Source organism: Geodermatophilus sp. URMC 64, from assembly GCF_053502555.1.
Genome location: NZ_CP199955.1, coordinates 3434118 through 3490077 on the forward strand (window position 1 = coordinate 3434118; position 55960 = coordinate 3490077).

54 protein-coding genes and 1 pseudogene (1 of these 55 running past the window's edge) are annotated in these 55960 nt (G+C 72.8%); 34 read left to right on the top strand and 21 right to left on the bottom strand.

The window, feature by feature from the left end; translation table 11 throughout:
- Both qcrA and qcrB read left to right on the top strand, forming a co-directional pair.
- Positions 1-865, top strand: partial view of a cytochrome bc1 complex Rieske iron-sulfur subunit gene (gene qcrA / locus ACWIYF_RS16700; protein WP_448623949.1) — the 3' portion only. 233 nt of this gene lie to the left of the window's left edge; only the last 865 of its 1098 coding nucleotides appear in the window; the start codon falls outside the window, past its left edge; its stop codon occupies positions 863-865.
- Positions 865-2550 carry a cytochrome bc1 complex cytochrome b subunit gene (qcrB, locus tag ACWIYF_RS16705; protein WP_448623950.1) on the top strand — a complete coding sequence of 562 codons (1686 nt, stop codon included), beginning with the start codon at positions 865-867 and terminating at the stop codon, positions 2548-2550. The genes qcrA and qcrB overlap by 1 nt, the downstream gene beginning before the upstream one ends.
- A gap of 351 nt (positions 2551-2901) precedes the next feature.
- Here the strand turns inward: qcrB and ACWIYF_RS16710 are convergent, their stop codons facing one another.
- Complete coding sequence (locus ACWIYF_RS16710) at positions 2902-3306, bottom strand: cytochrome c oxidase subunit 4 (protein WP_448623951.1); 405 nt, start codon at positions 3304-3306, stop codon at positions 2902-2904.
- A gap of 42 nt (positions 3307-3348) precedes the next feature.
- The gene (gene ctaC, locus ACWIYF_RS16715; RefSeq protein WP_448623952.1) at positions 3349-4257 is read right to left on the bottom strand and encodes an aa3-type cytochrome oxidase subunit II; all 909 of its coding nucleotides are present in this window, start codon (positions 4255-4257) and stop codon (positions 3349-3351) included.
- 298 nt (positions 4258-4555) lie between these two features.
- Here ctaC and ACWIYF_RS16720 point away from each other — a divergent pair, with 298 nt between their 5' ends.
- The 4 genes from ACWIYF_RS16720 to ACWIYF_RS16735 are packed head-to-tail and all read left to right on the top strand — an operon-like array spanning position 4556 to position 7816.
- Positions 4556-4927 (top strand): metalloprotease, encoded by a 372-nt coding sequence (locus ACWIYF_RS16720; protein ID WP_448623953.1) that lies wholly within the window; start codon positions 4556-4558, stop codon positions 4925-4927.
- On the top strand, positions 4927-5265 hold the full coding sequence (locus ACWIYF_RS16725; protein ID WP_448623954.1) for a DUF3817 domain-containing protein: 339 nt from the start codon (positions 4927-4929) through the stop codon (positions 5263-5265). The genes ACWIYF_RS16720 and ACWIYF_RS16725 overlap by 1 nt, the downstream gene beginning before the upstream one ends.
- A gap of 54 nt (positions 5266-5319) precedes the next feature.
- Positions 5320-7251: an asparagine synthase (glutamine-hydrolyzing) gene (gene asnB, locus ACWIYF_RS16730; protein ID WP_448623955.1), complete on the top strand. Its 1932-nt coding sequence runs from the start codon at positions 5320-5322 to the stop codon at positions 7249-7251.
- Positions 7252-7309: 58 nt separating this feature from the next.
- Entirely contained in the window at positions 7310-7816 is a 507-nt protein-coding gene (locus ACWIYF_RS16735; protein ID WP_448623956.1) for a DUF4231 domain-containing protein, read from the top strand.
- A gap of 53 nt (positions 7817-7869) precedes the next feature.
- On the opposite strand, the gene ACWIYF_RS16740 is transcribed toward ACWIYF_RS16735, so the two are convergent.
- Positions 7870-8226 carry a HesB/IscA family protein gene (locus ACWIYF_RS16740; protein ID WP_448623957.1) on the bottom strand — a complete coding sequence of 119 codons (357 nt, stop codon included), beginning with the start codon at positions 8224-8226 and terminating at the stop codon, positions 7870-7872.
- A 141-nt stretch (positions 8227-8367) separates the two neighbouring features.
- Between ACWIYF_RS16740 and ACWIYF_RS16745 the strand changes: the two genes are divergently transcribed.
- From ACWIYF_RS16745 to ACWIYF_RS16755, 3 genes are all read left to right on the top strand, one after another.
- Positions 8368-8970, top strand: a complete 603-nt coding sequence (locus ACWIYF_RS16745; RefSeq protein ID WP_448623958.1) for a DUF3043 domain-containing protein — start codon at positions 8368-8370, stop codon at positions 8968-8970.
- Positions 8971-9082: 112 nt separating this feature from the next.
- A complete protein-coding gene (locus tag ACWIYF_RS16750; protein ID WP_448623959.1) occupies positions 9083-10066 on the top strand; it encodes an aldo/keto reductase family protein in 984 nt (327 codons plus the stop codon).
- A 131-nt stretch (positions 10067-10197) separates the two neighbouring features.
- Positions 10198-11310: an integrase core domain-containing protein gene (locus tag ACWIYF_RS16755; protein WP_448623960.1), complete on the top strand. Its 1113-nt coding sequence runs from the start codon at positions 10198-10200 to the stop codon at positions 11308-11310.
- A 131-nt stretch (positions 11311-11441) separates the two neighbouring features.
- Here ACWIYF_RS16755 and ACWIYF_RS16760 read toward each other — a convergent pair whose 3' ends face one another.
- Positions 11442-11654, bottom strand: a complete 213-nt coding sequence (locus ACWIYF_RS16760; RefSeq protein ID WP_448623961.1) for a hypothetical protein — start codon at positions 11652-11654, stop codon at positions 11442-11444.
- A 123-nt stretch (positions 11655-11777) separates the two neighbouring features.
- On the opposite strand from ACWIYF_RS16760, the gene ACWIYF_RS16765 reads away from it, so the two are divergent.
- From ACWIYF_RS16765 to ACWIYF_RS16775, 3 genes are read left to right on the top strand one after another with little or no spacing between them, the layout of a single operon-like run.
- The gene (locus ACWIYF_RS16765; protein ID WP_448623962.1) at positions 11778-12080 is read left to right on the top strand and encodes a DUF3618 domain-containing protein; all 303 of its coding nucleotides are present in this window, start codon (positions 11778-11780) and stop codon (positions 12078-12080) included.
- Positions 12077-12352 carry a DUF4235 domain-containing protein gene (locus tag ACWIYF_RS16770; protein WP_448623963.1) on the top strand — a complete coding sequence of 92 codons (276 nt, stop codon included), beginning with the start codon at positions 12077-12079 and terminating at the stop codon, positions 12350-12352. Before ACWIYF_RS16765 ends, ACWIYF_RS16770 begins: the two co-directional genes overlap by 4 nt.
- Before the next feature lie 46 nt (positions 12353-12398).
- A complete protein-coding gene (locus ACWIYF_RS16775) occupies positions 12399-13532 on the top strand; it encodes a YihY/virulence factor BrkB family protein (RefSeq protein ID WP_448623964.1) in 1134 nt (377 codons plus the stop codon).
- A gap of 5 nt (positions 13533-13537) precedes the next feature.
- On the opposite strand, the gene gcvT is transcribed toward ACWIYF_RS16775, so the two are convergent.
- Positions 13538-14623: a glycine cleavage system aminomethyltransferase GcvT gene (gcvT, locus tag ACWIYF_RS16780; RefSeq protein WP_448623965.1), complete on the bottom strand. Its 1086-nt coding sequence runs from the start codon at positions 14621-14623 to the stop codon at positions 13538-13540.
- A gap of 91 nt (positions 14624-14714) precedes the next feature.
- Here gcvT and ACWIYF_RS16785 point away from each other — a divergent pair, with 91 nt between their 5' ends.
- Entirely contained in the window at positions 14715-16226 is a 1512-nt protein-coding gene (locus ACWIYF_RS16785) for a leucyl aminopeptidase (protein ID WP_448623966.1), read from the top strand.
- A 27-nt stretch (positions 16227-16253) separates the two neighbouring features.
- Here ACWIYF_RS16785 and ACWIYF_RS16790 read toward each other — a convergent pair whose 3' ends face one another.
- The gene (locus ACWIYF_RS16790; protein WP_448623967.1) at positions 16254-16667 is read right to left on the bottom strand and encodes an oxidoreductase; all 414 of its coding nucleotides are present in this window, start codon (positions 16665-16667) and stop codon (positions 16254-16256) included.
- A 77-nt stretch (positions 16668-16744) separates the two neighbouring features.
- Between ACWIYF_RS16790 and lpdA the strand changes: the two genes are divergently transcribed.
- The 3 genes from lpdA to ACWIYF_RS16805 all read left to right on the top strand — a co-directional run bounded on the left by lpdA (position 16745) and on the right by ACWIYF_RS16805 (position 21051).
- Positions 16745-18124: a dihydrolipoyl dehydrogenase gene (gene lpdA / locus ACWIYF_RS16795; RefSeq protein ID WP_448623968.1), complete on the top strand. Its 1380-nt coding sequence runs from the start codon at positions 16745-16747 to the stop codon at positions 18122-18124.
- Between the two features lie 54 nt (positions 18125-18178).
- On the top strand, positions 18179-20008 hold the full coding sequence (gene sucB, locus ACWIYF_RS16800) for a 2-oxoglutarate dehydrogenase, E2 component, dihydrolipoamide succinyltransferase (RefSeq protein ID WP_448623969.1): 1830 nt from the start codon (positions 18179-18181) through the stop codon (positions 20006-20008).
- Between the two features lie 134 nt (positions 20009-20142).
- A complete protein-coding gene (locus ACWIYF_RS16805; RefSeq protein WP_448623970.1) occupies positions 20143-21051 on the top strand; it encodes a TIGR01777 family oxidoreductase in 909 nt (302 codons plus the stop codon).
- 58 nt (positions 21052-21109) lie between these two features.
- Here ACWIYF_RS16805 and ACWIYF_RS16810 read toward each other — a convergent pair whose 3' ends face one another.
- Positions 21110-22663, bottom strand: coding sequence for a protein kinase domain-containing protein (locus tag ACWIYF_RS16810; protein ID WP_448623971.1), 1554 nt, complete (start codon positions 22661-22663; stop codon positions 21110-21112).
- 71 nt (positions 22664-22734) lie between these two features.
- On the opposite strand from ACWIYF_RS16810, the gene ACWIYF_RS16815 reads away from it, so the two are divergent.
- On the top strand, positions 22735-23469 hold the full coding sequence (locus ACWIYF_RS16815; RefSeq protein WP_448623972.1) for a Type 1 glutamine amidotransferase-like domain-containing protein: 735 nt from the start codon (positions 22735-22737) through the stop codon (positions 23467-23469).
- Between the two features lie 5 nt (positions 23470-23474).
- On the top strand, positions 23475-24125 hold the full coding sequence (gene lipB / locus ACWIYF_RS16820; protein WP_448623973.1) for a lipoyl(octanoyl) transferase LipB: 651 nt from the start codon (positions 23475-23477) through the stop codon (positions 24123-24125).
- A gap of 33 nt (positions 24126-24158) precedes the next feature.
- Here lipB and leuS read toward each other — a convergent pair whose 3' ends face one another.
- On the bottom strand, positions 24159-27059 hold the full coding sequence (leuS, locus tag ACWIYF_RS16825; protein ID WP_448623974.1) for a leucine--tRNA ligase: 2901 nt from the start codon (positions 27057-27059) through the stop codon (positions 24159-24161).
- 254 nt (positions 27060-27313) lie between these two features.
- Between leuS and ACWIYF_RS16830 the strand changes: the two genes are divergently transcribed.
- Positions 27314-29617 carry a putative bifunctional diguanylate cyclase/phosphodiesterase gene (locus ACWIYF_RS16830; RefSeq protein WP_448623975.1) on the top strand — a complete coding sequence of 768 codons (2304 nt, stop codon included), beginning with the start codon at positions 27314-27316 and terminating at the stop codon, positions 29615-29617.
- Here ACWIYF_RS16830 and ACWIYF_RS16835 read toward each other — a convergent pair.
- Complete coding sequence (locus ACWIYF_RS16835) at positions 29605-30549, bottom strand: helix-turn-helix transcriptional regulator (RefSeq protein ID WP_448623976.1); 945 nt, start codon at positions 30547-30549, stop codon at positions 29605-29607. The two genes, ACWIYF_RS16830 and ACWIYF_RS16835, sit on opposite strands and share 13 nt — an antisense overlap.
- A gap of 61 nt (positions 30550-30610) precedes the next feature.
- Here ACWIYF_RS16835 and ACWIYF_RS16840 point away from each other — a divergent pair, with 61 nt between their 5' ends.
- Positions 30611-31213, top strand: coding sequence for a TIGR03086 family metal-binding protein (locus ACWIYF_RS16840; protein ID WP_448623977.1), 603 nt, complete (start codon positions 30611-30613; stop codon positions 31211-31213).
- A 4-nt stretch (positions 31214-31217) separates the two neighbouring features.
- On the opposite strand, the gene ACWIYF_RS16845 is transcribed toward ACWIYF_RS16840, so the two are convergent.
- Positions 31218-32147, bottom strand: a complete 930-nt coding sequence (locus ACWIYF_RS16845) for an LLM class F420-dependent oxidoreductase (protein WP_448623978.1) — start codon at positions 32145-32147, stop codon at positions 31218-31220.
- Between the two features lie 116 nt (positions 32148-32263).
- Here ACWIYF_RS16845 and ACWIYF_RS16850 point away from each other — a divergent pair, with 116 nt between their 5' ends.
- The 3 genes from ACWIYF_RS16850 to ACWIYF_RS16860 all read left to right on the top strand — a co-directional run bounded on the left by ACWIYF_RS16850 (position 32264) and on the right by ACWIYF_RS16860 (position 35287).
- Entirely contained in the window at positions 32264-33358 is a 1095-nt protein-coding gene (locus ACWIYF_RS16850; protein WP_448623979.1) for a hypothetical protein, read from the top strand.
- Positions 33359-33434: 76 nt separating this feature from the next.
- Positions 33435-34397: a lipoyl synthase gene (gene lipA, locus ACWIYF_RS16855; RefSeq protein WP_448623980.1), complete on the top strand. Its 963-nt coding sequence runs from the start codon at positions 33435-33437 to the stop codon at positions 34395-34397.
- 53 nt (positions 34398-34450) lie between these two features.
- Complete coding sequence (locus ACWIYF_RS16860) at positions 34451-35287, top strand: DUF4191 domain-containing protein (protein WP_448623981.1); 837 nt, start codon at positions 34451-34453, stop codon at positions 35285-35287.
- A 56-nt stretch (positions 35288-35343) separates the two neighbouring features.
- Here ACWIYF_RS16860 and ACWIYF_RS16865 read toward each other — a convergent pair whose 3' ends face one another.
- Both ACWIYF_RS16865 and ACWIYF_RS16870 read right to left on the bottom strand, forming a co-directional pair.
- Complete coding sequence (locus ACWIYF_RS16865; RefSeq protein WP_448623982.1) at positions 35344-36189, bottom strand: ABC transporter permease; 846 nt, start codon at positions 36187-36189, stop codon at positions 35344-35346.
- The gene (locus tag ACWIYF_RS16870) at positions 36186-37085 is read right to left on the bottom strand and encodes an ABC transporter ATP-binding protein (protein ID WP_448623983.1); all 900 of its coding nucleotides are present in this window, start codon (positions 37083-37085) and stop codon (positions 36186-36188) included. The genes ACWIYF_RS16865 and ACWIYF_RS16870 overlap by 4 nt, the downstream gene beginning before the upstream one ends.
- 133 nt (positions 37086-37218) lie before the next feature.
- On the opposite strand from ACWIYF_RS16870, the gene ACWIYF_RS16875 reads away from it, so the two are divergent.
- Complete coding sequence (locus ACWIYF_RS16875) at positions 37219-38373, top strand: sensor histidine kinase (protein ID WP_448623984.1); 1155 nt, start codon at positions 37219-37221, stop codon at positions 38371-38373.
- On the top strand, positions 38370-39029 hold the full coding sequence (locus tag ACWIYF_RS16880; RefSeq protein WP_448623985.1) for a response regulator transcription factor: 660 nt from the start codon (positions 38370-38372) through the stop codon (positions 39027-39029). Before ACWIYF_RS16875 ends, ACWIYF_RS16880 begins: the two co-directional genes overlap by 4 nt.
- Here ACWIYF_RS16880 and ACWIYF_RS16885 read toward each other — a convergent pair whose 3' ends face one another.
- The gene (locus ACWIYF_RS16885) at positions 39030-39452 is read right to left on the bottom strand and encodes an RDD family protein (protein ID WP_448623986.1); all 423 of its coding nucleotides are present in this window, start codon (positions 39450-39452) and stop codon (positions 39030-39032) included.
- Between the two features lie 182 nt (positions 39453-39634).
- On the opposite strand from ACWIYF_RS16885, the gene glnA reads away from it, so the two are divergent.
- Positions 39635-41068, top strand: coding sequence for a type I glutamate--ammonia ligase (gene glnA / locus ACWIYF_RS16890; RefSeq protein WP_448623987.1), 1434 nt, complete (start codon positions 39635-39637; stop codon positions 41066-41068).
- On the opposite strand, the gene ACWIYF_RS16895 is transcribed toward glnA, so the two are convergent.
- The 6 genes and pseudogenes from ACWIYF_RS16895 to ACWIYF_RS16920 all read right to left on the bottom strand — a co-directional run.
- Positions 40971-41669, bottom strand: a complete 699-nt coding sequence (locus tag ACWIYF_RS16895) for a tyrosine-type recombinase/integrase (RefSeq protein ID WP_448623988.1) — start codon at positions 41667-41669, stop codon at positions 40971-40973. The two genes, glnA and ACWIYF_RS16895, sit on opposite strands and share 98 nt — an antisense overlap.
- Before the next feature lie 616 nt (positions 41670-42285).
- On the bottom strand, positions 42286-42609 hold the full coding sequence (locus ACWIYF_RS16900) for a hypothetical protein (RefSeq protein ID WP_448623989.1): 324 nt from the start codon (positions 42607-42609) through the stop codon (positions 42286-42288).
- Positions 42606-42881 carry a hypothetical protein gene (locus ACWIYF_RS16905; protein WP_448623990.1) on the bottom strand — a complete coding sequence of 92 codons (276 nt, stop codon included), beginning with the start codon at positions 42879-42881 and terminating at the stop codon, positions 42606-42608. The genes ACWIYF_RS16900 and ACWIYF_RS16905 overlap by 4 nt, the downstream gene beginning before the upstream one ends.
- 9 nt (positions 42882-42890) lie before the next feature.
- Positions 42891-43106 (bottom strand): helix-turn-helix transcriptional regulator, encoded by a 216-nt coding sequence (locus ACWIYF_RS16910; RefSeq protein ID WP_448623991.1) that lies wholly within the window; start codon positions 43104-43106, stop codon positions 42891-42893.
- 163 nt (positions 43107-43269) lie between these two features.
- The gene (mobF, locus tag ACWIYF_RS16915) at positions 43270-46893 is read right to left on the bottom strand and encodes a MobF family relaxase (protein WP_448623992.1); all 3624 of its coding nucleotides are present in this window, start codon (positions 46891-46893) and stop codon (positions 43270-43272) included.
- Positions 46894-47355: 462 nt separating this feature from the next.
- A pseudogene (locus ACWIYF_RS16920) lies at positions 47356-47674 on the bottom strand (ATP-binding protein); the annotation flags it as partial.
- Between the two features lie 152 nt (positions 47675-47826).
- On the opposite strand from ACWIYF_RS16920, the gene ACWIYF_RS16925 reads away from it, so the two are divergent.
- The gene (locus ACWIYF_RS16925) at positions 47827-48378 is read left to right on the top strand and encodes a GtrA family protein (RefSeq protein WP_448623993.1); all 552 of its coding nucleotides are present in this window, start codon (positions 47827-47829) and stop codon (positions 48376-48378) included.
- 145 nt (positions 48379-48523) lie between these two features.
- On the opposite strand, the gene ACWIYF_RS16930 is transcribed toward ACWIYF_RS16925, so the two are convergent.
- Complete coding sequence (locus ACWIYF_RS16930; protein ID WP_448623994.1) at positions 48524-49027, bottom strand: MarR family winged helix-turn-helix transcriptional regulator; 504 nt, start codon at positions 49025-49027, stop codon at positions 48524-48526.
- Positions 49028-49142: 115 nt separating this feature from the next.
- Between ACWIYF_RS16930 and ACWIYF_RS16935 the strand changes: the two genes are divergently transcribed.
- The 7 genes from ACWIYF_RS16935 (at position 49143) to ACWIYF_RS16965 (ending at position 54188) form a co-directional block, all read left to right on the top strand.
- Positions 49143-49517, top strand: a complete 375-nt coding sequence (locus ACWIYF_RS16935; RefSeq protein ID WP_448623995.1) for a DoxX family protein — start codon at positions 49143-49145, stop codon at positions 49515-49517.
- Between the two features lie 130 nt (positions 49518-49647).
- On the top strand, positions 49648-50598 hold the full coding sequence (locus tag ACWIYF_RS16940) for an NADP-dependent oxidoreductase (protein WP_448623996.1): 951 nt from the start codon (positions 49648-49650) through the stop codon (positions 50596-50598).
- Between the two features lie 359 nt (positions 50599-50957).
- Positions 50958-51257 (top strand): DUF2218 domain-containing protein, encoded by a 300-nt coding sequence (locus ACWIYF_RS16945; protein ID WP_448623997.1) that lies wholly within the window; start codon positions 50958-50960, stop codon positions 51255-51257.
- A gap of 90 nt (positions 51258-51347) precedes the next feature.
- Positions 51348-51728: a VOC family protein gene (locus tag ACWIYF_RS16950; protein ID WP_448623998.1), complete on the top strand. Its 381-nt coding sequence runs from the start codon at positions 51348-51350 to the stop codon at positions 51726-51728.
- Between the two features lie 166 nt (positions 51729-51894).
- Positions 51895-52797 carry a dioxygenase family protein gene (locus ACWIYF_RS16955; RefSeq protein WP_448623999.1) on the top strand — a complete coding sequence of 301 codons (903 nt, stop codon included), beginning with the start codon at positions 51895-51897 and terminating at the stop codon, positions 52795-52797.
- Positions 52798-52834: 37 nt separating this feature from the next.
- On the top strand, positions 52835-53695 hold the full coding sequence (locus tag ACWIYF_RS16960) for an SDR family oxidoreductase (RefSeq protein WP_448624000.1): 861 nt from the start codon (positions 52835-52837) through the stop codon (positions 53693-53695).
- Positions 53696-53753: 58 nt separating this feature from the next.
- Positions 53754-54188: a DUF6069 family protein gene (locus ACWIYF_RS16965; protein WP_448624001.1), complete on the top strand. Its 435-nt coding sequence runs from the start codon at positions 53754-53756 to the stop codon at positions 54186-54188.
- A gap of 462 nt (positions 54189-54650) precedes the next feature.
- Here the strand turns inward: ACWIYF_RS16965 and ACWIYF_RS16970 are convergent, their stop codons facing one another.
- On the bottom strand, positions 54651-55175 hold the full coding sequence (locus ACWIYF_RS16970; protein ID WP_448624002.1) for a hypothetical protein: 525 nt from the start codon (positions 55173-55175) through the stop codon (positions 54651-54653).
- Positions 55176-55960 lie beyond the last annotated feature (785 nt).

Below are 55960 nucleotides of genomic sequence, written 5' to 3' on the forward strand. Positions count from 1 at the left end.
GCTCGCCTTCGGCTTCGTCGTCGTCTACGTCGGCTCCGGCTGGTTCCTGCCGGAGTGGTCGTGGACCGAGAACACCAGCACGTGGAGCGCACTGTTCACGCCCCTGCTGGGCCTGTGCCTCGGGCTCGCGCTGACCCTCGTCGGGGTCGGCCTGGTGCTGTTCACCAAGAGGCTGCTGCCGCACGAGACCGCGGTGCAGGTCAAGCACGAGACCTCGCACTTCGACCAGATGACGACGGGCGCGACGCTGACCGGCTGGGGTCACCGCAGCGGTCTGGCGCGGCGCAAGCTGATCACCCGCTCGCTGCTGTTCATGGGCGGCGGCATCGGGCTGGCCCTGATCCTGCCGCTGGGCGGTCTGATCAAGAACCCGAACAAGGGCAACCCGCTGGGCACCACCCCGTGGGCCCCCGGTGTTCGGTTGGTTCGCGACGACGGCACCCCGATCCGCCCGGGCGACGCGGAGCCGGGGTCGATCCAGACGGTCTTCCCGGCGGTCGAGGGCGGCAACCGCGCCAGCGACGCCGCGACGATGCTCTTCCGGCTGCGTCCCGAGCAGTTGGCGGTCAACGAGCCGCGGCCGGGCCAGGAGGACTTCGGGTACGCCGACTACGTCGCCTACTCCAAGATCTGCACGCACGCCGGCTGCCCGGTGTCGCTGTACGAGCAGGAGACCAGCCGGATCCTCTGCCCCTGCCACCAGTCGCAGTTCGACATCACCAAGGGCGCCAAGCCCGTCTTCGGACCGGCGACCCGCTCGCTGCCGCAGCTGCCGCTCGGGGTGGACGACGAGGGCTTCTTCATCGCCCGCGACGACTACCCTGAGGCTGTCGGCCCCACGTACTGGAACCGGGAGCGCATCTGATGGCTCGCACCGCCACCGCGCCGGGAGTGCCGACCACCCGCCTGGGCAAGGCCGCCGTCGAACTCGACGAGCGGTTCGTGGCGGCCAACTGGTTCCGGCGGACCCTGAACAAGGTCTACCCCGACCACTGGTCGTTCCTGCTCGGCGAGATCGCGCTCTACTCGTTCGTCGTCCTGCTGCTCTCCGGCACGTACCTGACCTTCTTCTTCGACGCGTCGATGCGTGAGGTCGTCTACGACGGCTCATACGCCCCGCTGCGCGGCGTGTCCATGTCGGCGGCCTACGACTCGACGCTGGACCTGTCCTTCGACGTCCGCGGCGGGCTGTTCATGCGCCAGTTGCACCACTGGGCGGCGCTGCTGTTCGTGGCGTCGATCGTGGTCCACCTGCTGCGCATCTTCTTCACGGGCGCCTTCCGCCGGCCGCGCGAGACCAACTGGCTGATCGGCATCGGGCTGCTCGTGCTCGGCCTCCTGGAGGGCTTCGCCGGCTACTCGATCCCCGACGACCTGCTCTCCGGCACGGGCCTGCGGATCGCGTCGGCGATCATGCTGGCCATCCCGGTGATCGGCACCTGGGTGTACTTCGCCGTCTTCGGCGGCGACTACCCGGGCGAGCTGATCGTCGGCCGGTTCTACATCCTGCACGTGCTGCTCATCCCCGGGATCATCCTGGCGCTGATCACGGTGCACCTGCTGATCCTGATCAAGCAGAAGCACACCCAGTTCCCCGGTCCCGGGCGGACCGAGCACAACGTCGTCGGCAACCGGTTCTTCCCGACGTTCGCGGCCAAGTCCGGCGGTCTGTTCTTCGTCGTCTTCGGCGTCTGCGCGCTGCTCGGCGGTCTGGTGCAGATCAACCCGGTCTGGCTGTGGGGTCCGTACAACCCGGCGCAGGTCTCCGCGGCGTCGCAGCCGGACTGGTACATCGGCTTCCTCGACGGGTCGACCCGGCTCTTCCCGGCCTGGGACATCAACCTCCCGGGCGACTACACGATCCCGGCGCTGCTCTGGCCGACCCTGGTCCTGCCCGGGATCATGTTCACGGTCATGGCGCTGTACCCGATGATCGAGCGCAAGCTGACCCGGGACACGGCCACGCACAACCTGCTCCAGCGGCCGCGGGACGTCCCGGTCCGGACGTCGCTGGGCGCCATGGCGATCGCGTTCTACCTGGTGCTGTTCATCTCCGGCGGCAACGACGTCATCGCCGACAAGTTCGACATCAGCCTGAACGCGATGACCTGGTTCGGCCGGATCGGCCTGGTCGTCCTCCCGCCCCTGGCGTACGTGATCACCTACCGGATCTGCCTGGGCCTGCAGCGGCACGACCGCGAGGTGCTCGAGCACGGCATCGAGACCGGCGTCATCCGGCGGCTGCCGCACGGTGAGTTCATCGAGGTGCACCAGCCCCTCGGCCCGGTCGACGAGCACGGCCACGGCCAGCTGGCCTACGGCGGCGCTCCGGTGCCCAAGCGGATGAACCACGTGGGCGGCGCCCGCCGCGCCGTCCGCGGGTTTTTCAGCCCGATCGAGTCGCCGGCGCAGGTGGAACTCGAGCAGCGCGCGGAGGGTCACGGCCTGGCTGCCGCGGAGGCGGCCGAGCGCGAGCTCACCACCAGCGGTCGTCCCGCCGAGGGTGGCCGGCCGTCGGACGGCGGTCGCCCGCAGGAGCCGCGCGACTGAGGAAGGACCCCCTTCCGGTACCTCACCAGGGCCCCGACGGATCCGTCCGTCGGGGCCCTGGTGTTGTCAGGCCTGGGGGACCGACGCCACCGGACCGGGCTCCCGCCGCGGCCGACGATGGCAGCACCCGCGGACCGCTCGCGCCCTCGACACCGGCGGACACCCTGCGCCCAGAGTCGACCTCGGGCACGCGGTGATGTGCGCGGAGGCGGCATTCCGCCAGCCTGGAAGACCCCCTCCGCGCACATCACTCCCCCGCGTCGGGCCCGTGCGCGGATCGGGCGCCGGCCACGACGACGAGGGCCCCTCCCGCACGGTGCGGGAGGGGCCCTCGTCGAGCGCTGTGAGCGGTCAGCTCTGGGTGGCGTTCTGCCCCACGTAGTACTCGAACAGCAGGCCGCCGATGGTGATGAGCAGCGCGACGCCGGCGATGATGATCAGCCACGAGTACCAGAAGGCCAGCGCCAGCCCCATCAGCGCGGCGGACAGGCCGATCGCGAACGGCCAGTAGCTGCCCGGGCTGAAGAAGCCCAGCTCCCCCGCGCCCTCGGCGATGTCGGCGTCCTTGCGGTCCTCCGGGCGCGCGTCGATGCGCCGGGAGATGAACCAGAAGAACCCGCCGATCAGCCCGGTGAGGCCGGCGGAGAGGACGAGGGCCGTCGTCCCGATCGGCTCCTGGGCCCAGATGCCGTAGACCACCGCGGCCACCACGCAGAAGAACGCGATGACGTTGAAGATGAGCGCCTCGACCTTCACGGCCGTCCCTCCTGCTGCGTCGTGAGGTCCGCGGCCCGCACGTCAGTCATTGCCGCCGTCCTGCTCGTTGCCGCCCACGTTCTCGCTGCCGCCCTGCTCGCCCGGACGGTTGTCGTCGGCCCGCTGGGTGTCGTTGACCAGGTCGAACGGGTGGGTGGACGTCGCGGTGCCGGCCTGGCCGATGCTCTCCAGGGCCTGCGCCGTGCTGGCGCCGTCCTCACGGGCGGTGATGTAGGCGTCGAAGTCGGCACCGGACACCGCCCGCACCTCGAAGTTCATGTACGCGTGGTAGGTGCCGCACAGCTCGGCGCAGCGGCCGACGTAGGCGCCCTCCTCCTGGACGGTCACCTCGAAGACGTTGTTCCGGCCGTTCTCGTTGCCGGGGATGACGTCGAGCTTGAAGAGGAACTCCGGCACCCAGAACGAGTGGATGACGTCGGCCGAGGCGACCTCGAAGCGGACCGTCCGGTCGGTCGGCAGCACGAGGATCGGGATCTCCTCGCTGTTGCCGACCGTGTTCACCGGCTGGTCGCCCGGCCCGGTGGTCTCGGGGTAGACGAACTGCCAGTTCCACTTGAACGCGTTGACCGCGACGACCAGGTCGGGGTCGTTGCTGCGCTCCTGCACCCGGTTCTGCACGACCACGGTGAAGAAGAACAGGACCGCGATGATGATGAACGGGATGATCGTGTAGACGATCTCGAGCGGCAGGTTGTACGCCGTCTGCCGGGGCAGCTCGTCGCCGCGCTTCCGGTAACGGACGATGGCCCAGACGATCAGGGCCCAGACGATGATGCCGACGATCAGCGCCGCGATGACCGAGCCGGTCCACAGCCGCCGCATGTCCTCGGCGCGGTCGGTGATCCCCTCGGGCCAGCCGAAGCGCCAGAACTCGTTGTTGAGGTCGCACCCGGTGAGGGTGATTCCTCCCAGGAGACCGAGCGCGCCCACCCGCGCGAGCCTGCTGACTCGAGCCACTGCTCGTTGCCTCCTCGTCCCCCGCCCGGACGGCCCGGACGGTCCTCCTCGCGCGGATCTCCGGCCGTCTCCGGCACACGGTGCCCACACGTCGATCACAGTCTGGGCCGAGACTATCCGACCCCGCACGGCGGCTCCCCACCGCCAGACGGCAGGGCGGCGGGTCGTGGCCCGGCCGTGACCAGGGAGGTGTCCGATCCGCGTCCCGGGCGCCGTCCGGTCGCCGGGAACGCACTCCGGCGGGACGGCGGCGACGGTTAGAGTCGGAGGCGTGTTCCGCCGGCTGCTGACCCCGAAGTGGGTGTTCCTGCACCTGCTGGTGGCAGCCCTGTTCATCGCCACCTGGTTCCTCGGCTACTGGCAGCTGACCAAGGCCGAGGCCGGCGGCGGCGCGGTGAACTGGAGCTACGCCCTGCAGTGGCCCCTCTACGGGTTGATGGGCCTGTGGTTCTACAGCCGCATGATCCGCGAGGAGCTGAACCGCGATCCCGACGCGGACGAACCCGGCTCGGAGGTCGTCCTGTACCAGCGTCCGCGCATCGACACCTCCGGCGACCCGGAGCTGGCCGCCTACAACGCCTACCTGGCCGAGCTCAACGAGCGGGCGCTGAAGAGCTCCCGCGGTCAGGCGGCCGGCCGCTGATGGCCCAGCAGACGCAGAAGCCCACCCCCGCCCTCGGCGCCGCCCTCACCCGCTACCGCGTGATGGCCTACGTCGTCGGCGTGATGCTGCTGATCCTGGTCTTCGTCGCGGTGCCGCTCCGGTACGCCGCCGGGATCCCCGAGGTCTCCAAGATCGTGTCGCCGATCCACGGGCTGCTCTACATCGTCTACCTGGTGGCCGCCTTCGACCTGGCCCTCAAGGCCCGCTGGACGGGGAAGGGCACCGTCCTGGTGCTGCTGGCCGGCGTCGTCCCCTTCCTGTCCTTCTGGGCCGAGCGCCGGGTGACCGCCCGGGTCCGCGCCGGTCAACCGCTGTAGCCGGCTCTCCCGCCGAACGCTCCCCCGTTCCCCGATCCCCAGGAGACCACCCGCATGTGCGGTCTGCTCGCCTACCTGTCCACGGACGCCGACCGCGTCGACGACGCCCGCGTGGCCGGCATGCGCGGCGCCCTGCACTGCCTGCACCACCGCGGTCCCGATGACACGGCCGTGTGGTCCGACGCCAACGCCGTCCTGGCCTTCAACCGGCTGGCCCTCATCGACATCGAGGGCAGCCCGCAGCCGATGCCCTACGCGCAGGACCGCTACCGGATCCTGTTCAACGGCGAGATCTACAACTACGTCGAGCTGCGCGAGGAGCTCGCCGCCGCGGGCGCCGAGCTGCACACCCACGGCGACACCGAGACGATCGTCGCCGGCTACCACCTGTGGGGCGAGAAGGTCGTCGAGCGGCTGCGCGGCATGTTCGCCTTCGTCATCTGGGACACCCGGACGAGGACGGCGTTCGGCGCCCGGGACCCGTTCGGCATCAAGCCGCTGTTCACCGCCCGGCTGGCCGACGGCGGGCTGGTCTTCAGCTCGGAGAAGAAGGCGCTGCTGGAGCTGCTCGGCAGCAGCGACGCGGCCGGCGGAGTGGACGCGGCCGGCCTGCAGCACTACCTGACGCTGCAGTACGTGCCCGAGCCGGCGACGCTGCACCGCGGCATCCGGCGCATCGAGAGCGGCACGAGCTTCACCGTGTCGGACGGCGAGCTGACGACGAAGCGCTACTTCCACCCGGCCTTCCCGGTCCGGCCGGTGGCGAAGGACGAGCAGCAGGCGCTCTACGACCGGATCGCCGAGGTCCTCGACGACTCGGTGCGGGTGCACATGCGCGCGGACGTCACCGTCGGGTCGTTCCTCTCCGGCGGCATCGACTCGACCGCGATCGCCGCGCTGGCCAAGCGCTACAACCCCCAGCTCATGACCTTCACCGTCGGCTTCGAGCGGGAGGGCTTCTCGGAGATCGACGTCGCGGCCGAGTCGGCGAAGGCCATCGGGGTCGAGCACATCACCAAGGTGGTCACGCCCGAGGAGTTCGCGGAGTCGATCCCCCTGGTGGTCTGGTACCTCGACGACCCGGTGGCCGACCCCGCGCTCGTGCCGCTGTACTTCGTGGCCCGCGAGGCGCGCAAGCACGTCAAGGTGGTGCTCTCCGGGGAGGGCGCCGACGAGCTCTTCGGCGGCTACAACATCTACCGCGAGCCGCTGTCGCTGGCCGCCTTCGAGAAGCTGCCGCGCGGCGTCCGGCGGGCCCTCGGCGCGCTGTCGGCCAAGCTGCCCGACGGCATGCGGGGCAAGGACCTGCTGCGCCGCGGGTCCATCCCGCTCGAGCAGCGCTACTACGGCAACGCGCGGATCTTCCGGGACGACGAGCTGTCCTTCCTGGAGCAGCGCGATCCGGACCTCTCCCACGTCGCCGTGACCGCCGAGCTGTACCGGCGCACCCGCGAGGCCGGCTACGACGACGTGACCGCGATGCAGTACGTCGACCTGTTCACCTGGCTGCGCGGCGACATCCTGGTCAAGGCCGACAAGATGACCATGGCCAACTCGCTGGAGCTGCGGGTCCCCTTCCTCGACCCCGAGGTGTTCGCGGTCGCCGGCACGCTGCCGGTGGACCAGCGGGTGACCAAGGAGACGACGAAGTACGCGCTGCGCCGGGCGCTGGAGCAGATCGTCCCGCCGCACGTGCTCAACCGGCGCAAGCTCGGCTTCCCCGTGCCCACCCGGCACTGGCTGGCCGAGGACCTGCACGAGTGGGCGCGGCAGATCATCGAGGAGAGCCAGACCGACGAGTGGCTCGACCGCCGGCAGATCCTCTGGATGCTCGACGAGCACCGGGACAACCAGCGGGCCGGCTCTGCGGTGGACTACTCGCGCAAGCTGTGGACGCTGCTGGTCTTCATGGTCTGGCACGGCATCTTCGTGGAGGGGCGGATCAAGCCCGAGGTCCCGGAGACGGTCTACCCGGTCCGGTTGTAGCCCGCGCCGGCCCGCGAGGGCCTGTCGGACCGGCGGCCGCGGTGCCAGGCTGCCGCCCATGTCCAGCGCGATCCAGACCCCGCCCGCCGCCGTCCGGAGCCCGCGGCCGCAACGCGCCGGCGCCCTGCCCGCCCCGCCGGACGCCGAGGACGTCGTGTGGCGGGAGCTGGATCGCGAGTTCCGCCGCTACGACGCCGCGGCCCGCCTCCACCGGATCGCCTACCTGGCGATGCGGCTGGTCGCGCTTCTCGTGGCAGCCGCGGTGACGGTCCTCGCGGCCATCGACGCCCACCCGGCGCTCACGGCGAGCCTGGCCGCGGTGGTCGTCGTGGCCGAGGGGGCGCAGCAGCTCTTCCAGCTGCACACGCGGTGGATCTCCTACCGCACCGCGGCGGAGACCCTGCGCCGGGAGGCCTTCCGCTACGTCGCGGAGCTGCCGCCCTACACCGAGCCCGCCCTGCGCCGAGCCCGGCTGGCCTCCGTCCTCCAGGACGTCACGTCGCGCGAGAACACAACGTGGCTGGAGGGCATGCGGCAGGAGACCGGCGTCGGCATGGCCCGCTGAACGCGACAGCGCCCCGGTTCCCGCGGAGGGAACCGGGGCGCTGTCGCGTCGGCTCAGTGGAAGCTGTCGCCGCAGGCGCAGGAGCCCTGCGCGTTGGGGTTGTCGATCGTGAAGCCCTGCTTCTCGATGGTGTCGACGAAGTCGATCACCGCGCCGCCGAGGTAGGGGCCGCTCATCCGGTCGACGATGACCTCGACGCCGCCGTACTCGTAGGTCTGGTCGCCGTCGAGGAAGCGCTCGTCGAAGAAGAGCTGGTAGCGAAGACCGGAGCAGCCACCCGGCTGGACGGCGATGCGCAGCCGCAGGTCGTCGCGGCCCTCCTGGTCCAGCAGCGCCTTCACCTTGCCGGCGGCGGCCTCGCTCAGGACGACGCTCGTCGCGTCGGGGGCCTGCGTGTCCTGCACCGTCATGTTCTGTCCTCCCACATCCGAGGTCCCGCAGCGGTCCTTCCGAGAGCGGGTAACACCGCCGCGGCGGAGCTTCTTCCCACTGTACGGCGCTCCCACGCGTTCGCCGAGGCACACGGGAGAGCCCACGTAGACTTGCCGGTCGTGAAGCTTCGCCTGCCAGGCCGCCGGTCGACCGCCGAGACGACGCCGGACCCGTCGGCCGACCTGACCCAGGAGTTGGTCAAGAACACGGGCAAGGGCCGGCCGACGCCGAAGCGCAGCGAGGCGCAGGGACGCCGTCCCGGTCCGCCCCCGCCGCCGCCGACCACCCGCAAGGAGGCCTACAAGCGGATGCGGGAGACGCAGGCGGCCAACCGGGTCAACGCCCGCCAGGCCGCCGCCCGCGGCGACGACTCCTACCTGCCGCGCCGCGACCAGGGCCCGGTCAAGCGGCTGGTGCGCAACGTGGTCGACTCCCGCCGCAACGTCGGCAGCCTGTTCCTGCTCGTGGCCGGGATCGCGGTGATCGGCACGCTCGCCCCCAACCTCGTCGTCCGCAGCTACGCGAGCTTCCTGCTCTTCCTGTTCTTCCTCGTCTTCATCGTCGACTCGGTGTTCCTGTCCCGGCGGATCAAGCGGGCCATCGCCGAGCGACTGCCGAAGGAGAGCCCCAAGGGCGCCGTCTGGTACGGCATCAGCCGCTCCACGATGATCCGGCGCTGGCGCTTCCCGAAGCCGGAGGTCGCGATCGGCGCCGAGTACTGAGAAAGGACCCCGTCCTCCTCACCCCTCGCAAGCTCGGGGCGAGCCTCTGGACGGGGCCGCGGCGGGGCCCTGCAGCGGGGCCGTGTCTGGACCGGGGATAGCGTCGGCGTACGTGGAGCACAGAAGACTCGGCCGTTCCGGCCTGAACATCTCCGAGATCGCATACGGCAACTGGCTGACGCACGGCAGCCAGGTCGAGGAGGACGCCGCGCACGCCTGCGTCCGCGCCGCCCTCGACGTCGGGATCACCACCTTCGACACCGCCGACGTCTACGCCGGCACCAAGGCCGAGTCCGTGCTCGGCCGCGCCCTGGCCGGCCAGCGCCGGGAGGGCCTCGAGATCTTCACCAAGGTCTACTGGCCGACCGGCCCCGGCCCCAACGACCGCGGCCTGTCGCGCAAGCACATCATCGAGAGCTGCCACGCCTCGCTGAAGCGGCTGCAGACCGACTACGTCGACCTCTACCAGGCCCACCGCTACGACGAGACGGTGCCGCTCGAGGAGACGATGACCGCCTTTGCCGACCTCGTCCGGGCCGGCAAGGCCCTCTACATCGGGGTCTCCGAGTGGCGCGCCGAGGAGATCGCGGCGGCCGCGCGGCTCGCCCGCGAGCTCGGCATCCAGCTGATCAGCAACCAGCCGCAGTACTCGATGCTGTGGCGGGTGATCGAGGCGGAGGTCGTGCCCACGTCGGAGAAGGAAGGGCTCTCCCAGATCGTCTGGTCGCCGCTGGCGCAGGGCGTGCTCACCGGCAAGTACCGGCCGGGCGAGCAGCCGGGCGCCGACACCCGCGCCGGCAACTCCACCGTGGGCGGCTCGATGCAGGGCTTCCTGACCGACGAGATCCTCACCGCGGTCCAGGGCCTGCGGCCGATCGCCGACGACCTCGGCCTGTCGATGGCCCAGCTCGCCGTCGCGTGGGTGCTGCAGAACCCGAACGTCGCGGCCGCGATCATCGGCGCCAGCCGGCCGGAGCAGGTGCACGACAACGTCAAGGCCGCCGGCGTCAAGCTCGAGGACGACGTCCTGAAGCGGATCGACGACGTCCTCGGCGACGTCGTCGAGCGCGACCCGGCCAAGACCTCCCGCGGCTGAGCACGGAGGGGATCCGTGCGCGTGACGCGCATCTTGAGTCTCAGGACATGTGTCAGTCCGGAAGTCTCATGACATCTGTCGCTTGATCATCACGCCGCCGATGAGGTGGTGTGGGGAAGCGAGCGGCAGTCATGAAGCTGCTGGATGCGACGTTGCAGGTCGGTGTGCCGATCGAGAACATCGCGGAGTGGTGCCGGCTCAACGGCGTCAACGAGCGCACGTTCTACCGGCATCGGGCCCGGGTGGCCGCCGAGGGCGCGTGGACCGAGCGCTCCCGGCGGCCGCACCGCTCACCAACCGCCACCCCGGACTGGCTGGTGGCCCGGATCGTCGCGTTGCGCGAGCAACTGGGCCCCGACCACGGTGCGGACAACATCCACGCCGCGCTGCGGGCAGCGGCCGACCAACCCGACTGGCCGGCCGGGGCCCGGGTGCCGGTCCGGGCCACGATCAACCGGGTCCTCGGCCGCGCCGCGCTGCTCGAGCGCAATCCGGCCAAGCGGCCCAAGTCCTCCCACCGGCGCTTCGCCTACGCCCGGCCACGGGACTGCTTCCAGATCGACGGCACCGAGCACACCCTGGCCGACGGCCGGGTGGTCGTCGCGATCGACGTCATCGACGACTGCTCGCGGGTCTGGGTGGCCTCGCACGTCGCGCCGGCGGAGACCTCGACGGCCGCGATCGCCGCGTTCACCAGCGCGGTCACCGAGTTCGGGGCGCCGGGGCTGGTGCTGGCCGACAACGGCAGCGCGTTCACCGGCGGCCCGCAGCGCAAGCATCTGACCCGGCCCGGCCGCTTCGCCCGCACCGTGGCCACGGCCGGCTCCCGGTTGATCCACTCCAGCCCCTACCACCCGCAGACGCTGGGCAAGTGCGAACGGCTGCACCAGACCGCCGACAAGCTGCTGGCCCACTTCTTCCCCGCCCCGGCCACCACGCTCGCCGAGCTGCAGGCCCGGCTGGATCGGGTGCGCGAGCACTACAACACCCGCCGGCGGCACTCCGCCGTCGGCACCCGCCCCCGGCAGGCCTGGGCCGACGCGCGCACGGCGGCCCGCAGCAGCTCCCGCTGCAGACCGACGCCACCGTGCACCAGCGCACCGTGCACGCCAACGGCCGGGTCGGCCTGGGCCCACACCTGCTCCGCCTCGGCGCCCGCTACGCCGGCCAGCAGGTCACCCTCCTGGTCAACGGACCTCGGGTGGCCTTCCACGCCCTCGACGGACAACTCCTCGGCCACCTGACCCTCGACCCGGCCACCCGCTACGCCACGATGACCGCGGCCTGACCCCAACCGCGACAGATGTCCGGAGACATCACCGCGACACATGTCCGGAGACAGAACATGCGCGTGACGCGCACGGATCCCCTCCGCTCAGGTCGCGGCCAGGCCCATCGGGCCGTAGACCTCGTTCTGCCCGTCGAAGAGCGTCACCGTGGCCACGCCGCGGGCCAGCAGCTCCCGCCAGTTCTCCCCCAGCCACGACTCGGCGTCGCCCTGGTTGTCCGCGTCGGGGATCTCGACCCCGAGCGTGGCCGGGTCGATCGCCGCGCCGGACGGGTCCTCCAGACGCCAGTGCCAGGTCATGGACGGCGAGGCTAGCGGGCGGGCGCCGTCCTCGTTGCGCGAGTGTGATCAACGCCTGGTTATCCCCGCCGCCGCGCGGGCATGCAGGTGCATCGACGCGCCCAGCCGAGGACCGGAGGACCCATGACCGCGCGGAGCCCCGACGGCGCACGCCCGAACGACCCCGACGCGATCAAGGCCGAGATCGAGGCGACCCGCGAGCAGCTCAGCCGCACCGTCGACGAGCTCAGCCGCCGCCTCGACGTCCCCGCCCGCGCCAGGGAGCGGGCCAAGGAGGGCGCGTACCGCGCCCGCGACACCGCCGTCGAGACCTACCGTGAGAGTCCCCCGATCGTGCTCGGCGCCGCCCTGGCCCTGGTGGCGGTGACGGTCGGTCTGGTGGTGTGGCGCCGCAAGCACTCGAGCACCTCGAGGAGGAAACGGTGAGCAGCAAGGGAGCCAAGATCGCCTACCGGCCGATCGGCCTGCTCGGCGGCGTCCTGGCCGGGACCCTGTCCGGGATCGTCTTCAAGCAGATCTGGAAGCACATCGCCGACGAGGAGGACGCGCCCAGCGCGCTGCAGAGCGAGTACCGCATGCGCGAGGTGGTCCTGGCGGCGGCCCTGCAGGGCGCCATCTTCGCGGCGACCAAGGCCGCGATCGACCGCGCCGGCGCGCGCGGCTTCACCAAGCTGACGGGGTCCTGGCCGGGCGACTGACGCCTGCGGCACCCCACTTCCCGCACCCATCCGTCAGGGGGACGACATGGCCGGCACCAGCCACCGCGAGAGCGCCGTCGACCGGATCCGGGAACGGGTCGAGGAGAAGGCCGCGCGCCGGGCGGCCGCCAAGGCCGCCGCGGAGGAGGCCGCGACCGCCCCGCGGCCGGACGCCGACCGGCCGCCGCACGGCGCGCCGACCGAGCAGCAACTGCCCGGCGTCACGGCCGAGAAGCCCACCCAGATCCCGCTCAAGGGCTGGAAGCAGATCGTCAAGCGGGCGTGGGCCGAGAACAAGGCCGACAACATGCCCATCATCGCCGGCGGCGTGGCCTTCTTCGCCTTCCTGGCGATCTTCCCGGCGCTGATCGCCGCCATCTCGATCTACGGCCTGGTCGCCTCGCCCGAGACGGTCACGCAGCAGGTTGAGGAGATCTCCACCCAGCTGCCGAACGACGCCGCCTCGCTCATCGAGGACCAGCTGCGGAGCATCACCGAGAACGCCGGCGGAGCGCTCACCATCGGCCTGGTCGTCTCCATCCTCGCCGCGCTGTGGAGCGCGTCCGGCGGGGTGAACAACATGATGACCGCGGTCAACCTGGCCTACGACGAGGTCGAGACCCGCAACTTCGTCAAACTGCGGCTCACCTCGCTGGCGCTCACGGCCGGCGCGATCGTCTTCGTGCTGCTGACCGTCGGCCTGCTCGCCGTCGTCCCGGCCGTGCTGGACGCGCTGCCGCTCGGGGTGTTCGGCACGATCCTCGCCCAGGTCATCCGCTGGGGGCTGCTGCTCGCGGTCATGGCCGGTTCCCTCGCCGTCCTCTACCGGGTGGCGCCCGACCGGGACGCGCCGAAGTTCTCCTGGGTGAGCCTCGGCTCGATCGTGGTCACGGTCGTCTGGGCGATCGTGAGCCTGCTGTTCAGCCTCTACGTGAACAACTTCGGGTCCTACGACAAGACCTACGGCACCATCGCCGGCGTCATCGTGCTGATGCTGTGGCTGTACCTGACCTGCTACCTGATCCTGCTCGGCGCGGAGATCAACGCCGAGGCCGAGCACCAGACCGCGCGGGACACCACCGAGGGACACCCGCAGCCGATGGGCGAGCGCGACGCCACGGTCGCCGACACCCTGCCCGACCCGCCGGAGCCCACCAAGGAGTCGAAGCAGTCCGCCTGACTCCGCTACCGGACGTGCGACTCCACGAACGGCGGCTTCACCACTTCGGCGGGCTGCGGGCGGCCGCGGACGTCGACGCTCACCTCGGCACCGCCGGCAACGCCGGCTGACGCGTCCAGCAGCGCCAGTCCGATGCCGGTCTTGAGGGTCGGGGAGAACGTGCCGCTGGTGACCTCGCCGATCGCGTTCCCCCCGGCGTCCAGCACGGCCATGCCCGGGCGGGGGATGCCGCGCCCGGTCGCCCTCAGCCCCCACAGCAGCCGCGCCGGGCCGGCCTCCTTCTCGGCGAGCAGGGCCTCGCGACCCCAGAACCGCGGCTTCTTCCAGCCCACGGCCCAGCCGGCACGGGCCTGGTTCGGCGTGATCTCCCGCGACAGCTCGTGCCCGTGCAGCGGATAGCCCATCTCGGTGCGCAGGGTGTCGCGGGCGCCCAGCCCGCACGGGCGGATCCCCTCGGCCTCCCCGGCGGCGAGCAGCGCGTCCCACAGCTCTTCCGCCCGCTCGGCCTCGACGAGCAGCTCGTAACCGTGCTCACCGGTGTAGCCGGTCCGGCAGACGGTGACGTCGCCCGCCACGAACGACATGTAGGACAGGTCCGCGGTCAGCCCCACGGCCTCGACCACCCGCGGCGAGCGGGGTCCCTGGACGGCGAGGACGGCGACCTGCTCGTGCCGGTCGGTGATCGCGACGCCGTCGGGCGCCTCGGCGGCCAGCCGCGCGAAGACGTCGGCGGCGTTGGCGGCGTTCGGCACCAGCAGGACGTCGTCCGGGCCGTGCAGATAGAGGATCAGGTCGTCGACGACGCCGCCGTCGGCGGTGCAGCACAGCGTGTACTGCGCCTGCCCCGGCCCGATGCGGGACAGGTCGTTGGTCAGGCAGCGGTCGACGAACGCGGCCGCCCCCGGCCCACGGACCGTGCCGGTGCCGAGGTGGGAGACGTCGAACAGCCCGACCGCCGTCCGGACGGCCGTGTGCTCGGCCAGCACTCCTCCCCCGGCGTACTCGATGGGCATCGACCAGCCGCTGAAGTCGGCCAGCTTGGCGCCGGCGGCGACGTGCCGGTCGTGGAGGGGGGAGGTCCGCGGGCTCACGGGCCCCCACGCTAGTGCGGCCCTCCTGCAGGGGGCCCGCCGCGAGCCTGCGAGCGGTGGGGGGCAGGAGGGTCCTTCTACGATCGACGCCGTGCCGCCGACGATCTCCGCCACCGACCGCCCCCTCGAGAAGCTCTCCGCCGACGCGGTCGTCGTCGGCGTCGGCAAGGGCCCGGACGGCCCGCTGCCCACCCCCGGCAGCGAGGCGGTGGACCGGCTGCTCGGCGGCCGGCTGCTCCCCGCGCTCGCCGATCTGGGGGCCCGCGGCGCGGAGGACGAGGTGACCCGGCTGCCCACGTTCGGCCAGGGCCCCTTCCCGGTGGTCGCGGTGGTGGGCCTCGGCGCGCCGGAGAACGGCGGCGGCTACACCGCCGAGGCGGTGCGCCGGGCCGCGGGCGCCGCGAGCCGGGCGCTCTCCGGGCGCGGCTCGGTCGTCACGCTGCTGGCCGCCGTGGGCGGCTCCCCGGGCGCCGACCGGCTGCACGCCGTCGGCGAGGGCTCCCTGCTCGGCGCCTACGAGTTCACCGAGTACAAGTCCGACCTGCCGGCCAACCGGCCGACGCCGCCGCGTGAGTTCACGGTGGTGGTGCCCGACGCCGGTGACGCCAAGGCGGCGCTGGCGCGCGTGCGCGCGGTGGCCGACGCGGTCGCCCTCGTCCGCGACCTGGTCAACACCCCGCCGAACGACCTCCACCCCGCCGAGCTGGCCGCCCGCGGCGCCGCGGCCGGCGAGAAGGCGGGGCTCGCGGTCGAGGTCCTCGCCGAGAAGGAGCTCGCGGCCGGCGGCTACGGCGGCATCCTCGCCGTCGGCCAGGGCTCGACCCGCGGCCCCCGTCTGCTGCGCCTGACCTACAAGGGCAAGAAGGCGAAGAAGAAGGTCGCGCTGGTCGGCAAGGGCATCACCTTCGACAGCGGCGGCCTGTCGATCAAGCCCGCGCTGAACATGCAGAACATGAAGAGCGACATGGCCGGCGCCGCCGCCGTGATCGCCACCGTCTGCCTGGTCGCCGAGCTGGGCCTGCCGGTCGAGGTGACCGCCACCGTGCCGATCGCCGAGAACCTGCCCAGCGGTACCGCGTACCGGCCGGCCGACATCGTGACGTTCCGCAACGGCAAGAAGGCCGAGATCACCAACACCGACGCCGAGGGCCGCGTCGTCCTGGCCGACGCGATCGCCCGCGCCGCCGAGGACAGCCCGGACGCGCTGCTGGAGACCTCCACCCTCACCGGCGCCCAGCAGGTCGCGCTGGGCAACCGCACCTCCGGGGTCATGGGCTCCGACGAGCTGCGCGACGCCGTCGTCGCCGCGGGCAAGCGCGTCGGCGAGGGCATGTGGCCGATGCCGCTGCCGGTCGAGCTGCGCCGCGGCATCGACTCGCCGGTCGCCGACTTCGTCAACTCCAACGCCGACCGCTTCGGCGGCATGCTCGTGGGCGGTCACTTCCTGGCGGAGTTCGTGCCCGAGGGCCTGCCCTGGGCGCACATCGACGTAGCCGGGCCGGCCTACAACACCGGCGCGGCGTGGGGCTACACGCCCAAGGGCGGCACCGGCGTCCCCGTGCGCACCCTGCTCGCCACCATCGAGGACCTCATCGCCGGCTGACACCGGGCTTTCTGTACCGAAAGCCCGCTAGTCGAGGCGGTTGTCCTTCTGACGGGACGACCAGTCGCGCATGCGCTGGGGGTAGCCGGTCACCTGCGCGTCGTAGACCGGGATCGCCAGCTCGCGGGAGAGCCGGCGGGCGACGTCGGGGCCGTCGATGCGCCGCCGGGTCCACTCCCCGTCGGCGGCGACCAGCACGATCGTCGTCTCGGTGACCGCCGTCCGGGGCTCGACGTAGCCCTCCACGCCGCGGCGGGTGGCGACGAACTGCTCCAGGTGGGCGAGGTCGCCGTGGTGCGACCCCCGGTCCAGCGTGCCGCGCCGGCCGTGCCCCCCGGGGCCGCGCCCGCGCAGCCGGTCGAGCAGCCCCATTCCGCTCTCCTGTCGTCGCATCGTCCCGGCCTGCGCCGGGACGCTCCGCCCGGCCTCAACGGTGCGCACGGCCGCACCGTTCCCGGAGTGGCAGGATGAGCCCCGGACCCCGCCGCTGCCAGCCGTCGATGGATCGAGGAGAACCCGTGAGCGCACCGATCTCGCCGGCCGACCTCGTGATCCTCGGCGGCGGCTCGGGGGGCTACGCAGCGGCGCTGCGCGCGGCCGAGCTCGGCCTGTCGGTGGTCCTCATCGAGAAGGACAAGGTCGGCGGCACCTGCCTGCACCGGGGCTGCATCCCGACCAAGGCGCTGCTGCACAGCGGCGAGATCGCCGACGCCGCCCGCGAGGGCGAGCAGTTCGGCGTCAAGACGACGCTGGCCGGCATCGACATGGACGGCGTCAACCGGTACAAGGACGGCGTGATCAGCCGGCTCTACAAGGGTCTGCAGGGCCTGATCAAGGGCCGGAAGATCACCTACGTCGAGGGCGAGGGGCGGCTGGCCTCCCCCACCACCGTCGAGGTGAACGGGCAGACCTACGAGGGCCGCCACGTCCTGCTCGCCACCGGCTCCTACGCGCGCAGCCTGCCGGGCGTCGAGATCGACGGCACCAAGATCCTCACCAGCGATCACGCGCTCACCCTGGACCGCGTGCCCACGTCCGCGGTGGTCCTCGGCGGCGGCGTCATCGGCTGCGAGTTCGCCAGCGCCTGGAAGTCCTTCGGCGTCGACGTCACCATCGTCGAGGCGCTGCCCCACCTGGTCCCCCTGGAGGACGAGTCCTCCTCCAAGCAGCTCGAGCGGGCCTTCCGCCGCCGGAAGATCGGCTTCGAGCTCGGCAGCAAGGTCACGGGCGTGCAGACGACGGAGGTCGGCGTCCGGGTCGATCTGGAGAACGGCAAGACCGTCGAGGCCGAGCTCGTGCTGGTCGCCGTCGGGCGCGGCCCGGTCAGCCAGGGCCTGGGCTACGAGGAGGCCGGTGTCGCGATGGACCGCGGCTTCGTCCTCGTCGACGAGTACTGCCGCACCACCGTCCCGACCGTCTCCGCCGTCGGCGACCTCATCCCGACGCTGCAACTGGCGCACGCCGGCTTCGCCGAGGGCATCCTCGTCGCCGAGCGGCTGGCCGGGCTGCCCGTCACGCCGATCGACTACGCCGGCGTCCCGCGGATCACCTACTCCGACCCCGAGGTCGCCTCGGTGGGGCTCACCGCGGCCCAGGCCCGCGAGAAGTACGGCGACGTGACGACGCTGACCTACGACCTGGCCGGCAACGGCCGCAGCCAGATCCTCCGCACCGCCGGCGCGGTCACGCTGGTCCAGGTCCCGGACGGCCCGGTCGTCGGGGTGCACATCGTCGGCAGCCGGGTCGGCGAGCTCATCGCCGAGGCCCAGCTGATCTACAACTGGGAGGCCCTGCCCGACGAGGTCGCTGCCCTGATCCACCCGCACCCGACGCAGAGCGAGGCCCTGGGCGAAGCCCACCTCGCGCTCGCCGGCAAGCCGTTGCACGCGCACAGCTAGCCCGCACCGCCGCACATCCCCCAACCGAACAGCGCCAGAAGGAGCACTGCCTCGATGCCGACGTCCGTCACCATGCCCGCCCTGGGCGAGAGCGTCACCGAGGGCACGGTCACTCGCTGGCTCAAGCAAGAGGGCGAGCAGGTCGAGGTCGACGAACCCCTCCTCGAGGTCTCGACCGACAAGGTCGACACCGAGATCCCCTCGCCCGCCGCGGGCGTGCTCAGCAAGATCCTCGTCGCCGAGGACGAGACCGTCGAGGTCGGCGCCGAGCTCGCCGTCATCGGCGGGTACGGCGGCGGCGCGGGCGCGCCCCAGGCCGAGGCCGCACCTCAGGCCGAAGCAGCACCCCAGGCGGAGGCCGCCCCCGAGGCCGAGCAGCAGCCGGCACAGGCCGAACCGCAGGCCCAGCCCGCCGAGCAGCAGCCGGCCCCCGAGGCCGCCCCGGCGCAGAGCTCCGGCGGCTCCGGCGAGGGCACGCCGGTGACCATGCCGGCGCTGGGCGAGAGCGTCACCGAGGGCACCGTCACCCGCTGGCTCAAGGCGGTCGGCGACGAGGTCACCGCCGACGAGCCGCTGCTGGAGGTCTCCACCGACAAGGTCGACACCGAGATCCCGTCACCGGCCTCCGGCACGCTGCTCGAGATCACCGTGCAGGAGGACGAGACCGTCGAGGTCGGCGCCCAGCTGGCCGTCATCGGGACCGGCGCCGCGGGCGGCGGCGGTGCGCCAGCGGCCCCCGCCGCGCCGCCGCAGCAGGAGCAGCAGCCGGAGCCCGCAAAGCAGCCGGTGCCCCAGCCGGCGCAGGAGCCGGCCCAGGTCTCCGAGCAGCCCACCGCCGACTACTACGGGTCCGGCGGCGGCCAGCCCGCCGAGCCGGCCACCGCGCCCGCCCCGTCGGCTGCTCCGTCCGCGCCCGCGCCGGCCCCTGCCGCCGAGGGGGACGGCGGCGGCACCTACGTCACGCCGCTGGTGCGCCGGCTCGCCGCCGAGCACGGGGTGGACCTCGGCAGCGTCCAGGGCTCGGGCGTCGGCGGGCGGATCCGCAAGCAGGACGTCCTCGCCGCCGCCGAGCAGGCGCAGGCGCCGGCCGCGGCGCCGGCTCCCGCCGCAGCGGGCGCGCCCCGGACGCCGTCCCCGGCGGCCAGCCAGGACCCGTCGCTGCGCGGCCGCACGGAGAAGCTGTCCCGGCTGCGCACGGTCATCGCTCGCCGCATGGTGGAGTCGCTGGCGGTGAGCGCCCAGCTGACCACCGTCGTCGAGGCCGACATCACCCGGATCGCGCAGCTGCGCGCCAAGGCGAAGAACGAGTTCGAGGCCCGCGAGGGCGTCAAGCTCTCCTTCCTGCCGTTCTTCGCCAAGGCGGCGATCGAGGCGCTCAAGGCCCACCCGAGCGTCAACTCCTCGATCGACCTCGAGGCCGGCACGGTCACCTACCACGACAACGAGAACCTCGGCATCGCGGTGGACACCGACCGCGGCCTGCTCGTTCCGGTCATCAAGGACGCCGGCGACCTGTCCATCGGCGGCCTGGCCCGCAAGATCGCCGACCTGGCCGAGCGCACCCGGCTGAACAAGGTGACCCCGGACGAGCTGGGCGGCGGCACCTTCACACTGACCAACACCGGCAGCCGCGGGGCGCTGTTCGACACCCCGATCATCAACCAGCCGCAGGTCGCGATCCTCGGCACCGGCTCCGTGGTCAAGCGGCCGGTGGTCGTGCAGGACGCCGACCTGGGCGAGGTGATCGCGGTCCGGTCGATGGTCTACCTGGCCCTCACCTACGACCACCGGATCGTCGACGGCGCCGACGCCGCCCGCTTCCTCACCACCGTGCGGGAGCGGCTGGAGGCCGGTCAGTTCCAGGGCGACCTCGGACTGGCCTGAGAAAGGACCCCGCTGCCCCGCACCGCTCGCACGCTCGCGGCGGGACCCTGCAGCGGGGCCGGTAACGGGGCCCCGGCAAAGACTGCCGGGGCCCCGATGCGTCCGCGGGGGGCTCGGGAGGAGAAGAACCTGGCGTGAAGATCGCGGTCACCGGCGCCTCGGGCCTGATCGGCGGCGCCCTGGTCCCCCGCCTGCAGGCCGACGGCCACGACGTCCTCCGGCTGGTCCGGCGCACTCCCCGTACGGCCGAGGAGCACCGCTGGGCACCGCAGCACCACCGGATCGACCCGGCCCTGCTCGCCGACGTCGACGCCGTGGTGCACCTGGCCGGCGAGCCGATCCGGCCCTGGCTGTGGACCAAGGGGTACAAGCAGCGGCTGCTGACGAGCCGGCTGGACGGCACGTCCACCATCAGCGAGGCGCTGGCCGTGGCCGCCGCCGCCGATCCGGGCCGCCCGCGGGTGCTGATCTCCGCCTCGGGCATCGACTGGTATCCCGTCAGCGGTGACCGGCCGGTCACCGAGGCCGATCCACCGGGTGACTCCTTCCTCGCCCAGGTGTGCGTGCAGTGGGAGGCCGCCACGGCCCCCGCGGCGGCCGCGGGCGTGCGGGTGGTGACCCTGCGCACCGGGCTGGTCCTGGCCCCGGACGCTGCCCTGGTCCGGATCCTCGGGCTGGTGTTCCGGCTCGGCCTCGGCGGCCGGATGGGCTCGGGGCGGCAGTACTGGCCGTGGATCGCGCTGACCGACGAGGTGGAGGCGATCGTCCACCTGCTCCACGCCGACGTCTCGGGCCCGGTCAACCTGACCGCGCCGAACCCGGTGACCAACGCCGAGTTCACCCGGACCCTCGGCCGCGTCCTGCACCGGCCGACCCCGTTGCCCGTGCCCGGCTTCGCGCTGGCCCTGGCGCTCGGGGAATTCGGCCGCTCCAGCATCCTCGGCGGACGGCGGGCGCTGCCGGAGAAACTGCTCGCGTCCGGCTACCGGTTCACCCACCCCGACCTGGAACCGGCCCTGCGCGCCGCGCTGCGGCAGGGGTGAAGGAGGGACCCCCTCCTCCCCCTCCTCGCAAGTTCCGGGCGGTACCCGAGAGGGGGCCTCAGACCCGCTCGGCGTGCTCGATCCGCCACCCGTCGTCGGTGCGACGCAGCACCATCCGCACCGGCGCCTCGGGCCGCCCAGGCGCGGAACGGACCGCCGGCCCGTCGGCCGTGCCGGCCGGCACCACGTCGTAGCCGGGCCAGGCGTCGACGAGCTCGACCTCGGCCCGGTCCCCGTCGAGCGTCACGGCGGTCACGCGGAGGACGGACGGGGCGAACCCGCGCAGCACCTGCCCCGCCGCGGCGAGCTCCTCCACGAACGCGACGTCGGCGGCGCGCTGCGCGCTGTCCTCGGTGTAGACGTCGTCGAGCGGCCCGGGCGAGGCGGTGGCGAACGCCTCGGCGCGGCGGCCGTACAGCTCGGCGAGCACCGGCTGCCACCCGGCCGGGTCCGCCGGTGCCCCGGCGGCGAGCGGCTCCGCCGGCACGGACACCTCCGGCTCCTCGGACGGCGCGACCGCCGTGGCCGGCGCGGTCGCGGCTGCCGGGGCGGCGCCGCCGCCCGCTCCCCACCGGGTGCCGAGCCAGACCGCCGCGGCGAGCGTGGCCCCCACCGCGGCGAGGACGGCGACCCGGCGCAGCACGGGGACGACCCGGTCCCGTCGGGGCTCGACCGGCTCCGGGCGCGGCTCGCGGCGGTGCCGCCCCGGCACCTGGTGGGTCAGCTCGGTGCGCGGACCGCGGCCGGTGCGGCCGAGCTCCTCGTCGGGGACGCCGGCCGTGGGCAGCCGGACCGGCTCCGGCCGGCAGGCGTGCCGCAGGTCGAGGGCGAACGCGCCGGCCGAGCCGCGCTCGTGCGGGTCGTCGGCCAGGCCGCGCGCGATGACCGCGACCAGCTCCGCGGGTGCCTCGGGCGCCAGCTCCGCGAGGTCGGGCAGCACCCCCGCCGCCGCGACCGCCAGGGTGTCGGCGGGGCTCGCCGCGTTCCACGGCGCGATACCGGTCAGCGCGTGGAAGGCCGCGGCCGCGACACCGAAGACGTCCGAGGCGGGCCCCGGGGCGCCGCCGCGGGCGACCGTCGGGTCGACGTAGGCGGGGGTCACCTCCCCGGCCGCGGATTCCCCCAGCACCCGCGCGACACCGAGGTCGGTGAGCACGGGGCGGCCCTCGGCGGTGAAGACGATGTTGCCCGGTGAGAGGTCGCCGTGGACGACGCCGTGCTCGTGCGCGTGCGCCAGCGCGGCGGCCACCGGCGCGATGGCGGTGACCACCTCGCCCGGCCGCAGCCGCCCGCGCCGGGCGAGCAGCGCGGCGAGGCTGCCCCCGGGCAGCAGGTCCAGGACCAGCGCGACGCGGACCTCGCCGCCCCGCCGCGGCTGGTGCACGACCTCGTGCAGCCGGACCAGGTGCGGATGGTCCAGCTCCGCCAGCAGGGCGGCCTCCCGGGCCTGCCGCTCCGGGTTGCCGGCGACGAGCACCTTGACCGCCACCGGTGCTCCCCCGCCGCGCGGCACGGCCCGCCAGACCTCGCCGGAGCCGCCGCGGCCGAGCAGCTCCTGCAGCCGGTAACCGGGCACGATCGGCGCGGCGGCGTCCTCCGGAACAGCGGGCATGCCGGGACGGTAGGTCGACGGTGCGGTGCCCCGCCGCCGTTGTCCACAGGCCGCCGACCTAGGTTCGGGGCATGCCGGCGTCCGCACCGACCATCCTGGCCACCAGCATCGGCTTCGACAGCCGCGGCCGCGGCCCCTACGACTGGGCGCCCGGTCCGGTCTTCGACCTCGCGTTCGAGCTGGCCGGCGCGCCCGCCCGGCCGAAGCTCTGCTACCTCGGCACCGCGACCGGCGACGACCCGGTGCGCGTGGCCGGCGTGTACGGCGCGTTCGCCGGCAGCGGCGTCGAGGTCAGCCACCTCAGCCTGTTCACCATGCCGACGGTCCCCGACATGCGCGCGCACCTGCTCGCCCAGGACGTCGTCTGGGTGGGCGGCGGCAGCGTGGCGAACCTGCTGGCGGTGTGGCGGGTGCACGGCCTCGACGAGGTCTTCCACGAGGTGTGGCACGCCGGCGTCGTCCTGGGCGGGGTGTCGGCCGGGTCGCTGTGCTGGCACGTCGGGGGGACGACGGACTCCTACGGCCCGGACCTGCGGCCGGTCACGAACGGGCTGGGGATGATCCCCACGTCCAACGGCGTCCACTACGACAGCGAGGAGCAGCGCCGTCCCCTCTACCAGCGACTGGTCGCCGACGGCACGCTGCCGGCCGGGCACGCGACCGACGACGGCGTCGGCCTGGTCTACCGCGGGACCGAACTCGTGGAGGCGGTCGCCGACCGCCCGGACAAGGCCGCCTACCGCGTGCAGCGTGGCCCGGACGGCGGCGTCGTCGAGACGCGCCTCGAGCCCCGGCGCCTACGCTGATGGCCGTGAGCGACCTGCAGGTGCTGCGGCTGGGACTGATCGACTACGAGGAGGCCTGGGCCCGCCAGCGCGAACTCCACGCGCAGGTGGTGGAGGGTTCCGCGCCGGACACGCTCCTGCTGCTCGAGCACCCGTCGGTCTACACGGCGGGCAGGCGCACCCTGCCGCACGAGCGCCCGTTCGACGGGACGCCGGTCATCGACGTCGACCGCGGCGGCAAGATCACCTGGCACGGTCCCGGCCAGCTGGTCGGCTACCCGATCGTCACGCTGCCCGACCGCAAGAACGTCGTCTCCCACGTGCGGCGCCTCGAGCAGGCCCTGATGGAGGTCTGCGCCGGCCTCGGCGTCGCGACGGAGCGGGTGGAAGGCCGCAGCGGGGTCTGGGTGCGCGCCGACGAGCGGGGCCCAGACCGCAAGGTGGCCGCGATCGGCGTCCGGGTCGCCAAGGGCGTCACCATGCACGGCTTCGCGCTCAACTGCGACCCGGACATGGCGGCGTTCGCGAACATGATCCCGTGCGGCATCGTCGACGCCGGCGCCACCTCGCTGTCGGCCGAGCTCGGCCGTGACGTCCCCGTCGCCGAGGTGATCGACGAGGTCGAGTCCGCGATGCGCGCCGTCCTCAGCCCGGCCGCCGCTGCTGTCGGGGGCTGAGAGCGCAGGAAACCTGCGCTCTCGGCCTCCGCATCAGCCGAGGACGAAGTTGACCAGCCGGCCGGGGACGGCGACGACGCGGCGCACCGTCTTCCCGTCGATGTAGCCGGCGACCTTCTCGTCCGCGCGCGCCGCCGCCTCCAGCGCCGCTGCGTCGGCGTCGGCCGGCACCCGCACCTGGGCGCGCACCTTGCCGTTCACCTGCACCGCCACCTCGACGGTGTCCTCGACCAGCCAGCGCTCGTCGGCCACCGGGAAGGCGTGCCACGCCAGGGACGACGAGTGGCCCAGCCGCGCCCACATCTCCTCGGCGATGTGCGGGGCCAGCGGCGCCAGCAGCAGCACCAGCGGCTCGGCGACCGACCGCGGCACCGGCTGGTCCGCCCCGTACGCCGACGTCAGGTGGTTGGTCAGCTCGGTGATCCGCGCGATCGCGATGTTGAACCGCAGCGTCGCCATGCCGTCGCGCACGCCGGCGATCGCCCGGTGCAGCGCGCGCAGCGTCTCCTCGCCCGGCTCGACGTCGGCCGCGCGGACCGCACCGGTCTCCTCGTCGACGACCACGCGCCAGACCCGCTGCAGCAGCCGCTGGGAGCCGACGACGGCCTTGGTCTCCCACGGCCGCGACTGGTCCAGCGGGCCCGTCGACATCTCGTACACCCGGAAGGTGTCCGCGCCGTACTGCCCGATCATCTCGTCGGGCGTGACCATGTTCTTCAGGCTCTTGCCGATCTTGCCGTACTCGCGGTTGACCGGTTCCCCCTGGTAGAAGAACTGCCCGTCGCGCTCCTCCACCTCGGCGGCCGGCACGTAGAAGCCGCGCTCGTCGGTGTAGGCGTAGGCCGAGATGTAGCCCTGGTTGACCAGCCGGCGGAACGGCTCCTCGCTGGAGACGTGGCCCAGGTCGAACAGCACCTTGTGCCAGAACCGCGCATACAGCAGGTGCAGGACGGCGTGCTCGACCCCGCCCACGTACAGGTCGACGCCGCCGACGTCGCCGGGCTCGCGCGGGCCCAGCCAGTAGCGCTCCAGCTCGGGGTCGACCATGCGCTCGTCGTCGCCCGGGTCCAGGTAGCGCAGGTAGTACCAGCAGGAGCCCGCCCAGTTGGGCATCGTGTTGGTCTCGCGGCGGTACTTCTTCGGGCCGTCGCCCAGGTCCAGCTCGACCGTCGTCCAGTCGGTGGCGCGCGACAGCGGGGGCTCCGGCGCGGACTCGGCGTCGTCGTCGGCGAAGGTCTTCGGCGAGTAGTCGTCGACCTCCGGCAGCAGCACCGGCAGCAGCGACTCGGGCACCGCGCGCGGCAGCCCGTCCTCGTCGTAGACGACGGGGAACGGCTCGCCCCAGTACCGCTGCCGGCTGAACAGCCAGTCCCGCAGCTTGTACGTGGTCGTCGCCTCGCCGTGGCCGTGCGCGACCAGCCACTCGGTGATGGTCGCGATCGCCTCGGCCTTGGCCAGGCCGTTCAGCGACACCTCGTCGTTGGCCGAGTTGATCATCGGCCCGGCGACCGTGTACGCGCCGCCGTCCCAGCCGTCCGGCGGCTGCACGGTGCGCACGATCGGCAGACCGAACGTCTCGGCGAACTCCCAGTCGCGGGTGTCCTCGCCGGGCACGGCCATGATCGCGCCGGTGCCGTAGCCGGTCAGCACGTAGTCGGCGATGAACACCGGCAGCTCGTCCCCGTTGACCGGGTTGACCGCGGTGACGCCCAGCCAGACGCCGGTCTTCTCGCGCGCCTCGTTCTGCCGGTCCAGCTCGGAGCGGCGGGAGGCCTGCTTCTGGTAGGCGGCGACCGCCTCGGCGGGGGTGGCCGCGCCGCCGGTCCAGCGGGGGTCGGTGCCGGCCGGCCACGCCTCGGCGGTCAGCGCCTCGACCAGCGGGTGCTCGGGCGCCAGCACCATGTAGGTGGCGCCGAACAGCGTGTCGGGCCGGGTGGTGAAGACCTCGATCGTCTCGTTCGCGGCCGGGAACCGGATCCGCGCGCCGGTCGAGCGGCCGATCCAGTTGCGCTGCATCTGCTTCAGCGAGTCCGACCAGTCCAGCCGGTCCAGGTCGGCCAGCAGCCGCTCGGCGTAGGCGGTGATCCGCATCATCCACTGGGTCAGCGGCCGCCGGAACACCGGGAAGTTGCCCCGCTCGGACCGCCCGTCGGGCGTGACCTCCTCGTTGGACAGCACGGTGCCCAGCCCCGGGCACCAGTTGACCGGCGCCTGGTGCAGGTAGGCCAGCCGGTGCGCGTCGACGACGGTGCGCTTCTCGACCTCGTCCAGGTCGGCCCACGGGCGGCCGGAGGGGTTGGTGCCCGGCGCGGGCGACCGGGTGCCGGCGTCCAGCTCGGCGACCAGCTCCTCGATCCGGCGCGCCTTGCCGGCCTCCTCGTCGAACCAGGACCCGAAGATCTGCAGGAAGATCCACTGGGTCCACTTGTAGTAGCCGGGGTCGATGGTGGCGAAGCTGCGGCGGTCGTCGTGGTCGACGCCCAGCCGGCGCAGCTGCGCCTTGATGGCCTTGATGTTGGCCTCGGTCGTGATGCGCGGGTGCTGCCCGGTCTGGACGGCGTACTGCTCGGCGGGCAGGCCGAAGGCGTCGTAGCCCATCGGGTGCAGCACGTTGTCGCCGTCCATCCGGCGGAACCGGCTGGTGACGTCGGTGCCCAGGTAGCCCAGCGGGTGGCCGACGTGCAGGCCGGCACCCGAGGGGTACGGGAACATGTCCATCACGAAGAACTTGGACCGGTCGGCGACCCGGTCGAAGCCGGCCGACAGCCGCCCGGTCGGGTTGGGCGTGTGGAAGGTGCCCTCGGCCTCCCAGCGGTCCTGCCAGGAGAGCTCGATCCGCTGCGCCAGCGCCGGGGTGTACCGGTGCGGGGGCACCTCGCCGCCGGTGCCGGTGCTGGTCGGCTCGGTGCCCGTCTGGCTGGCCGTCTGGCTCATCGCGCTCGCTCCTGGGTCCTCGTTGGCGTCGGTGGGCAGAAAAAAACCCCTCACGCAGGAGGGGTCGCCGTGCTGTCCGTCTCGTTCAGGTCAGCACGGCCGCACAAGAAGCAGCCCACCGGACACGCATCCAGCCTACCCCGCTACCCGGGCGCCCGACGCCGGACACCGGGCTCGGGCGCCCGCTCCCCCCGGAGGATGAGACAGGCCCGGCGGGGCTACGGCCGTCGAGGGCGGCGGCCGATCCCTCTTCCGTGACACGCGCGAGGCCGGCGACCGCACGCCGGGCACGGTGGGTGCGCTGGTGCGCCGCCGCCATGCTCGGCTGCCTCGCGCTGTTCGCCACCGGTGTCGGGCCGCGCCCGGACGGCGAGGTCTGGGCGGCCACCTACGACCTGGGGCTGTACAACGCGATCTACCTGCTCGGCGCGCTCGTCTGCCTGGGCGCCGCCCGCCGCGACCGCGCCGACCGCCTCGCGTGGTGCGCGATGGCGGTGGCCATGGTGTTCGGGGCCGTGGGCAACCTGGTCTACAGCCTGGTGGTCGCGCGGATGGACCCCGAGCCGTTCCCGTCGGTGGCCGACGCCTTCTACCTCGGCTACTACCTGCCGCTCTACGTCGGCCTCGGGGCGTTCCTGCGGACCCGGGTGCCGCGCTTCCACGCGAGCATGTGGCTCGACGGCCTCATCGGCGCGCTGGGGGCCGCGGCACTGGCGATCGCGGTCCTGCTCGGCCCGGCGCTGGAGGTCACCGAGGGCGACCCCCTGGCCGTGGCCACCAGCCTCGCCTACCCGGTCGCCGACATCCTGCTGCTGGCGCTGCTCGGCGTGGTCGGCGCCGTCCTCGGGCTGCGCCGGGACGCCTCGGTCACCCTCCTCCTCCTCGGCATCCTCGCCAACCTCGCCGGGGACATCGTCTTCGTCGACCTCGCGACCCAGGACATCTACGTCGAGGGCGGGCCGCTGGACCTGACGTGGCTGGCCGGCGTCGCGCTGACCGCCCTGGCCGCCTACCACGGCGGCCCGGCGGCCGGCGACGGGCACGCCGGCGGCGCCCCCGGCGCCCGCATCGGCTGGCAGGTCATGGCCGTCCCGTTCCTGTGCAACGTCAGCAGCCTGCTCGTGCTGGGCGCCGGCTGGGGTGACCGCTTCTCCGACCTGGCCGGCTGGTGCGCGGTGGCCTGCATCGCCGCCTCGCTGGCGCGCTCGGCGGTCACCTTCCGCGAGATGCGCGACTTCCACACCGTCCGCGACCAGGCCCGCACCGACGAGCTGACCGGCCTGGCCAACCGCCGGGCGCTGCTGCAGCACGCGGCGCGGGTGGTCGCGGACGCCAGCGCCCGGCGGCCGGCCGCCCTGCTCCTGCTCGACCTCGACGGCTTCAAGGAGGTCAACGACAGCCTCGGCCACTCCGCGGGGGACGCCCTTCTCCGCCAGGTGGGCCCCCGGCTGCTGCCGGCCCTCGGGCCCGCCGACCTGCTCGCCCGCCTCGGCGGCGACGAGTTCGCCGTCCTGCTGCCCGACGCCGACCTGGACCGGGCGCACGACCTGGCCCGGTCCGTCCGTGCCCTCCTGCTCGAGCCGTTCACCGTCGAGGGCACCCGGCTGCACGTCGGCGTGAGCATCGGCGTCGCCACCGCGCCGGTGCCGGCCGCGACCGTCACGGAGCTGCTGCGCTGTGCGGACGTGGCCATGTACACGGCGAAGACCGGCCGGCACGGCGTGCACGTGTACGTGCCGGATCCCGGCAGCGGCTCGGGCGACCGGCTGCGCACCATGGAGGACCTGCGCACCGCGCTCACCGCCGACGAGCTGCTCGTGCACCTGCAGCCGCAGGTCGACCTCGCCGACGGCGCGGTCGTCGGCGCGGAGGCGCTGGTCCGCTGGCAGCACCCGACGCGCGGGCTGCTCTTCCCCGGCGACCTGCTGCCCGCGGCCGAGCAGGCCGGGCTGCTGCGCCCGCTGACCGACGCCGTCCTCGACCTGGCCGTGGCCGCGGCCGCGCGCTGGTGGCCCGAGCGGCCGGTGCCGGTGTCGGTGAACCTGTCCGCCGCCAACGTCACCGACCTCGACCTGCCGGCCAAGGTCGCCGGCGCGCTCGCCCGGCACGGGCTGCCCTCCTCGGCCCTCACCCTCGAGCTGGTCGAGGACACGCTGATGGGCGACCCGGACCGCGGCCGGGCCGTGCTCGGGGAGCTGCGCCGGCTCGGGATCCGCACCTCGATCGACGACTACGGCACCGGCTACAGCTCGCTGGCCTACCTGCGCCACCTGCCCGCCGACGAGCTCAAGCTCGACCGGAGCCTGACCTGCGACGTCGACCGCGACCGGCGGGCCGCGGCCATCGTCCGGCACACCGTGGCGCTCGCCCACGACCTCGGCCTGCGGCTGGTCGCCGAGGGCGTGGAGGACGCCGCGATGGGTGCGGAGCTGGCCGCGCTCGGCTGCGACGTGGCGCAGGGCTACGCGATCGCGCGGCCGATGCCGGTCGACGACTTCCTCGGCTGGCTGGCCACGCCCCGGCCCTTCCTGCTCGACGCGACCCCTCAGCTCCCGTAGAGGCCGCCCAGCTCCTCGGCGAGCGCGCGCAGCCGCGGGTGCGCCTCCTGGGAGGTGATCTCCAGCCTCCGGCCGAAGCCGGCGAACTGCGCGGCCAGGACCTCCACCGACGGCCCGCCCAGCTCCACGGGCACCCGCCCGTCGTCGGCGGGCTCGCCCACGGTCACCTGCGCCGGACCGAGCCAGCGGCGCAGCAGCGGCACGATCGAGGGATCGGCCAGCGCCTGCAGCCGGACCTCGGCGCGCCGCCGCTCGACCTCCCCCACGCCGGCCTCCCAGGCCGCGCGCAGGTCGAAGCCGTCCGGCCGCCGCACCGGCGCCCCGGTCGGCGTCACGTCGGTCACCCGGCCGACGCGGAAGGTGCGCACGCCCGCCTCGGTGCCGGCGACGAGGTACCAGACGCCACCCTTGGTCACCAGGCCGAGCGGCGAGACGGTGCGGGTGGACGGCGCCTTGCCGCGGCCGCGGTAGCCGAGGACCACCTGCTCGCCGTCCACCACCGCCCGCTGCAGGGCCGGCAGGTGCGGCGGCTCCGGCGGCGCCGTGCGGCCCCAGGTCGCGGCGTCGACGACGACGGCGGTGCCGGCCGCCCGGGCCCCCTCGCGCAGCGGCGCGGGAAGCGCCCCGAGCAGCTTGCGCAGCGCGGCCTCGACGGCCGGCCCGGCGGCCGGGGCTGCGCCGGCGGCCAGGAACAGCGCCCGCGCCTCGTCGACGGTCAGTCCGGTCAGGTCGGTGCGGGCGCCGCCGACCAGCGCCCAGCCGCCCCCGCGGCCGGGTGAGCTGTAGACCGGGACGCCGGCCATGCCCAGCGCCTCGAGGTCGCGCCGGGCGGTCCGTTCGGAGATCTCCAGCTCCCGCGCCACGTCGGCGGCGGTGACCCGCCCCTTGGTCTGCAGGAGCAGGAGGACGGCGATGAGGCGGTCGGCGCGCACGGTTCAGGATTCTCACGAAAAGTGGCCAGAAGGTGGCCAGTTTCGCTGCGACGGTGGCTGCATGACCACATCCACACCCGCCATCACCGACCCCCGTCCCGCGTTCGCCGGCGCCGTCGCCACCGCGGTCGACGCGCTGAGCGCCGTCCGGCCCGACCAGCTCACCGACCCGACGCCGTGCACCGACTACGACGTCCGAGCACTCGTGGGCCACCTGCTGAGCGTGCTGCGCCGCGTGGCCGCGGTCGGCCGCGGCGAACCGCCGTTCTCCGTGCCGCAGGTCAGCACCGACGTGCCGGACGACGGCTGGGGTGCCGCCGCCCGGTCCGCCGCGGACGACGTCCTCGCCGTGTGGGCCGACGACGCGCTGCTCGACCGGGAGCTCACCCTGCCCTACGGGACGCACCGCGGAGCGGTCGCGCTGGCGACCTACACCGGTGAGCTGTCCGCCCACACCTGGGACCTCGCGGCCGCGACCGGGCAGCACCCCGCCTGGGACGACGACGTGCTCGCCGTCGCGCTCGCCGCCACGCACCGGATGCTGCCGGCCGAGGGCCGCGGGCCCGGCGTGCCGTTCGGGCCGGTGGTCCCGGTGCCCGGCGACGCGCCGCCGATCGAGCGGCTGGTCGCCTGGCAGGGGCGCGACCCGCGGTGGACCCCCTGAGGGATCAGGCCAGCTGCGGCGCGACCTCGGCGGCGATCAGGTCCAGGTGGTCGAGGTCGGCGAGGTCGAGCACCTGCAGGTAGGCCCGCTGCGCCCCGGCCTCGGCATACCGGCCCAGGACGTCGACGACCTGGGCCGGCGTGCCGCCGGCGTCCGAGGGCCGCCACTCCCCCGGCGTGCGGCCGATCGCGGCCGCACGCCGGGCGACCTCGGCGTCGTCCTTGCCGACGCAGACGGTCACCGCGGAGCTGTACACCAGCGACGCCGGGTCCCGGCCGGCCTCCTCGCAGGCCGCCCGGACGCCGGCGTACAGCCGCCCGTTCTCCTCGGGGCCGGCGAAGGGCACGTTGAACTCGGCGGCGTAGCGGGCGGCCAGCCGCGGGGTCCGCCGGGCACCGAGGCCGCCGACGATGATCGGGATGCCGCCGTCCTGGACCGGCTTGGGCAGCGCCGGGGAGCCGGCCAGCCGGTAGTGCGCACCCGCGAAGTCGAAGGTCTCGCCCTGTGGGGTCCGCCACAGCCCGCTGAGCACCGCCAGCTGCTCCTCGAGGCGGTCGAAGCGCTCGCCGGTCGGCGGGAACGGGATGCCGTAGGCGGTGTGCTCGGCCTCGAACCAGCCGGCGCCGAGGCCGAACTCGACCCGCCCGCCGCTCATCTGGTCGACCTGCGCCACGGCGATGGCCAGCGGCCCCGGCAGCCGGAAGGTGGCCGAGGTCATCAGCGTGCCGAGCCGGATCCGCGCGGTGTCCCGCGCCAGGCCGCCCAGGGTGACCCAGGCGTCGGTCGGGCCGGGCAGCCCGTCGCCGCCCATCGTCAGGTAGTGGTCGGACCGGAAGAAGGCGTCGAAGCCGGTCTCCTCGGTCCGCCGCGCCACGGCCAGCAGGTCGTCGTAGGTGGCGCCCATCTGGGGCTCGGTGAAGATCCGCAGCTGCACGGGCCCGACGCTAGCCAGCGGCGCGGACCTCCGCCCACCGGGCCGGCCCGGGGTGTGCTCGTCGCCCGGACCGGGCAGGATGGCCGCGAGTCGATCTTTTGGAAAGGGTGCATGCCGTGTTCCGCAAGAAGACGCATGGCGAGGTCATCAGCGCCGAGCTGCAGGAGGGCTTCAGCCACCTCGGGACGGCCGTGACCGAGGCCGGTCGCGCCGTCGCGGAGGAGCTCGCGCCCCGCGTGGGGGCGGCCCGGGAGGCCGCCGCCCCCAAGGTGGCCGCCGCCGTCGCCGCCGCCGTGCCGGTGGTGGCCGGCGCCCGCGAGTCGCTCGTGCCCCGGGTGGAGGCGGCCCGCGAGGCCGTCACCCCGCGGGTCGAGGCGGCGCTCGAGGCGCTCGCGCCACGCGTGGACGCCGCGCGCGTGGCAGCCGCGCCGCGGGTGGAGGCCGCCCGGGCCGCCGCGGTCAAGGCCGCCGCCGACCTCGCGCCCCGGGTCGAGGCCGCGCGCGAGGCGCTGGAGAAGGACGTCGTCCCGAAGCTCGCCGCGACGCAGGCGGCCGCGCTGGCCTACGCGACGCCGAAGGTGGCCGCCGCCCGTGAGGCGGTCGCCGCGGGAGTCGAGTCGGCCCTGGCCGAGCTGGACGCCGTCCGGGCCGACCTCAGCGCGACCGGAGCCGAGGCGCGCGCGCAGGCGAAGAGGAAGGCCGCCAAGCAGCGGCGGACGCAGGCGAAGAAGTCGGCGACCAAGGCCAAGCGGAAGGTCGGCGTGGAGCCCCAGCCGCGGCGGTGGCCGTGGCTGCTCGCCGTCCTCGCCGTCGGCGGCGTCGCGTTCGCCGTCCTCCGGCGGTTGAAGGGGTCGAACGACTCCTGGACCCCCGCCCCGGCCGGTGACGGCCCCGTTCCCAGCTACCGGGAGGACCCCGTGCCCAGCTCCCCCAGCAGCAGCTCCTCCGGTGACACGGCCGGCAAGGCCGTCTCCACCGCGGAGACCTCCCCCGGCGACGCCACCCCGCCCGACTCCGACCTCGGCGCGCAGCCGCAGCAGCTGGCGTACGGCGAGGACCTCCGCGAGTCCGCACCGGAGCCGGGCTCGATCGCCCCGACGGAAGCGGACCTCGGCACTGCCACCGCCGCGCCCGGCGACCGGCCGCAGACCGCGACCGACGCGACCGGCAGCGGGACCGGCGAGAAGCTCAACCCGCAGGACCCCGCCTGACCCGGACGGACGACGCCCCGGGACGAGCCCCGCGCTCGGCCCGGGGCGGTCGCGCGTCCGGGGTACCGTGCAGGTCATGACGGAGACGGCCGCGCCGACCACGGATCCGGGTTCCCCGATCGGCCCGGGCGGCCGCAAGCTCCTGCGCCTCGAGGTCCGCAACAGCCAGGTCCCGATCGAGCGCAAGCCGGAGTGGATCAAGACCCGGCTGCGCACCGGCCCGGAGTACACCGAGCTGAAGTCGCTGGTCCGCCGCGAGGGGCTGCACACGGTCTGCGAGGAGGCCGGCTGCCCCAACATCTACGAGTGCTGGGAGGACCGCGAGGCGACCTTCCTCATCGGCGGGGACCAGTGCACCCGCCGGTGCGACTTCTGCCAGATCGACACCGGGAAGCCCGCCGACTTCGACGCCGACGAGCCGCGGCGGGTGGCCGAGAGCGTCGCCACCATGCAGCTGAAGTACGCCACGGTCACCGGCGTCGCCCGCGACGACCTGCCCGACGGCGGGGCGTGGCTGTACGCCGAGACGGTCCGGCAGATCCACGCCGCCGTCCCCGGGTGCGGCGTCGAGCTGCTGATCCCGGACTTCGACGCGAAGCCCGACCAGCTGGCCGAGGTGTTCGGCTCGCGGCCCGAGGTGCTCGCGCACAACGTGGAGACCGTGCCGCGGATCTTCCGCCGCATCCGCCCGGGCTTCCGGTTCGAGCGCTCGCTGTCGGTGCTCACCGCCGCCCGCGAGGCCGGCCTGGTCACCAAGTCCAACCTGATCCTGGGCATGGGCGAGGAGCCGCACGAGGTCGTCGAGACCATGCAGGCCCTGCACGACGCGGGCTGCGACCTGCTGACCATCACGCAGTACCTCCGGCCGTCGGTGCGCCACCACCCCGTCGTCCGCTGGGTCAAGCCCGAGGAGTTCGTCGGGTTCTCGGCCGAGGCCGAGAGGATCGGCTTCGCCGGGGTGCTGGCCGGGCCGCTCGTGCGCAGCTCCTACCGCGCCGGCCGCCTGTACCAGCAGGCCATCGAGGCGCGCGCGGAGTGACGCCACTGGCCTGATCCGAGGGACGGCGGCGGCGCGCCCCTAAACTCTTGGGCATGGCACGCAGCAAGCCCACAGACACCCCTGCTCCCAGCGGCAAGGCCGGGCGCGGCCCCGCGGCCGGCGGGCGGGGGCGCAGCGCGGGCGCTGCGAGCGGCGCGAGCGCATCCGGCCGCAAGGGCGACAAGAAGAGCGGCGAGAAGAAGCCTGGCCGGCTGAAGCGCTTCGGCGCGCAGCTGGGCATGATCAAGCAGGCCTACTCGATGACCCGCAAGAACGACCCGAAGCTGCCGTGGATCCTGCTCATGGTCTTCGTCGGCGTCTTCGCGGTCGTCGAGGTGATCGCGATCCTGCTCGGCTCGCCGTTCCTGTTCCTGCCGATCGCGATCCTGCTCGCCGTCCTCGCCGCGCTGATCGTCTTCGGCCGGCGCGCGCAGGGCACCGCCTACCGGCAGGTCGAGGGCCAGCCGGGCGCGGCGTCCTGGGTGCTCGAGGGCATGCGCGGCGACTGGCGGGTCACCTCCGGCGTCGCCGGTACCCCGCAGCTGGACGCCGTCCACCGGGTGCTCGGCCGGCCGGGGATCGTGCTCGTCGGTGAGGGGGCGCCGAGCCGGGTCCGGGGCCTGCTGGCGCAGGAGAAGAAGAAGGTCGCACGCGTCGTCGGCGACACCCCGATCTACGACGTGATCGTCGGCGACGACGAGGGCCAGGTGCCGCTGCGCAAGCTGTCGGCGCACGTCATGAAGCTGCCGCGCAACCTGAGCGCGGCCGAGGTCAACGCCCTCGGCCGGCGGATGAGCGCCCTCGGCGGGCCGAAGATGCCGGTGCCCGGCGGCCCGCTGCCCGGCGGCAAGTCGATGACCATCAGCCAGCGCCAGGTCCGCCGCCGCTGAACGGGCTTTCGGTACAGAAAGCCCGCGGGCTTTCTGTACCGAAAGCTCCCTCCGCCTCAGGGGACGTCGCGGCGCTTCACGAGGGCCAGCGCCAGGGCGGTGAACCCGGCCAGGTAGAGCGCCAGCCAGACGGTGGCGACCGGCCCGGTCAGGGTGTCGACCACGCCCGGGGTCCGCTCGCCGGTTCCGCCGAGCGCCCCGACCAGCGACCCGGCCGCGGCGCCCGGCAGGTGGTCGGTGACGACGGCGATCGCGTCGAGCACGCCGCTGACCCCCCGCAGCAGGGTCTCCACCACCAGCGCCCACAGCAGCCCGAGGCCGACGCCCAGGGCCGGGCTGCGGGTGAGGACGCCGACCAGCACACCGGCCGCGGCCCACATGCCCATGACCAGCAGGCCCGTGCCGAGCGCCGCGATCCAGTCACCGGCCGGCGGCAGGTCGATCGGCTGCCCCTCGACCGCCGCGATGCCGCTGGAGACGCCGAGGTCCACCACGGCCGACACCAGCACCAGACCGGTGACGACGACGGCGAGGGAGACCAGCGTGCCGCCGAACGCGGCGCCGCGGCCGGGACCCTGGGTGAACACCGTCTTCCACGTGCCCCAGCCGTAGCCGCTGCCGACCGCGAGCGCCCCCAGGATCATCACCAGTGCGCCGCCGAACATCGGCATGCCCTGCACCAGCGTGATCGGCGCCGCCGACGGCAGCAGCCCGGCGAGCAGCGCGTCCGGCGGGGAGCCGTTGGCGAAGCCGCTCGAGTCGCCGGTGCGATAGGCGACGTAGTCGAAGACATATCCGAAGCTCACGTTGAGGGTTGTCCATACGCCGAGCAGGACCCACAGCGCGGGCCAGCGGCGCAGCCGCAGCAGCTCGGCGCGGGTGGCGGCGGTCAGCCCGTTCATCGCGTTCCCTCCGTCATCTCGAAGAAGACCTCCTCCAGCGACCGCTCGACGGTGCGGATCTCCCGCACGTCGACGTCCTCGGCCACCAGTTCGCGGGTGAGCGCCGGCACCACCGTCGCTCCGCCCTCCAGCCGCACCGCGCGGCCGTCGTCCACCACCGCGACGGCGTCGTCGCCGGCGACCCGCATGGCGACGGCCAGCGCCCGGTCCAGCGGGTCGGCCCGCAGCACCACCGCGGCCGCGCCGCGCAGGTCGGCCACGGTGCTCTCGGCCAGCAGGCGGCCGTCGGAGATGACGCCGACGCGGTCGCAGATCTCCTGCACCTCGGCCAGCAGGTGGCTGGAGAGGATCACCGTCTGCCCGCCGGCGGCGACGTCGACGAGCAGCGCGCGCATGTCGGCCATGCCGGCCGGGTCCAGCCCGTTGGTCGGCTCGTCGAGGACCAGCAGCTCCGGGTGCCCGAGCAGCGCCGCGGCGACGCCCAGCCGCTGCTTCATGCCGAGCGAGTAGGACTTGAACGTGTCCCGGCCCCTCCCCGTGAGGTCCACCCGATCCAGGGCCGTGTCGACGGCGGTCTCGGACAGGCCGCGGTAGCGGGCCAGCACCCGCAGGTTGTCGCGTCCGGAGAGGTAGGGGTAGAAGCCCGGGCCCTCGACCAGCGCCCCGGTGCCGGCCACCGCGGCCCGGCTGCCCGGCGGCCCGCCGAGAACGGTCGCCCGGCCGGCGCTGGGCCGGACCAGGCCGAGCAGCATCCGCAGGGTGGTCGTCTTGCCCGCGCCGTTGGGGCCGAGGAAGCCGAAGACCTCCCCGCGGCGCACGGTCAGGCTCACCGCGTCGACGGCGAGCCGGTCGCCGTAGCGCTTGGTCAGCCGGTCGGTCACCACGATCTCGTCCATGCCGGAGAGCGTGTCGCCGCAGCGTCTGCGCCGTCGTCGCCCCCGGAGCGGCTCCTGGCGTACGCAGATCTGCGTAGCCCGGTGCCGCGGCGGGGACGACGTCGGACGCCGCCCGCGCGCCTATCGTCGCCGCGTGGCTCCCGCTCGGCTGGACTGGCGCGACTTCGTGCCCGCGCTGCCGCTGCTGGCGATCGGGCTGGTCGGCACCGACCGCGCCGCCGAGCAGCAGCTGGACTGGCTGCGGGCACCCGGCCCCGTGGCCTACCTCTGCGTCACCGTGGCCGCGCTGGCGCTGGTGCTCAGGCGGCGGGCGCCGCGGCTGACCGTCGTCCTCGTCGCGGCGGCGATCTCGGTCTACCTGGCGCAGCGCTTCCCGTTCGGGCCGATCCTGCTGACCGGCCCCGCGGCGGCGTGGGCGGTCGCCGCGCGGCGGCCGTGGCGGGAGGCGCTGGCGTGGGTCGGCGGCCTGCTGCTGGTGACGACGGCGGCGGCCGCGCCGGCGTTCTACGCCGACGGCACCGGCGGGTGGGTCGCCCACCTGGGCTGGACCGGCGCCTGGGCCGCCGCGGTCGGCGGGGTGGCGGCGATCGGCGCCGCGCTGCAGGTGCGCCGGCGCTCGGAGGCGGGGGTGCGCGCGGAGCAGGCCCGCCGCGCGGTCTCCGAGGAGCGGCTGCAGATGGCGCAGGACGTGCACGACGGCGTCGGTCACGGGCTCGCGGTGATCGCCATGCACGCCGGCGTCGCGCTGCACGTGCTCGACCGGGACCCCGAGCGGGCCCGCGAGCTGCTGACCTCCATCCAGGCGACCAGCCGCGAGGCGCTGGACGGGCTGCGCGCCGACCTGACCCGGTGGCGCTCTCCCGACGACGCGGCCGCGCGCCATCCATTACCGGGACTGGACGATCTGCCCCAGCTGCTGGCGCGGATGCGGGCCGGCGGGCTGACGCTGACCGAGCGGATCGAGCCCTGCCCCGGCGTCCCGGCGGAGGTCGGTGCGGTGGCTTACCGGATCGTGCAGGAGTCGCTGACCAACGTGCTGCGGCACGCGGGCGGCGCCCCGGCGGAAGTACGCGTCGCGTGCCGGGACGGCGGGCTGACCGTCGAGGTGCGCGACCGCGGCGCCGTCCGACTCGGGACCGCGGCCACCCCGGGGTCGGGCATCGCCGGGATGCGCCGGCGGGCGGAGGCGGTCGGCGGTGGGTTCAGCGCCGGGCCGGCGCCGGCGGGCGGCTTCGTCGTCCGGGCCGAGCTGCCGCTCGCGGTTTCGTCACAGGTGGAATCGCCGTGATCCGGGTGGCCGTCGTCGACGACCAGGCGCTGGTGCGCATGGGCCTGCGCGTGCTGCTCGAGTCGGAGCCGGACGCCGAGCTGGTCGGTGAGGCCGCCGACGGCGCGGCCGGCCTGGACCTGGTCCGCGCGGCCCGGCCGGACGTCGTCCTCATGGACATCCGGATGCCGGTCATGGACGGGCTGACGGCGCTGCACCGGATCACCGAGGATCCCGAGCTCGCCGGCGTCCGGGTCGTCGTCCTCACGACGTTCGAGCTCGACGAGTACGTGTTCGAGGCGCTGGCCGCGGGCGCCAGCGGCTTCGTGCTCAAGGACGGCGACCCCGCGGAGCTGCTGCGGGCGATCCGGGTGGTCGCCGACGGCGGGTCGCTGCTCTCCCCCACCGTCACCCGGCGGGTGATCGAGCAGTTCGCCGCGGCGCCGGCCCGCCGGTCGGCCCCGCGCCCGGGGATCGCCGAGCTCACCGAGCGCGAGCGGGAGATCGTGGCGTGGGTGGCGACCGGCCGCTCCAACGACGAGATCGCCGCGGAGCTCGTGGTCAGCCCGGCGACGGTGCGCACGCACGTCAGCCGGGCGATGCTCAAGCTCCGGGCGCGCGACCGGGCCCAGCTCGTCGTGTTCGCGATCGAGTCGGGCCTGCAGGTCGAGCGGTAGCTACCGCTCCCGGACGACGGCGGTCTGGGTGAGCCGGTCGTGCAGCCCGCGGCCGTCGGCGTCGACCAGCAGGGCCGGCAGCAGCAGGATCAGCAGCGCCGTCCGGACGACGGCGCGCCAGAGGGCGAGCCGCGACCCTTCCTGCGGGTGCGCCAGCCGCAGCCCGCACACCCGCATACCGGGCGTCTGCCCGAAGGCGACCAGCGTGACGACGGTGATGGCCGCGAAGCTCACCAGGCTCCAGTTGCCGGGCAGGCGCGGTGCTGTGAACAGACCGGCGACGAACGCCGAGGCGATCGCGTCCACGAGGAAGGCGACGACGCGGGTGCCGAAGCTCGCCAGGGAGCCGGGGCCCTCGGCGGGCAACCCCAGAGAGGCGCCGCGCCGGCGCTCCTGAGAGGGTTGGGCTGCGTCCCTGACCATGACCGCCAGCGTAGTTAAAGGACCCCCTGCCCCCACCACTCGCCAGCTCGCGGCGGGACCCTGCAGGGGACGCGGCGACACGCCGGAAGCCCTTGTTACCGGCCCGAAACAACCGAGACACCGGAGGGCAACTCCGCGCTCGTAGCGTCGCCGTCGGCTGTCCGCCCACTCCCGGAGGATCGATGTTCACCAGTCCCGACGAGGTCGCCGCCTACATCCGCGACAACGACGTCGAATTCGTCGACGTGCGTTTCTGCGACCTGCCCGGCGTCATGCAGCACTTCACCATCCCGGCGTCGGCCTTCGGCGAGGACACATTCGCGGACGGCCTCGGCTTCGACGGCTCGTCGATCCGCGGGTTCCAGGCGATCAACGAGTCGGACATGCTGCTGCTGCCCGACGCCAACAGCGCCTTCCTCGACCCGTTCCGGGTGCACAAGACGCTGAACGTCAACTTCTTCATCCACGACCCGATCACGCGGGAGGCCTACAGCCGCGACCCGCGCAACGTGGCCAAGAAGGCCGAGGCGTACCTGGCCGCGAGCGGCATCGCCGACACCGCCTACTTCGGCCCCGAGGCCGAGTTCTACATCTTCGACTCGATCCGGCACTCGACCGGCATCAACGAGGGCTACTACCACATCGACTCGATCGAGGGGTCCTGGAACTCCGGTGCGCTGACCGGCCCCGACGGCGGCCCCAACCTGGGCTACAAGACCCGCCCGAAGGGCGGCTACTTCCCGGTCGAGCCGTTCGACCACTACAGCGACCTGCGCTCGACGATGATGGCCAACCTCGCCAACGCCGGCCTCGAGCTCGAGCGCGGGCACCACGAGGTGGGGACGGGCGGCCAGGCGGAGATCAACTACAAGTTCGACACGCTGCTGCGTGCCGCCGACAGCCTGATGCTGTTCAAGTACATCATCAAGAACACCGCGTGGGCGCACGGCAAGACCGTCACCTTCATGCCCAAGCCGCTGTTCGGCGACAACGGCTCGGGCATGCACTGCCACCAGAGCCTCTGGAAGGACGGCGAGCCGCTCTTCCACGCCGAGACCGGCTACGCGGGCCTGTCCGACACCGCCCGCCACTACATCGGCGGCCTGCTGACCCACGCCCCGTCGCTGCTGGCCTTCACCAACCCGACGGTGAACAGCTACCACCGCCTGGTGCCGGGCTACGAGGCGCCGATCAACCTGGTCTACTCGGCCCGCAACCGCTCGGCCTGCTGCCGCATCCCGATCTCGGGTGACAACCCCAAGGCCAAGCGCATCGAGTTCCGCGTGCCCGACCCGTCGGCCAACCCCTACCTCGCCTTCTCGGCGATGATGATGGCCGGCCTCGACGGCATCAAGAACAAGATCGAGCCGCCGGCGCCGGTCGACAAGGACCTCTACGAGCTGCCGCCCGAGGAGGCCCTGGGCATCGAGAAGGTCCCCGCCTCGCTCGACGCCGTCCTCGACAACCTCGAGACCGACCACGAGTACCTGGTGGACGGCGGGGTGTTCACCCCCGACCTCATCGAGACGTGGATCGAGTACAAGCGGGAGCACGAGATCGACCCGATCCGCCTGCGCCCGCACCCGCACGAGTTCGCGATGTACTACGACATCTGAGTAAATTGGCGGGCTGACCTGCGATTTTCCGCAGGTCAGCCCGCTCAGTCCCCAACCAGTCCCCACGAGCAACCAGCACAGCAGCGACAGCCGCCCGTGCGGACTCGTCGCTGTCGGGCCAGAGATGTCCGTAGGTGTCGAGCGTGGTCTTGGCGCTGCCATGCCGGAGCCGGTGCTGGACGACCTTGACGTCGAGGCCGCTGCCGATGAGCAGGCTTGCCAGGTAGTGCCGCAGGTCGTGGAAGCGGAACGCTTGGGGCAGCCCGGTGATCTTCCGCCGGGCGGAGCGGATGGCCCGCTCGATGGCCCACGTCGAGGTCGGTCGACCGAGGCCGTCGGTGACGACGTACTCGCCGCCCCAGCGAGCCACGGCGGCCGATAGCTCCAACGCCAGTTCCTGTGGGATGGGAAGCGGCGTGCGGGACGTCTCGCTCTTGAGCGGCTCCCCGTTGCCCTGCTGGGCCGGCCGCACGACGCCACGCGCGAAGTCGACGTCGGCGACCCGCAGGCCCACCGCCTCGGCGGTTCGCAGCCCGACAAAGGCCCCCAACAGGATCGCCGGGCGCAGGTGCTCGGCGACCGTGTCGTGCAGCGCCCACACCTGCTCGGTCGTGGCGACGTAGGGGGCGCTGACCGCCTGTCCCCGGCGAGGTGCGCCGCGAGCAAGGATTGCGCGCCAGCAGCCCGTCGTGCACCGCGTCGCTCATGACCTGCGACAGGCGCGAGTGCAGCGCATAGACGTAGCTGTCCGCCAGGCCGTCCGCCTTGAGTTTGACCGTCCACGATCGAATCTCCGATGGCCGCACGGCCGACAACGGCATCGGACCGAACGCGGCCTCGATCTGAGCGACGTGCACCTGCGCCTGCCGCACTGTCCGCGGGCGGCGCGTGGCGTAGCCGGCCAACCAGGTCTCGCACCACTCGCCGACCGTCGTCCGGGCCGTCTTCGGGTCGACGTAGGTGCCGGTCACCTGGCTGGCCGTGACCTCGTCGAGCCATCGCTGCGCCTTGGACTTCTCCTTGTCAGCGAACGCTCGCGTGATCTCCTTCCCCGCCGCGTCCTTGTAGCGCGCCCGATAGCGCATCCCCTGCCCGTGCCGGGCGCTCGACACGCGCTTCCCCGTGGCCGGGTCGGTGACGTACCACCGGTCCTGGATGCTGCGAAAGGCCACGAGCCTCTCCAATCCGAAGCGCAGGCAGAGGGATGTCGTGCTCCGTCAGGAGGCGTGCGGCTCCGTTGCGACCCGTGCCTCGAGCGCCTCACGGGCGAGCTGGGAGACGGTCTTGCCCTCGCGGGCGGCGATCTGGGCGGCGCGGTCGCGGACACCTGGGGTGACGCGGAAGGCGATGCGTGGCGAGACGGCGGCCTCTCCGGTGAGGGACGGGCGACCGCCGCGACGCCGGACCTCCTCGACGATCTCCGCGGCGCGCTGCTCGGTCAGCCGGGTCCCGTCGGCCAGTCGGACGTCGTCCTCGTCAAGGTCGACGTCCGGACCGATCGGCGAGTCGGCGGTGACGGAGGGGCGGGTGCGGTCGGTCATGGGCGGTCTCCTCGGAGCTGGGTCGGCATGACGTAAATGACCAGCAGGTACGTCCGCCCGCCGTCGGCCGGGTGCACCTCGAGGGCGATGACCTCCAGCTCGCGCCCCCGCTCGTCGGGCCCGACGTAGCGCCAGGCGTCGGCGCCGCTGGTCGTGGTGACCGCGGCCGGTTCGGCGGTGGCCAGGACGTGCCGGGCGGAGGTCCGACCGATGCGGTGCCTGCGCGCCGACTGCGTGAACCGGATCTCTGGGGTAAGTATTGTCCGACACAACAGGGTCGGTCAAGGACGGCCGGCGCGATTCTCACTGTGCCGGTCGTTGATCCAGGCGTGCACGTCCTCGCGGCGGTAGAGGACTCGGCGACCGAGGCGGAAGCTGCGCGGGCCGGTGCCGAGGTGGCGCCAGTAGCGCAATGTGGCGACCGGTGCGCGGACGAGTTCGGCGGCTTCGGCGATGGTGAGCAGCTCGGGCTGGGAACCGGCGGTGGGATCGGGCATGTTGGCTCCTGGGCTGGTCGGTGGTCGGCTCTTGTACCGAGAAGGCGCTGTATCGGGTCGTGTGGTGACATCGCACGGCCAGACTCGTCCGGCGATCTCCAGTCGATCTCCAGTGCGCCCATCCCTGACCCACCACGGCGACCATCGGCGGCAGATCGCCTGTTCACCGCCCGAGCGGCGGAACGCTGCTCCGCCAGTCGGCAGACAGCTCCCGTAACCGCGGCGGCGACTGGAGAAAGTCAGGCGTCGGGGCAGTTGGCCGCGGAACTGCCGCACTGCGCCGCTGTTCGGTGGCGCGCCGGGCCCGCCAGGTGTCGCGCTCCCGGGTGAGCCGGTCGGGCGGCTGGGTTAGCAGAGCCGGCTCGGCCGCCAGTTGCGCGATGTGCCTCCGCGCCTCGGTCAGCTGCTGGCGGGTGGCGGCCATGTCGCGCTCGATGCCGGCGAGCCGGTCGGCGGCGTCGTCGCCGGTCCCGGGCGCGGCTCCGAAGCCGGTGACGCGGTCGCCGTGCCGGCGGCGGGCTTCGGCCAGCGAACGCCGGGCCTGCTCCACCGCGTGCTGGGCGGCATCGGCGGCCGCGCGCAGCTCGGCGTGCTCCGGATGAGCCTCCTCGGCAATGCGTCGGGTGGCAGCGCCGAACGCCGCCTCCAGCGCGGCTCGGGCGTCGGGCCGGCCGGCGACCTGCGCGATCCGGCCAGGAGCTGTGGGCAGGTCCGGTAGGTACGGGCGCCAGGTGTTGGCCCAGTCGCTGAGCTGCCGGCCGGCGCGGGCCACCGCGGCCCGCCGCAGCACGAGCCGGCCCGCTCCCTTCAGCACGGTCCGGGTGGCCTGAGCGGCGGCCGTCCGGTCGACGTCCCAGCGGACGAGCGCCGCCTCCCGGATCCGGCCTGCCGCGGCGGCGACCACCGCGCCGCTGGTGTCGGTCCGCTGCCGGGCGCGGTCGGCGTCGCGTAGGGCCCGCCGGTAGTTCACTTCCTCCGCGACGACCGCGTCGGTCCGGTCGGCCTCGAGCGACACCTTCGTCCGGAGCGCGTCGCGCAGCGGCTGCAGGATGGCGAGTCGATCGAGGCAGCGCTGCTCGGCCGTCCACGCCTGGTGCAGGTCGGCCAGCACCTGCTCGAGCGGTCGCGCTGTGGCGTGGCGGGCGGCCTCCCGGGCGGCCAGTTCAGCGGCGTGGCCGGGACCAAGGTCGGCGCGGTCGCGGCCGAACACGGCGATCCACTGCTCTCGGGCCTCGGCGAGATCGGCCGCGACCAGGTGGGCGGTGTTGGCGGTCCGGCCGCGGGTCATGCCGACGTAGGCCGACGCGGCGCCGGTGTGCTCACCGACCACCACGTGCGCGGCGCGGACCGTGTCGCCTTGCATGCCGTGCGCCGTCGACGCATGCGCGAGTTCCACGTACGAGCCGACGTAGTTGCCGGCCAGTACCCGCTCCCCTCCCCTGCCGGGGATGACATCGCCTGCCCTGGCGCTGCCTAGCGCACGGGAAACAGGGACGACGACGATTTCGCCGTGTTCGCGGACAGCGGTGACGGTCCAGGTGTCGCGGTTGGCCACGCCTAGGGCGCGGTCGTTGCGGCGGGTGGCGACCCGGTCGCCGGCGCCGATCCGCTGCCCGGCCCGGGTGGTCGTCACCCGGTCGTCGTCGACCCGCCCCTCGGCGATGAGCCGGTCGCGGATGACGGCGTTGAGCTCGTTGGCCTGCTCCCCGGTGTCCACGACGACCGCCACTGCATCAGCGTCTCGAGGGCCAGCGCCGAGCGCGGCCAACGTCTCGCGTAGCGCCGCCGGATCGGGGTGGATCCGGATCTGGCCGCGTCCAACCAGCGCGTCGAACACCGCGCCGGGGTTGGCGCCGGTACGCATGGCCAGGGTCAACTCGGCGTACTCGCCGTCGGGCACGCTACGGCCGGTCGCGTCGGTGCGGGTGAACCGATGCACTCCGCCCAGTGTCAGCACCGCGGCCGGATGGGCCTCGCGGGCGGCGAGGTCGAGCACTCCGCCGCGGCCGACCGCGGCCAGCTGATGGCGGTCCCCCAGTAGGGCCAGTCGTCCCCCGCACTCGTCGGCGATGGTGAGCAGCGCGCGGGCGGTGTCCTGGTCGAGCATGCCGGCCTCGTCGACAACGAGCAGGTCACCGCGACGTAGGCGGGCGCATTCGGGCGGCCCGGCGTAGACCGCACCGGTCACTGGATCTGGCCGGCCGATTTCGAGCCGGGTCCAGACACCCTCGTCGTTCCAGCGCCAGCCGTGGTGGAAGGCCAGCCAAGCCGCCGAGCCCGCGGCGGAACCGACCTCGGCGGCGGCGACCCGAGCGGCCTTCAGTGTCGGGGTGACCATCACCAGCCGTCGCCCTCGAGCCTGCAGCAGCTGGCGGGTGGCCGCCAAGGTGGTGGTCTTGCCCGCCCCGGCCGCCCCCTCCAGCACGACCAGCGCCCGGTCGCCGGCCAGGACGGTGACCGCCGCGGCCTGGCCGGCATCCAGCCGAGCCGGCGCCGGCAGCGGCAACTTCAGCTCTTCCCCGCCCGGTGCGGCCGGGTGGGCGCTGCGGGTGGCGAGCCGCTCCGTTAGGTCAGCCTCGACGTCGAGGACCCACCGGGAGGTCCAGGCCCGGATGTGCTCGGGCAGCTCCTCCCGCTCCAGCAGCAGAAAGCAACGGGCCAAGGCCCGCGCGGTGAGGTCCTCGGCCAACTCGGTGCGCACCGCGGCGTCGGCGATGATGCCCTCGGCGGCGACGAGCCGTTCGGCCTCGCCGCGGATGTCGGCGGCATTCCACGCCGAGCGACTGGCGCCCAGCCGGGTGAGGATCCGCTCCGCCGCCTGGTCGCGGTGCAGCTCGCCGACCGGGGTCGGCCGCATCCCGACCGGCCGGGCGGGGTCGCGGTAGCCGAGGGCGGCGAGTTCGGCCCGCCACCGCGCAGTCAGGTCCGCGCCCGATCGGGGAATGACCTTGTCCGGGCGTCCGTCTGCCCAGGCTCGGGCGTCCCAAGCCCGGCGCAGCACCGGGCCTGGCTGTTCGCCGGGGTGCACCTTCATCCATTCGCGTTCATAGCGGTCCGCATTTCGCCCGATCTGTGCCGCCCGTGCGCTGAACGGGCCGATGTACTCGGCGAGCTGCAGTATTTCTCCAGTTTCGTCGACCGTGTAGCCGTGCGCAGCCAACGCCACCCGGAATTGCGGGTCGCAGGCGACCGCGGCGTGCCCGACTCCGTTGATGGCGGCGAGGAAGTCGCGAACGCCGACGGTGTGCAGCCCGCGCCACTTTCCCGCGGCAAAGACCCGAGCACCGACCTGCAGATGCAGATGCCGGTGCGGATCCCCGGCGCGGGAGGTGTAGTGCCGCACGGTCACCGCCTCAAGTACCTCGACCGGCACCTGTACCTGGCCGCCGCGCGGCCCGACCCGGGTGGTCGCGTGCCTGGACAGCCAGCCGACGATCTCGACCGCGGCGCGGTCCTGCGCCGCGTCGTAGGCGGCGGCGATGTCCGAGTGCAGCGCGGCGGCCAGCGACCACGACTTCGGTCCGTTGATGACCACCTCGACGAAGCGCACCGCCCGGCCGTCGGTGCGCAGCCGGCCCCGCGGCTCGCCACTTGCCGGGTCTTGGCCGGCCACCCATGCCTGGTAGAGATCCCCGCTCAGCGATGCCCGCTCCCCCACCCGCCCGCCGTGGCCGACGAAGCGGCGGGCCCAGCCGGTGCCCTCGGCCAGGTAGTAGTCATCGGCCCGCCCCCGGTCGGCCTCCAGGTATGCCCGGGCAGCCGCCGGCGAACCGGCGTATACCTTCATCCCGCCACGCATTTCTCATCGCCATCCAACAATGTCCAACAGCAACCCTGGTAATAGCGAAGGGCCTCGCGGAGCAACGCCTTTGTGCTACCTCATTGGTAGCATGCGTGCCGTTTCGAGTGAAGGCTTGAGTACATGCGAGAAAAGATGGCCGAAATTGGCTATCTGAGGTGCGTCTGCCGATCTGTTGGCCGTTGTGGGTAGCGGCCGGTCGCTTCACTGAAATGCAGGAGTCGTGATGCCTTGTGATCTTGGAGTCTCCAGTGCTGCTCGGCCGTGAGTGCGCTCGGCGAAGGCCGGTCGCAAGCGACGCCTTGCTAGAGAGTCGGCTTGGCCTCTCGGTGTCCGTGAAGGCGGCTTGAGCGACGCGTGCACCTGCGACGTTCGTGTGCCTCGTCGATAGCTCTGTCAACGATGGTCGAAAGTTGACCTCTAACGATGGCCGAAAATTGACCCTCGTGGTCATGCGTCTTCGGTGGCGGCCGCGGACCGGCCAAGGTCTCGGTCCTTGAGCCGGTAGCTGTCGCCCTTGAGTGAGATTACTTCGGCGTGGTGGACCCGTCGGTCGATCATGGCGGCGGCGACGACCTCGTCGCCGAAGACCTCCCCCCAGCGGCCCAAGGGCTTGTTGCTGGTCACGATCAGCGAGGTCCGCCTCGTAGCGGGCGGAGACCAGCTGGAAGAACAGGTTGGCCGCCTCGGGCTCGAAGGGCACGTAGCCCACTTCGTCGACCTCGAGGAGCGGATAGCGGCCGAGTCGCGGGAGTTCGTCCTGCAGCCGGCTGCTTCCGTCGGGAGTCGCCGCGGGTTTGGACTCGACTCTCGAGCTCCCTCTGCGACATGCCCCACACGCGCAGCCCTTCACTTGGTGACGCAAGTGAACTGGGCGTATGTTCACTTGCGTCGGCAAGTGATTCGTTGAGGGGTCAGCTCGTGAACATCACACTCGGTCCCGCCTTGGCAGAAGATGGACGTGCGCACAGGCGGATCCCTCGGCTGCTGGATCGGCTCCGTGGGGACGACGGCCGGGCGCAGTTTGTCCGCTTCGTCGGCGTCGGGCTGACCGCCAACGTCCTGTACGGAATGCTGTTCCTCCTGCTCGCGGATGCCGGCAGCCAGACCGCCAACGTGGCGGGCTCGATCGCCTCCTCCGCGCTGGCGAACGAGCTGCACCGCCGGCTGACCTTCCACGCCGGTGGGCGGGTTTCCTGGCTCCAGGCGCAGTGGGAGGGTGGCGGGCTGGCGTTGGCAGGGATGGTGACCACAACTGCGGCGCTGGGTTGGTTCGATGCCCTGGCGCCGGGCAGAAGTGCGGTGGCTCAGCTGGTGGTGGTCGGCGTCGTCACGGGTGCCGTCGGCCTGGTTCGCTTCGTCGCCCTGCGCTGGGCGTTCGGTGCCGGGGCCCACGCTGGCCGGATCACCGCCGCTCGCCCTGCCCGCGGTCGCGTCATGGCAGCGGCCGGACACGTCCTCGCCGCCTTGTAGCCGGATCCGCTCCGCCGGGATGCCCCAGGAGGCGTCCACCAGAGCGCTCACGCGGCACAGGCCTCGCACCGTGCACCGCAGAGCCGTCGCCAGGGTGCGGTCGGGAACGTTGCGAGCCACGCGGCAGGAGTCGGCGCTCGACGGCTCAGTGGGCGTCCGGCGCCGGCAGAGTGGGGAGGCAGCCCTCGGGTTGGACGACGGCCCCGATCCTGGTGGCGATGTCGTGCAGCTGGCGGACCTGGGTCTTGGTCAGCGGGTCGAACACGAGGCGGCGTACCTCGGATACGTGGCCGGGTGCGGTGGCGGCAACCTTGTCCCAGCCGGCGTCGGTGAGCACCGCGAGCGTCGAGCGGCCGTCCTCGGGATCGGGCCGGCGGGTCACCCAGCCGCGCGCTTCGAGTCGGTCGACGGTCCGGGAAAGGCGGGTCAGGGACCCGTTCGCCAGTGCGGCGACCTCCTTCATCCGTCGCGTGTGCCCTGGGGACATGGAGAGCATGGCCATGACCTGGTAGTCGAAGTGGCTGATCCCTGCGTCGCGGTGCAGCTGTCCATCCACCGCGTCGGCAAGCCAGGTGACCATCGACAGGACGGCCAACCACGTCTCCTGTTCCTGCGCGGTCAGCCACCGGGGTTCCTCGACCGCTTCCACGGCTTCCTCCTGACTTGACGGATCAACAAATTCTCGGGCGAGATACTTGACGCTGCAACTAGTCGTAGTCTACCGTCACTTGCGTCATCAAGTAAACCCTTCCAAGGAGTCATCCGTGAACGTCGTCCTGTGGATCATCGCCGGACTGCTGGCCGTCGCCTTCCTCGGCGCGGGGCTGATGAAGCTCAGCCAGCCGAAGAAGAAGCTCGCCGACTCCGGCATGGGCTGGACCGAGGACTTCAGCGACGGGGCGGTCAAGGGCATCGGCGCCCTGGAGGTCCTCGGCGCCATCGGCCTCATCCTCCCGGCCGCGCTGGACATCGTTCCGGTGCTGGTGCCGATCGCGGCCAGCGGCCTGGCTCTGCTGATGCTGGGCGCCGCGGCTACCCACGGCCGCCGCAAGGAACCGCAGATGATCGTGGTCAACCTGGTGCTGTTCGCCCTGGCCGCCTTCGTCGCCTGGGGCCGTTTCGGCCCGTACGCCTTCTGACCTTCGACGGTCGACGTCGCCGTCAACCGCTGCACCACTTCCTCCCTCTCTCTCCTCCCGGCCCGCCGTGGGCCCGGAGTGCACGCCCGTCCATCCCTCCCGCTCGATCGCAACTACCAGGAGTTCTGTCATGCGCGCCCTGCACGTTCCCGCCGCCGGCGAGCAGCCCCAGCTCGCCGACCTGCCCACCCCCCAGCCCGCCGAGGGCACAGTCCTGATCCGGGTGAAGGCTGCCGGCCTCAACCCCATCGACAACGCCGTCGCCGCCGGGTTCCTGGCCCAGATGGGCCTGCCGCACGAGTACCCGGTCGTCATCGGTCGCGACGCCGCCGGCGTCGTGGAGGCTGTCGGTGCCGGTGTCGACCACGTCGCGGTTGGCGACGAGGTGCTCGGCCACGTGCTGCTGGCCCCGCCGATCTCGGCCGGCACGCTGGCCGAGTACGCCGTGCTCCCGGCCGCCGCGGTCACGCACAAGCCGGCCGGGCTGGACTTCACCTCCGCCGCCGCTCTGCCCCTGGCCGGCGCGGCCGCTGCCCAGTCCATCGATGCCATCGACCCGCAGCCGGGACAGACCGTGCTGGTCAACGGCGCCTCCGGCGGCGTCGGCTCGTTCGCCGTCCAGCTGCTGGCCGCCCGCGGCGTGACCGTCGTGGCCACCGGCAAGCCGGAGGACGCCGAGCGGCTCACCGCGCTCGGTGCCTCCCGGGTCATCGACCACACCGCCGGATCGGTGGCCGAGCAGGTCCGCGCCGCCTACCCCGACGGCGTGGACGCCCTGATCAGCCTTTACGGCATGGACGCCTCCGGCACCCCGATCGCCGCCGTCCGGAACGGCGGAAAGGTCGCAGGTGTGGCGGCCGTGCCCGACGAGGCCACCCTCGCCGAGGCCGGGCTCACCGGCACCTCCGTCATGGCCACCCCCACCCGCGACGTCCTGGCGCCTCTGGCCGAGCAGGCCGCTGCCGGGAACCTCAAGGTCGCCGTCGCCGACGTCCTGTCCCTCGAGCAGGCCTCCGAGGGCCTGGGCCGCCTCGCCGGCGGCGGAGCCGGCGGCAAGCTCGTCGTCACCGTTCAGGACTGAGCACCTCCGTCGCTGGTCGGGACGGCAGGACCGCCCGCCCGGCCGGCGACGGACACAGCGACTACCCGACGCAAGGGTCCGGGCGCCGACGTCGCCCCCGAACACTTCGTCCCGCTTTCGCGCAGGCTCCGGATGCGTCGTTCCACCTCAAGCGGGTTTTCGCCGAGGACGACCTTGTCGTCCTGCACTACAACCTCAAGTTTCTCCCGATGACCTCGGGCAGGCCGTCGTCGACATCTTCCGTGTCCAGGACGGGCGGATCGTCGAGCACTGGGACGTCCTGCAGCCAGTTCCGGCCGAGTCGGCCAACACCAACGGGATGTTCTTACCCGGCCGCACGACCCCGACCAGGAGACACCATGACCACCCTGTCCTCGCGCGCCGATGTGCGCACAGACGCCCCGGCCCGCTACGCCAAGCAGCTGGTCTCCCACCTCGGCCGCAAGGCTCCCTTCACCGAGCAGGCAGCCGGCGCCTGGACGACCACCGTCGGGGACGCCCGCGCCCGGATTGTCGTCGGCGCCGACGTGCTCACGTTGCACGCCGATGCCCCCGACGCCGAGACGCTGAGCCGTCTCGAGCACGCCCTCGGCGGCCATCTCGAGCGCTTCGGCGCGCGTGCCGGCCTGACGGTCGCCTGGCGCCGCGACGCCGTCTGATCGACATCCCGCGAACGGGATCACCCAGCCAGGCGTGCCCATGCGCCCGCGCCCGGATCCAGTCACACCCACCGAGAAGAGGACACCGCGATGATCGTCAACGCAATCACCTGGCACTCCATCACCGTCGAACCGGAGGCCCTGGAGGCCCAGAGGAAGTTCATCACCGAGACCCTCGGCCTCCCCTTGGCCATGGAGATGCAGGGCGTCTTCGTGTACGCGCTCCCCGACGGAGGGATGCTGGAGCTCTACACGCCGCAGACCGCCCCGGACTTCGGCTACAACGGCGCCATCGCCTTCGGCTTCAGGGTCGACGACGTCGAGGCGGCCAGTGCCGAGATCGCCGCCGCCGGCGGGGAGCTGCTCGGCGAGATCAACCGGGTGCCCGACCTGGACTACGCCTACCGCCACTTCCGCGGCGTGGACGGGCGCGTCTACGGGCTGAACGAGAGCAAGCCGCAGCCCCGTTGACGGCTCGCCTTACCGGTCCGCCTCACCGCAGCGGACCGGCAGGGCGCGTCTGGCCTGCCGGTGCCGGCCCGTGAGTGGGCCCACTCACATCTCTGCCGAAATACTTGCCGGGACAAGTGAATTGGCGCAGACTGTTAGTTGATTGCACAACCAACTGGGAGCCATGATGACCCTGCTCGGTCCCGCCACGACCGCCGCCGCCGACGCCCGTATCCCTGCCGACCACCTCTTCGCCCAGCACCTGCGTCGCGTCGCCGACCTCGAGCCGCACCGGCCCTGGACGCCGGAGGACGGGGCGCTGCCAAGCCTCTACCTGTCTCACGGCGGTGGCCCCATGCCGTTCTGGCGCCCGGAGTGGCTGAACCCGCTGTACGGGTGGGCCCGCTCCCTGCCGAAGCCGAAGGCCATTCTCGTGGTCTCCGCGCACTGGGAGTCCGCGCCGCTGTCGGTCAGCGCCACCCGGCCCACCGAGCTGGTCTACGACTTCGGCGGCTTCGACCCGCTGTACCACACGTTCCGTTACGACACCCCCGACGCCAGCGAGCTGGCCCGGGACGTGGTCGGCCTGATGCCGGACACCGAGCACGTGCACCAGCACGCCAGTCGGGGTCTGGACCACGGCTCGTGGGTGCCGCTGAAGATCATGTACCCGGCCGCCGACGTCCCGGTGCTGCAGCTGTCCCTGCCCACGGAGGACCCCGACCGGCTGCTGGCCATCGGGGAGCGGCTGCGCCCGCTGCGCGAGGAGGGCGTGCTGGTGATCGGTTCCGGTCACATGACGCACGGCCTGCCGTTCATCACCCGAGGAATGCTCGAGGGGACCGAGGTGCCCGGCTGGTCCTCCGATTTCGACGCCTGGGCCGCCGACGCCCTGGAGCGTGGCGACGTCGCGGAGCTCTCCCGCTACCGCTCCAACGCACCGGGCCTGCCCTACGCCCACCCCACGGTGGAGCACTTCACCCCGCTGTTCGTCGCTCTCGGCGCGGCCACCGACCCCACCGCCCCCGTGGTCACCGCCCTGGACGGCTACAGCTTCGGGCTCTCCCGGCGCTCCTTCCAGGCCGCCTGAGCCTCCGATCTCCCACTCCGCGAAGGGAACGACCCGCATGTCCATCGTCGTCACTGGCGCCACCGGCCGCCTCGGCCGCCTGACCGTAGAAGCACTGCTCGATCGCGGCGTTCCGGCCGAGCAGATCGTCGCCACCGGCCGCCGCATCGAGGTCCTCGCCGACCTCCAGGACCGCGGCGTCACCGTGCGCCGCGCTGACTTCAACGACCCCGACTCGCTCCATACCGCGTTCGCCGGAGCGGACAAGCTTCTGCTGGTCTCCGGCAGCGAGGTCGGCCAGCGGCCGGTGCAGCACCGCAACGCGATCGAGGCGGCGAAGGACGCCGGTGTGGGCCTGATCGCCTACACCAGCTTCCCCCACGCCGACACCTCGACGCTGCCGCTGGCCGCCGAACACCTGGCCACCGAGAAGGTCCTGGCCGAGTCCGGGGTTCCCCACGTGGTCCTGCGCAACAGCTGGTACACCGAGAACTTCACCGGCCAGCTGGGCACGTACCTGGAGCGCGGGATTGTCGGTTCGGCCGGCACCGGCCGGGTCAGCGCCGCCACCCGGGCCGACCTCGCCGCGGCAGCCGCCGCCGTTCTCACCGCGGACTGGCACGAGGGCGCGGTCTACGAGCTCGGCGGCGAGGCCTTCACCATGAGCGAGCTCGCCGCGGCCGTCTCCGAGGTCACGGGTCGGCTCGTCGCCTACGCCGACGTACCGGTGGAGCAGTACGCCCAGATCCTCGTCACCGCCGGGCTGCCCGAGCCGGTCGCGGCGCTCTATGCCGATTTCGACCGCGCCGTCGCCGACGGAGAGCACTACGTCGAAGGCAATGACCTCGACAAGCTCATCGGCCGTGCGCCGACTCCGCTGGCCGACGCTGTCGCCGCAGCAGCCGCTCTGCAGGCCTGATCCCCGTGCCGGGCCGTCCGCTCGACGTCTTACCTACCACCCCAACTGGAGAACCGAAATGACCAGCACGTCGACACTCGACATCCCTGCGGTGTCCTGGAAGTCCACGGCCCTCGCTGCCGTCGCTGCCGCCGCTGGAGCCCTCGTGGTCACCAGCGCGATCGCCCTGCTCGCCCGTGCACTCTTCGACATCCCCGCGGAGTTCCAACAGCTCACCCTGCCCGTCTACGGGTCGCTGGCGGTTCTGGGCGCGATCGTCGGCGCCATCGGATGGCACGTCGTCGTCGCGCGCAGCCGCAACGCTTCGAACGTGCTGCGCGTACTGGTACCCGCGGTTGTCCTGCTCTCGTTCATCCCTGACGCCATGCTGCTGGTCGCCGACTCGCAGCCCGGCACGACGACGGCGGGCGTGGTCTTTCTGATGCTCATGCACGTCGGCGTGGCCGCGGCGGCGGTGCCGGCCTTCCGTCGGTTCATCCCGCCTCGCTCGTGACGGAGTCACCGCCGCCGCCCGCGCCCGCGCGCCTAACGCCGGCGTCCCCGGCCTCCGGTCGCGCACTCACGATAAACGTCGGCCACCCTGGGGACGTCTGAGCGCTCCAGTCAGGCCGCATTTCCGTGCCACCGTGGTGGCCAAGGCGCGGCGTTCAGGGGTGTTCGGGCTAGTTCGCCCAAGACCGCACGCGGACCTGACCTGCAGATATACACCTGGACGAACGTCCTCGGACCCCCTCAAGCCGCCCTGGCAGAGTGGGGGCCGGAGCTCGTGATTGTTGACTGCGATCAGGAGGCGCCTAAGTGCCCTGCATTGCCGAGGTAGGCACTGCCGACGGCCCGGACGCCGAGGTGGTCGGCACCGTGGGTTGAGGTACTAAGCCTCCTGCTGCCAAGGCTTTGCGCGCGCATTTGAGGCGGGAGCAGTAGGCCGCGCTACAACAGGGCCCGCGAGCGAATGTCATCGGCTGTCCCCTTGCCTTGTTGCGGCCGCCTTCCGGTCAGCTAGGGCGACGGCGGACTCCAGGTCCCTCACAGCGTTCGGCCCGCTCACTTCGATAGTGTCTGCGCCCTGTGAAATGACAATTTTTCGTGCGGGTCGATTTCGGAGCCACTCAATAAGGACGTCCTTGCTTGCTTTCAGTACAGCCGTCAGCGACGCGACAGAACCGAAGGTGAGAATCAAATCCTGAAAATAGGCGCCGGCCATCCCGGAGGGTGCTGGATTGCCTACGAATGATTGATCTGTGCTGATCTCAACGTCAGGACCTGCCGCGGCCCGCAGTTCCTCGATGTACCTTGCGCTGGCTTTCGGGTCGGCATCGGGGTAGATCTCAACGAAGTCGTGGCGGCCGAGTTTGTCCTCGCCGAATCCGCTATCAACCGCGCCTAAGCCGCTCATCGGGGGGGCGAAGACGCTCGTCGTTTGGCCAATTGGCCGCTGCTCTGACCTCTCGTGGAGGCGAAGTTCGAACCGGGTGTCCACCGAGCCGTCCCTCCTGGGCGAAACGTTCGCGAGCAGCGCGCATTGTGCCAGTCGCGTCCGGGGAGTTGTAGGCTATTGCCGTGCCGTTCGTCGGCTCGTCCACGCGGCCGTCCGTCCGGTTGGCGAAGCGCCGCTGACTCTTCCACTGTGACCACCCACTCAAACCATGTCCGCTCGCGGTCGTCGGGCGCCCCCGGTCGCTCTCGACGACTAGCGCTGTCCAGTCCGGCACCGTGTCGTCGGCGAGAGCGATGATTCACAGCTGTTTACGCAGCGCGCCGGTCGCAGCTCCTGGGTCACTCGATCGGTCCTGTCGATGAACGTGCTTCGTGCAGAGCCGCGCGTGGCGGCGCTCGCGCTCTCGAGGGCTGCGGCGTCGGTAGGATTGATTCCGAAGCCGGCCCGAGAGGGTCACTCACCGTGGCCCAGCAACGGCCGGGACCGGCAACCCTTCTGCATCGGCTCACTCGTCCGCGCCATGGAGTCGCTACGTGCCGGCGCGTCGCGCATCGTAGCCCCGCAGTACGCCGGTCCGCATGGAGTCCGCAGGAAGTCCGTTCGAAGACCCAGACCTCCGGCCGGACCCGCTGGCGACTCGTAGCGATGTCCTGAAGATCTTTATCGAGTCCGACGGCCTCGTCATCGACACCCGCGCCCTGTACGCCCTTCTGCAAGCCACCCAGGGGGAGCCGACCCTTGCTCAGCCCATCTGGCAACGGCTGCGAGAAGCGAGGCGTCCTTCGCGCTAGCGACGCTGATTGCTTCCTTGCAGACATCGCCACCCC

Bases quoted from the DNA above. Each gene is read 5' to 3' on its own strand.
- ACWIYF_RS16945 (WP_448623997.1), top strand. From the start codon at position 50,958: ATGACCACCCTGTCCTCGCGCGCCGATGTGCGCACAGACGCCCCGGCC.
- ACWIYF_RS16760 (WP_448623961.1), bottom strand. From the start codon at position 11,654: ATGACCTGGCACTGGCGTCTGGAGGACCCGTCCGGCGCGGCGATCGAC.
- sucB (WP_448623969.1), top strand. From the start codon at position 18,179: ATGCCGACGTCCGTCACCATGCCCGCCCTGGGCGAGAGCGTCACCGAG.
- ACWIYF_RS16870 (WP_448623983.1), bottom strand. From the start codon at position 37,085: ATGGACGAGATCGTGGTGACCGACCGGCTGACCAAGCGCTACGGCGAC.
- ACWIYF_RS16840 (WP_448623977.1), top strand. From the start codon at position 30,611: ATGACCACATCCACACCCGCCATCACCGACCCCCGTCCCGCGTTCGCC.
- ACWIYF_RS16910 (WP_448623991.1), bottom strand. From the start codon at position 43,106: ATGCCCGATCCCACCGCCGGTTCCCAGCCCGAGCTGCTCACCATCGCC.
- ACWIYF_RS16950 (WP_448623998.1), top strand. From the start codon at position 51,348: ATGATCGTCAACGCAATCACCTGGCACTCCATCACCGTCGAACCGGAG.
- mobF (WP_448623992.1), bottom strand. From the start codon at position 46,893: ATGAAGGTATACGCCGGTTCGCCGGCGGCTGCCCGGGCATACCTGGAG.
- ACWIYF_RS16900 (WP_448623989.1), bottom strand. From the start codon at position 42,609: ATGACCGACCGCACCCGCCCCTCCGTCACCGCCGACTCGCCGATCGGT.
- ACWIYF_RS16815 (WP_448623972.1), top strand. From the start codon at position 22,735: ATGCCGGCGTCCGCACCGACCATCCTGGCCACCAGCATCGGCTTCGAC.
- glnA (WP_448623987.1), top strand. From the start codon at position 39,635: ATGTTCACCAGTCCCGACGAGGTCGCCGCCTACATCCGCGACAACGAC.
- ACWIYF_RS16725 (WP_448623954.1), top strand. From the start codon at position 4,927: ATGGCCCAGCAGACGCAGAAGCCCACCCCCGCCCTCGGCGCCGCCCTC.
- ACWIYF_RS16965 (WP_448624001.1), top strand. From the start codon at position 53,754: ATGACCAGCACGTCGACACTCGACATCCCTGCGGTGTCCTGGAAGTCC.
- ACWIYF_RS16765 (WP_448623962.1), top strand. From the start codon at position 11,778: ATGACCGCGCGGAGCCCCGACGGCGCACGCCCGAACGACCCCGACGCG.
- ACWIYF_RS16735 (WP_448623956.1), top strand. From the start codon at position 7,310: ATGTCCAGCGCGATCCAGACCCCGCCCGCCGCCGTCCGGAGCCCGCGG.
- ACWIYF_RS16810 (WP_448623971.1), bottom strand. From the start codon at position 22,663: ATGCCCGCTGTTCCGGAGGACGCCGCCGCGCCGATCGTGCCCGGTTAC.
- ACWIYF_RS16885 (WP_448623986.1), bottom strand. From the start codon at position 39,452: ATGGTCAGGGACGCAGCCCAACCCTCTCAGGAGCGCCGGCGCGGCGCC.
- lipA (WP_448623980.1), top strand. From the start codon at position 33,435: ATGACGGAGACGGCCGCGCCGACCACGGATCCGGGTTCCCCGATCGGC.
- qcrB (WP_448623950.1), top strand. From the start codon at position 865: ATGGCTCGCACCGCCACCGCGCCGGGAGTGCCGACCACCCGCCTGGGC.
- ACWIYF_RS16860 (WP_448623981.1), top strand. From the start codon at position 34,451: ATGGCACGCAGCAAGCCCACAGACACCCCTGCTCCCAGCGGCAAGGCC.
- ACWIYF_RS16740 (WP_448623957.1), bottom strand. From the start codon at position 8,226: ATGACGGTGCAGGACACGCAGGCCCCCGACGCGACGAGCGTCGTCCTG.
- ACWIYF_RS16865 (WP_448623982.1), bottom strand. From the start codon at position 36,189: ATGAACGGGCTGACCGCCGCCACCCGCGCCGAGCTGCTGCGGCTGCGC.
- ACWIYF_RS16940 (WP_448623996.1), top strand. From the start codon at position 49,648: ATGCGCGCCCTGCACGTTCCCGCCGCCGGCGAGCAGCCCCAGCTCGCC.
- ACWIYF_RS16955 (WP_448623999.1), top strand. From the start codon at position 51,895: ATGACCCTGCTCGGTCCCGCCACGACCGCCGCCGCCGACGCCCGTATC.
- ACWIYF_RS16775 (WP_448623964.1), top strand. From the start codon at position 12,399: ATGGCCGGCACCAGCCACCGCGAGAGCGCCGTCGACCGGATCCGGGAA.
- ACWIYF_RS16960 (WP_448624000.1), top strand. From the start codon at position 52,835: ATGTCCATCGTCGTCACTGGCGCCACCGGCCGCCTCGGCCGCCTGACC.
- leuS (WP_448623974.1), bottom strand. From the start codon at position 27,059: ATGAGCCAGACGGCCAGCCAGACGGGCACCGAGCCGACCAGCACCGGC.
- asnB (WP_448623955.1), top strand. From the start codon at position 5,320: ATGTGCGGTCTGCTCGCCTACCTGTCCACGGACGCCGACCGCGTCGAC.
- ACWIYF_RS16755 (WP_448623960.1), top strand. From the start codon at position 10,198: ATGAAGCTGCTGGATGCGACGTTGCAGGTCGGTGTGCCGATCGAGAAC.